Raw genomic sequence first — 57,671 nt, 5'->3', positions numbered from 1 at the left:
TTCATCGCGCTTGGTGGTGGCGAAATGAGCAATTGCATGAGGAAGTAAAGCAATTTGATGCTTCGCCCTACGGCTTTACAATGCGACGACACCGATTACCTGCGAATGGGGGTAGATTATACTGGCTGATTGGCGGTGGTATCCCGGAAACAGAGATTTCTTTTCGTTTACCCGGAGTCAGAATCGAAGAAACCACTATTGGCAATCATCGAGTCGTTAATTTGACGGCAGTTACACCGATTTCAGACACAGAAACGGAGGTAACTTTTGCTCTTTACTGGACACTTCCTTGGGTGGGATTTTTCAAGCCACTGTTACACGTGCTGGCGCGGACTTTCATTGGCCAAGACCGAACGGTTGTAGAAAAACAACAGATTGGTCTGAAATATAATCCTGTGCTGCGGCTAATTAAGGACTCAGATATGCAGGCGCAGTGGTATTACCAGTTAAAGCGGGAGTATGCTCGATCTGTCGCTGAAGGACGAGAATTTGTCAATCCTGTCAAGAGTCAAATACTCCGCTGGCGTGCTTAAATTACTCCAAAGAAACTTAAATTACTCCAAAGAAAATTCTGCAAATTCTCTTTGTCCGAATAGCATATTTCGGTCTACGGCTGACAATATTTTATTATTGGCACGTTGGCTATTTAAAGAGCGAACAACTAACTGTGCCACATCTGCACGATTAATGCTACCAATAATGTGCGGATCTTCGGTTAAAATGCCATTACCCGTTGCTGGTTCTGACTTTAGTCCACCAGGACGGATGATTGTATAGGTAAGTCCACTGGCAATTAAGTGTTGTTCGGCTTTGTCTTTCTCAGCTAAAACTTTTCCCAGTACCTCTAAAACTTGGGGTGAGGCAGCAACAACACTACTGCCAGCACCTATGGAAGATACAAGAATAAACTTTTTTACCCCAGCTTTAACTGCTGCATCGATTAGATTTTTGTTACCAGGGTAATCCGGTCTTTCTACATCTGATGGTACACCGCCAATTGTACTAATAACGGTGTGAATAGGTTCATCTGTTACCATTGCGCGTTCGACATCGCCAATATTCAAGGCATCTCCCAGAACTACTTCAATACCCATTGTTTCTAGTTCACTAGCAACTGCTGCTGTTCTCAGGAGTGCTTTTACCTTTAGCTGTTGCGTTGTGAGATATTGAGCAATTTCTCGACCAACACCGCGACTTGCTCCAGCTAGAAAAATATAAGATGCACTTGTCATAAGACTTGTCATAATAAATTTAATTATTTACGCTCAAAGGATTTTATCAGAGGATTGGCAGTATTCAATAATTGCTCAAGCGACTGAGATGCTTCTGGTTGGTGGCGAACATAAGTGTCAATAAACAAACTAATGATTTCACCCATCAGCAAACGCAATTGTTCTTGAGATTGAGTAGCTTCTAAGTCGAGAGAGGATCTAACTATAGTGGAGTCTGGCTCATCAACTATCGAAAAGTGATTTGCTCCTTCTAAAATTACCAGATAGGCGTCATTTCGCCCCCCAGTAATTGCTTCTTGGAATGTACGGATGACTGGGGTGGTAGCATCTTCAGTTCCTCCCATCAGTAGAAGTGGTAGGGAATCTGGTAAAGGTAAGATGGTTCCTGGTTCATACCCGATGATTGTAAATCCTGTGCTACTTGCGCCATAAGAAAAAGATGCAGCAACTCCAGGGAAAAATTGAGGGTCAGCATTTTCGATAGATACCATACCACCCGCAGAGTGTCCACCGAGAATGAGCCGTTGTAAATCCAGCATTCCTGCTAAAATTCCCTGATTTTGTAACTGTTCGAGTTTAGCTAGGAGTGCTGGCAAAGCCGAAGCTGTGGGAGCAGTACGATAAATTGTGGGTTTCATCTTTTCCAAATCAATTCCAGGTGTGAGGCTAATTACGCCTGGTAGACTTTCGGTAATCCAATCAAACAGAACCACTACCAATCCACGTTCAGCGAGTTTAACCGCCAGCCATTGGTATTGTTGAGCATCACAGTTAAAACCGTTGAATAAAATCACTACTGGAAAAGGTGCGTTTTCTGGATTAGCTGGCTCAATTCCGGTACTTTTTTCTCGCTGATCCGGTATCTGTGCTGGATAGAGAATTTTCAGGTGAATGGTATCGTAAGGTGACTGGACACCCTCAACTTTAGCAGCTTCAAAAAAAGCACGAACTGTCATTTGTACCTTCCTGACTATGACTTCAAGAAAATCTTCCTCTCAGTTTACAACTGTTTCTTGCAAGCAAAATCTAATGATCTAAAAATAACGAAGTAACTAAATAGAAAGCAAAAGGCAGCAGTAAAGATGCGATTAATCGCGTCTGTATAAGAGTCAGGAAAATCATTTCGCTTATGTTGAATTATATTTACCTACTGGTAATTAAAAAATATTAATACAAGAATTATACTTAACCCAATTGGAGGAAGTATTTTAGTAAACGATTGTGCCAATCTAGCAAATAACTTTTCTTTGGATAAACTTATGGCTAAAAAATCTCAACCCAATGTAGAACCATACCAAGATGTCAGATTATCTGCTACCACAAGAATTTGGGTAATTACAGTAGCTATTCTAGGAGTTTGTGTCCCATTGTCAGCCGTTACTAGAAGCGGTGCTATTCTTCCTTTAGTTGCTATTGGTGGCGCAGCTGTTGGTACAGTTGCGGTTTGGCGTTCTGATGAGCAAAAATCAAAAACTAACTATTTACAACAGCAGCAAATAGAACTGCTAGAGCAGAGATTAGCGAATTTAGAAACAATTGTTAGCAGTGATGACTTGAACTTGCAAATGAAAATTAAACAGATCGAAGCAAGGGATACTTTTGGTGACTCCTCTGATGTAAGTACTACACCCAGACAACCAAAACGCAAAGGTTAAAATAAGCCAATCTTCACCATTTATTTCGATTTCAGATAATATTTCCTAGAATTATCGTTACTAGGTTAATTTTATATAGCTATTTGCTGACTTAACGTTACTGTAATCCTTGAAATCTGTCTCGAATTAAACTTTTTTTTACAATTAGAAGTGTTTCTAGGGAAACAGTATCTCTTTATCCATCTCCGTTAGAATTGACTGATATCATCTAATTCTATATACTTCAACGCATCAGTTCATGAAATGTCTAAGTGCTATCCATCTATCTCTTTCACGGAAACACCTCTCAATGGCTGTGTTTTATTAGACTGTTAATATTACTGAATTTTTAATTAACTAAGGTTATAAACTTGAGTAATTGCATTTGTATAGCTTACCGTAGGTATGCAATAGTTTGCCGCAGGAATGCAGATGGATTGGATTAGCTTACTCAAAGCTCAACAAACTGACTTTCTTCAACGTGTGAAAAAACCTAAAACTTATGACTTATCTTTGCTGGAAAGTCAAGTTAAAGGTTGTCACACTGAAGTTATAGCCTTTTGGGGCGAGCCTTTGGCTAGACTCCAAGAACTTTCTCGCCAACAAGCAGAAGTTCTCGCCAAAAATCCGCCGCCGACGCCGCCGGAATATCCTGAGCCTCCTGACTGGACGATACCTTTTCCCAAATACTTCCAACAACAAGCCCAAGATTATCTTTTACGAGAGCATATTGTTGACAGGGTGATAACTGAACGCTTGGGCAAGTTAGTAAAAAAGGTGTCGCAAGATACTTTGCAAAACATGATTTTAGATGATGAGGGAAATTTGTGTGGCGAAAGTAAATTTCCTTATACACTCAAAGATCATCCTCAGCTAAGTGTTCAAGTTTACGTTGCTGATGGAGAAAGTTTTAATGGTATTAAGAAAGACAAAATTAGGTGGTCTGTTACTCAAGAAGATTTAAAAAATCACCAAGTATTAATTTTTCTGTGTTTATTTTATCCATCTACAGGTAATTTAGGTTACGAGAAGCAAAGCATAATAGCAGGCTTTTTACCTACAAATCAACTTGAATTTAGCGAACCAAAACTGTATGTCACTCCAAGTAATTTGTTATATGCAGGGGGGTTAAGTTGGTATTTAGAATCACTGATGGGTAAAAAAGACACGTCGCCAGTAATTAGTGAGAGAGCGATCGCACATACAATACAGACTCTACCATCAGAACATTGTCTCAAGGCTATAGTCGGTGACTGGGAATGCTGGCAGACTTTGCAAGGACACACCAGAGGCATTAATTGCCTAGCTTTCAGTTCTGGATGCAACAATGGCAAAGCCTTACCCATTTTGGCAAGTGGTAGTCGTGGAGAAACTAAACTCTGGGATTTAAGCAAGGGTGAATTAATAGAGACATTATCAGAGTATCCTTGGGTGATATCTGGGCTAGTGGATGAAGTTAATTCCCTAGCTTTTAGTTCAGATGGACAGACTTTAGTCAGTTGCGGTGCAGATTCGACAATTAAGCTTTGGCACGTAGGCGCTTTAGACTTGATAGATATTTTGCACAAACATAATGGGGTAGTGCGGTGTGCTGCTTTCACCCCAGATGGCAGAATGTTAGCGACGGGTGGAGATGACAGAAAAATTCTGTTTTGGGATTTGATGCAACGTCAGGTAGCGATCGCACTTTCCTTAGATGATACAGCTGCTCATTCCCTAGTTTTAAGTCGAGACGGCGAAACTCTAGTCACAGGTAGCTATCGCAAAATCAAAGTTTGGCGCACCTCACACCAAACAGGAATCAAAAGTTTAAAAGATGCACAACCAGTGCATACCCTCATGGGTCATTCTCACATCGTTTGTTCCTTGGCAATCAGTGCAGATGGTAAACTGCTGGTGAGTGGTAGCTGGGATCAAACGATTAAAGTTTGGCAATTAGAGACTGGGGAATTACTTCATACCCTTAAAGGACATAGAGATAGGGTATATGCGATCGCTTTAAGTCCTGATGGACAAATTATCGCCAGCGGTAGTGCTGATAAAACCATCAAGTTGTGGCATTTACAAACCGGGGAATTGCTGGGTACGTTTACAGGTCATGGGAATATAGTTACAGCATTAGCCTTCACGGCTTCTGGTGAAATGTTAGTCAGCGGCAGTTTGGATAAAACAATTAAAATTTGGCAACGCAGTTAATGGTAGTTGGTAATTCACGATCGCACTTTCTACGTACATGACTCTTAAACCAGAAGCGATCGCAGTAGCGTCAATATTTCTGTATGTAGTAGTGATGCTGCAATATGATGATGGGGAATGGCGGAAGTTTACCTAACTTTAACAATTGATTCAGCCCCAAACATTGTTAATTAACATAGTACTTATATTTACCTATTAAAGTACTAGTATTTTCACTGCTTAATATGATAAGATTATACAATATCTACGCGAACATACTTTCATAGCAGATAGAAAATAAATTTTTCCTTTCTGCCCTCTAACCTCTACTGATATTGGGTAAAGTTTCTATCCGTAATGCAAAGTTGCGGATACCGTTTCTTTGTGAAGTTGTATATTTTACCCCCAGTTACTCAGTTCCTCCAAGTCATTGGGGAGACTGCATGGGGGTCTTGTTATATGTATCTTCACATAGGATTGGTATGACTCAGGAACAATACAAAACCAAAGGAGTTAAGAGAATGCGTCTAAAAAAGCTAGTCAGCTATGGAATTTTTGTGCTGATGCTCATCATCGGGTTCAGTTTCACGGGAATTGCCCGTGCTTTTGACTATCCACCCCCAACTGGGAAGGTTGCGATCGCCCAAGAGACAAGCGATCTTATGTTCAACACGTTATTCGCAGCGCTGACGCAAGAGTTCAACGAAACCACGGCGGCAAATGTGGAGCAGGGTAAGCATTCCATCTCGCTGATATTTAACGATCAGAACAAGGATATGCGGTTAGTCGGCACTGTTGGCCCACTTCGGGAAAGCGATCGTCCCAGCGACAACTTTGAGCGTCAGGCAAATGCGCTGGCAATGGCGGGACAGGCTTACGCGTCCGTCCAGCGCGTGAACAATAAATGGTACTATCGACGCTCAATCCCCCTCAGCAACTTCAGGGCAGAGTGTGCGCTTTGCCACATCAATTTCAAGCCCGGCCCCACACCAGACCAAGTGGGCGCGCTCATGCTCAGAGTGCCAATCAAGTAGTAAATGACTTCCAAAAAATAAAATAATTATTGTAGAAAGTAGGAGTCAGCTCTGCGTCGGCAGCACTGACTCCTTATTTTTTAGTAAATTTAACTATGTATGGTTGGAGTTTTTAGTCAATTGAAATCTGCTGAGGACCAGTGGCTTTGCCGTTATGCGCGTCCGTTGTGTTGCTGGTGTAACTATTTGAGCGGATTTGTTTATCCAGCCAGCTTTTAACGGGATCGTCAGCAAGATTAAGCCGAAGCACACCAGAGAAAAACCCACCCACAAATGAGACTGGATGCTGAGTAAATTCCCTGAATATAGGTGACAATTCATCAATGAACATAAAAAGACTCCTGGCACTGCCGTAAAAAATTATTACTTCTTAATTGATCGTAACGTGTTACGGCATTGGGGATTGGGCATTGATTATTCTCGTCTGCTTTACAGTTCCTAGCCCTAATCCCCAATACCCAGTCATTCTGCCTTATGAGCTTGGTTGCTGATCGGGAAACATACACTTATCAGAATCACAACCACTAGGACCAGCCTCTGTCATTTCACCTAAATCGTAGCGGCTTAGTACTGCACAGAAATCATCTGTTTTGCGCCGCGCTTTCACTTCTTGAGTTAAGCGATCGTAGGTTGATTTATTTATTGGTTCAAATGGCAAACGTGGGAATGATTGCAAATCGTCAAAACGTGCTAAGAGAGCGGCTGAAATATATCCCTCATCATTCTGAATAGTTTCGTAAATGCGCTGTCCCAAAGGCTCGATTTCATCAGAGCGCAGTTCCAAAGTTGCTGATGTGTTGTGAGTCACGTACCAACGTTGAACCTGGAGGACAAAATCAAATTGGGCTAAGACTGAAAACTTAGAAACATCAATTTCATCAGCCCCTGGTAAATCAGCCCAAGTTACAGCAACAGGGATTTCCACTAGCCATTCACTCACCCGTGGATCGAAGGGATCGTTAAGCAAATTACCTTGTTCATCTTTGTCTGATTGGGAGGGAATGACGTTGTAACCATAGTCAATACAAGCTAATGCTACTGGATCATTTTTACCGAAGGTGATTCGACGAATAAATCTTTGAGCTTTGGGAGGATGCCACCCTGAACTAGCATTAGTTAATAAAGCCTTAGTACCACTGGGTTGCACTGTGGTGCAGCGATTTGGACGCTTGAGATTGTGGCGATCGCAATAATCCCAAACTACCCGATGTACAATATCTCTCCAAGAACTGAGGTATTTCTCTTCTTCACGCTTGAAAGCTAATCCTTGTGGAGTTGCTGGTCTTCCTTCTTCCCACCAGCGCAGCCAATCAACACCAAAAGCATGGACAAAGAAATCGAATAAACCTGTAAAAGAAACTCCCACAATTGGGTCTAATTCACGGCTGTATTGATAGCGTGGTTCCAGGAATGTGTGATTTAAAAGTGTTGCTACAGATAACGCCCCAGCTGTGAAAGCTTCCTCCTGTTCTTTGTAGTTATATGGGTCAATTTGATTGAGATGAACCTCTGACAAATTGCAGTGGAAGTTACTACCGATGATTTCCAGATTTGTTACCCTAGAGGCTTTTTATCCCCTAGTTCTACTGCTTAATTATTTGCAGTAGCTCCGCGTACCTTTTGCAGATGTGATATCAGATAATAAAAATGTTTTTCACATCCGCCCCCGCACTCTTGGAGAGATTATATTCTAGACACCAATTTCGGATGTAATCTAGTTTCACTCTCTACGCTGTACGGTGTCAAAGACTTTTTAATTCCTTTGATTACCACGGGATTAGCATCTCAGCTTTCCCCGTTTTTGCGAGGTTTTTAACGTGAGGCAAAATCAATTACCACACGGATTTAGCCCATAGCGAGCTAAACGATGTTCTAACTCATTAGCATCAAGACTTGAATAACGTTCTTCTAACCACTGTTTTGCTGTTCCTTGTTCATAAGCTTGTAAAAACTCAACTTTCAGAGCTTGTGTTGGTAGCAAATCTATGTTCGATCGCGCTACAGCTTCACCAGCCCATTGAATCGCTCCCTCGCCGCTGTAATATTGTTTGCGGACAGCACCAACACATTCTTCTAAGGTTGGCTTGCGGTGAAAAACTCTGGTATGATTTGCCATCCTGAGTGCATCACGCTCTGGATCGATTCGCCAGTTGCCATTTTCATCTTGCTGCCATAAGTTATCTTTGGCATTGGCAAACAAACTATCAACGCTTGAACCTTGCCTCATACCAGCCGATCGCCTAATATTACCGGCAACAATTGTTACAGCTGCTTGATCGATTAACAGACAGCATTCAACTGAATTTAATTGTCTTCCCACAGCTTTATTCAGGATGGAAGCACAACGCTGATAAAGTCCGGGCAATTTTACAGGATTAGCAACTCCTCCAAAGCCGTTGAGAGTTTCTCCTGCTTTTCGGACATCGCTAATATCAACTAATACTTCAACTTCTGCTGAAAATTGTTCATCAGTAGAGAGTTCTAATAAGGCTTGATATGATTCAACCCAACCTTCACGGCTATCTCCAACGTGAATAGTGACGTTATTGCCTTCTATATGAGTTTCAGTATATTCACGTCGCTGTTGGACAGGAGTGCTGCCAATTTCACCTTTTACAGTGACATTCAGTTGATTACGAATTGGAGGCAACTGGTTAATAAATTGTGGTTCTAGGACGGCTCCAGTACCACAGCCCATCATTGCCAAATCCATCATTAATCCGAAGGCACTCCAGTCTTCGAGATTAGTAGAAGTGCAATTATAAGCCCCGGAAAAGTTCTTTGGCTTGGTTATCCAATCTGTACCACCAACCCATAACCAGCGTCCACTAGGCATAGCTTTCAAGTTGCGCTGCATTTTATCCAGCGTGGCAGCTTCTTCTTGAGTTAGCTTTCCCAATTCGACTAAGCCGAGTATAGTGCGATCGCATACCTCATCCCATGTTTCCCTTAGTCCCGCCTTTGTCCGGCGGCTATAGGTTCTAAAAAATACGGGATTAGCAGCCGGTGCAGTTTCTGGAAACCTTGCACTCTGGCGTGTTCTTTCGAGATTCTGGACCATATATTAAGTATCTTGCGTTCTTGTTGCGTGCGGACAGATTATGACTATACGCCAAGTAGTTTGAGTATTAAAGATTGTCAAATTGTCCACTTTACGCTAGCTCTACCCTGCACTAATTACAACAGAAATTTATGATGTATAATATCGCCTACTCTTGGGTAAGAGATAGATACTAAGTTTTAATTAATACTATCTATTTTAAGTAAATTATCTCTATCACCCCATCTTCAGGCTGATTATCACTACTCAACGCTCCGTTATCGCTAACTGTACTCATGACTCTTCATTAGTTTCCCCTAACTAGCAGTGATAGTTAAATAAGTTGCGGCTGTAAGTCAAATCCAAACAATTAATTCCAATCTCTTGGGAACTATAAATTTAGTTACAGGAAATTGATTATGAATGATGAATGGGAACCTCTAAATCCTGATGATGATGTTGTGCATTTTTATCAAGAAGCATTTGAAAATTTACCCCGCACTCAAATAGTGTTTCATTTATTCAAGGAAATCAAAAAAATTTGGGCAGAACACTGTACATCGTCAGGATCGAGAGTATTTGGAGAAGGATTTGAATGTTGTGTTTTAATACCCGGTCAACAATGGCGAACAGGTAAAATTAGAGTACGCCTAGAATTCTGCCCTGATGAAACTGAAATCGAAGATAATCGATTAGACATCAAACACGAAAACTCTCCCCTTGACGACCTTCGACAGCAACTAAAGGAAGGTAAAAACTAATACCCAAGTTGATATACACAGATATAATAGAAAATTATCTGTGTCTGTGTGCGCTGAAAAAAATAAAATGGTATGGACTCCCCTACATGCAAAAATTCATCGCACCATCCGATCGCGCCACTTATTTGAGCGCAACCAAAGGTTATTAATCGCTGTTTCCGGGGGACAAGATTCTCTGTGTTTAATAAAATTACTTTTAGATTTACAATCCAAATGGGGATGGCATTTAAGTATCGCTCACTGCGATCATGGCTGGCGTTCTGACTCCGAAGCTAATGCTAACCACGTCGAAAATTTAGCTAAAACTTGGGGTATATCCTTTTATTTAGAAACAGCAAACAAACCGATAAATAGTGAAGCTGCTGCACGCGATTGGCGCTATCAAGTTTTAAGTGCGCTCGCTCAGGCCAATAATTATCAATATATAGTTACAGGACACACCGCCAGCGATCGCGCCGAAACTCTCCTCTACAATTTAATTCGCGGTACTGGTGCTGATGGTTTACAAGCCCTGACTTGGCAACGCCCCATAACTACAGGCATTGTCTTAGTACGTCCACTTTTAGAAATTACTCGAATACAAACCGAGCAATTTTGTCAAGAATTTAAATTACCAATTTGGGAAGATTCCACCAATCAAGATTTGCAATATGCCCGCAACCGCATCCGCCAAGAATTATTACCATATTTGCGAGATAATTTCAACCCAAAAGTAGAATCAGCCCTAGCCCAAACAGCAGAACTTCTCCAAGCCGAAGTGGAATATTTGGAAAAAGCTGCCCAGCAGTTGCGAGATGAGGCATTGGACGTGGGGCATAGAGCATGGGGCATGGGGCATGAAAAAGATTCTCTTACTTCTCTTGTTCCCTTGAGGTTAAATCGTCGGGTATTGCAGAAAGCACCACTGGCGTTGCAACGTCGGGTGATGCGTCAGGTATTGCAGCAAATACTGACTGATGCCCCCAGTTTTGAACATATCGAAAAATTAACGGCTTTAATTATAGCGCCCAACCGATCGCAAACCGATCCATTTCCTGGTGGTGCGATCGCTCAAGTAGAAGGCGACTGGATCTGCTTGAAATAGTTTTGAGTATAGCCTTTATATAAAAAGCAGGAAAAATTTGTTGTGTCAAAGTTTAAAGTGCTTTATTTACTACAAGCGTTTTGAATGGTAGTGCAGCTCACTCCTATTTCGTGCCTGGGAGCGCAATTGAATCAAAACCAATGATTTTCTTGAAAATTTTTGATATTTTTCCTTGAGTTTTGGGCTTATTAAATACATAAAGGGAAGTACCCCTGGTATGCCAATAAATTTGGCTTTACATAACACAGTTAACTACAAAGTCTACCTTTAAAGTATGCAGGGCCAAAACAAGATAAAGTCGATAAAGCTTTAGAAGAAATTTTAACACCAGCGCTTAAACTTTTTATTGAGCGCAAAATGAAGGAGCAATACGGCAACAATTGGTTGCAGAATGCAAGGTTGGGTTTACAGGAATACCACATTGAAGGAAATGATCTCAACTGGAACGATCCTCAAGTGGTACTCAAACTAATTTCGGACAATTGGAACCATGTTTTTCGTGTGCGTCAAAAGTTCGATCGTATTGAGAAGAGTCTAATGAGTGAATTGTGAGAAGTACGCAATAAAGCAGAAGTCTTGAATGTTAAGAATAATCCGATAAAAATAGCCCAAAACATGGGTATTTTGAGCGAAGGCTTAAAATATATTAGTTTGATTGTGATTGTAAATTCATTTCCCAAAATTGTCAAAGATATACTGAAAAAGCTGCCAAAAAATGATTATCCAGTATTGAACAGTCGTCTATTTTTTGAGTGCTGGCTATCCTATTCCCTGGATAACAGTTTAACAAGTATGCGAAATTTACTTCAAAGATTAAATAACACAGGATTTTTGTTGTAGATATTTCTACTTTTTCAAAAGCAAGTTCTCATCGCGTGCAAAAACCCTTTCAAGAAATATATCAGAAATTGAATGAGCTAGTACAGCATAAAACTCATAAAAAATTACATGATAAATATGCTATTTGTCCCATCGATTCAACAATTATTAGTCTGACAAGTAAATTGTTATGGGTACTAGGTCATCGTTCATGTTGTATCCTAATTCTACTACCAAGCTATAATACAAGGCGGTTTAGTGAGCGATATACTACCGCAGACCAAATGCTACTAGATCCAAATTTGAAGCACTTAATGAATATTTAGTGAATAAAAAACGGTAGAGAAATAAATACTCTACCGTTTTCTAATTTTCTATTTGAGACTTAAATCCCAAACTCTAAAGCTTACTCAACACCTTGGGGTAACAATTCCCGACGCTGTTGAGAACTAACTTGGACAACGCCATTTTCATCCACATCAACAAGGGCTGTATCGCCATCCTTGATGCGACCAGACAGAATTTCTTCTGCTAGACTATCTTCTAACAGGCGCATAATTGCCCGACGTAATGGCCTTGCGCCGTAGCTGGGACTGTAACCTTCTTGAATCAAACGATCCTTGAAGCGGTCTGTGACTTCTAAGGTGATACCCTTTTCTGTCAGGCGACCAAATACTTCCTTGAGCATAATTTCGGCGATTTGGGTCACTTCCGGCTTGCTCAACTGACGGAAGACGATAATTTCATCGAGTCGGTTGAGGAACTCTGGACGGAAGTACTGCTTGAGTTCTTCGTTCACCAAAGAGCGAATCCGGTTGTAAGTTGACTCGCTGGCATCTTCGGAGAATTCAAAGCCGATACCGCTACCGCCTTTTTCAATTACCTTAGAACCAATATTGGAAGTTAAAATCAGCAAGGTGTTCTTGAAGTCCACCGTGCGACCTTTGGCATCAGTTAACCGACCGTCTTCCAAAATTTGCAGCAGCATGTTGAATACATCGGGGTGGGCTTTTTCGATTTCATCGAACAACACCACGGTGTAAGGACGCCGCCGCACGGCTTCGGTCAGCTGACCACCTTCGTTATAGCCAACATAACCTGGAGGGGAACCAATCAGCTTGCTGACGGTGTGACGCTCCATGTATTCGGACATATCTAAGCGGATCATTGCTTCTTCGGAACCGAAGAAGTAAGCAGCTAAAGATTTCGCCAACTCGGTTTTACCTACACCAGTAGGCCCAGAGAAGACAAAGCTAGCTATGGGTCGATTGGGATTCTTCAAACCGACACGAGCGCGACGAATTGCCCGTGAAACAGCTCTTACAGCTTCATCCTGACCTATTAAACGCTGATGCAAGGTGTCTTCCATGTGCAGCAGCTTTTCAGATTCAGATTCGGTGAGTTTGTTCACCGGTACCCCAGTCCAAGAAGCGACAATGTGGGCAATGTCTTCTTCTGTAACTACAGGTTCTTCACCTTCTGTGCCAGTTGCATTGGTCTTGCTTTGAGCGATCGCCCGGATTTCGGCTTTGATTTCCATTTCCCGATCGCGCAGTTCTCCAGCTTTGTCAAAGTCTTGAGAGCGCACCGCGTCATCTTTTTCTTTTAGTATCTGACGCAGTTCTTTGTCTAACTCTTTGGCTGCGGGTGGCAGTTGGGAGTTAATTAAGCGCACCCTAGAACCAGCTTCATCAACTAAGTCGATGGCTTTATCTGGGAGGTAGCGATCGCTAATGTAACGGTCTGACAATTTCGCCGCCGCTACCAATGCTTCGTCGGAGATTTTCAGTTTGTGGTGTTGCTCGTAGCGTTCGCGCAAACCATATAAAATTTCGATTGTTTCATCAACTGTAGGTTCGCCAACCATTACTGGCTGGAAACGTCGCTCTAGCGCTGCATCTCGCTCGATGTGCTTCCGGTATTCATCTAGGGTTGTAGCACCGATGCACTGCAACTCACCCCTAGCCAAAGCTGGCTTGAGGATATTCGCTGCGTCAATAGCACCTTCTGCTGCACCCGCACCAATTAAGGTGTGTACCTCATCAATCACGAGAATGACATTACCCGCCGAGCGGATTTCATCCATGATTTTTTTCAAGCGTTCTTCAAATTCACCCCGGTACTTGGTTCCTGCTACGAGCAAACCAATATCCAAGGTGACGACGCGTTTATCTTCGAGGATGTCAGGGACATCTTTGGTGGCAATGCGTGAAGCTAAACCTTCAGCGATCGCAGTTTTACCAACCCCTGGTTCCCCAATTAGCACTGGGTTATTTTTTGTTCGGCGACCCAATATCTGAATCACCCGCTCAATTTCTTTAGCTCGTCCCACCACTGGATCGAGCTTATTATCTATTGCCATCTGGGTCAGGTTTGAGCCAAATTCATCCAGAGTCGGGGTTTTTGTACGCCCGGATGAACCGCCTGGTGAAACTTCGGCAGTTTCTCCCAACATGCGGATGACTTGGGTTCTTACCTTAGATAGATCCACACCGAGGTTTTCTAGCACCCTGGCTGCGACGCCTTCCCCTTCGCGGATTAGGCCCAACAGCAGATGCTCGGTGCCAATGTAGTTATGCCCCAGTTGGCGTGCTTCCTCCAAGGAGAGTTCTAAAACTCGCTTTGCCCGTGGCGTAAACGGAATTTCCACAGCAACAAAGCCCGATCCCCGTCCTATAATTTTTTCAACTTCAATTCGGGCATCTTTGAGATTGACGCCCATTGATTTCAGCACCTTGGCAGCCACTCCAGTGCCTTCGCCAATCAGACCCAGGAGGATCTGCTCGGTTCCGACAAAGTTGTGACCTAAACGGCGGGCCTCTTCTTGGGCCAGCATGATTACCTTAATGGCTTTTTCTGTGAAGCGCTCAAACATGGCTTTATCCCATCATCTGCGGTCGTGCCGGTATGCTGATTTTAGCACAGGCAAAGCTTTTGGATGCCTGTATAACAGATTATAGACATCTTAAAGCTATGACTTTAGTTGATGGGCTAATTGTTAACTATTGACTACTCTTATCTGGCTAGTGTACTGAGGAGCTTTAGTTCACCAGCCTTTTTGGGATTTATTACAAACGGTTTACTGCTTAGATTAAGGGTTTCTTGACTTAATCCCAAATATTTATATTTAACATATTTTTTTTTTAATATCAAGCAAATATAATTAATATAAATTTTGTTTATAGTATTTGCTTTTTAGATAAAATATTTAAATAAAGATAGGCGCGGCAAAGTTACATTTTTTTGCTGAAGCTATCGCAAGCCCAATAATTCAAAATTACTCATACCCAACTAAATAGGTAGGTGCAAATAAAGCCAACTACATAACAAAATGTAAGACATTTAAAACCCGTGTGATTGCTTCACTTTGCTTTGCTGTTTTTGCAATGACATAGTTATAAATTTTCTCGCCTACCTACTTACTTGAAAAGCAAGTGCCAAGAGGATTTTTCGAGGCGATCGCTGACAATGGAATACCATTGGTCTAAAGTTGCTTGAAATTTGCGGTGTTGTAAATCTGGGAGCCAAAGGATTAAAGCATCCTCATCGTTATCTTGGTAGTAGCGCCGCCGCCGCCCAGCTGTTTTGAAGCCAAATTTTTGATATAAAGATATTGCCGCCAAGTTGGAAGCTCGGACTTCGAGGGTAGCTCGCTCCATTTTGCGATCGCAAGCTGTCTTAATGAGTGAATATAATAAAGCCGCACCCATTCCTTGACGGTGATATTGAGGATGAACCGCCAAAATTGTAATGTGCGCCTCATCTAAAATTGACCAAAAGCACCCCATTCCTAGCAAACTTGTGCTGGAGGAGGGAGAAAATAAACCGAGTATATCGCTGTTGGGACTATCCAATTCTCGCTTGTAGCCCTCCAGAGTCCAAAGTCCGCCAAAACAAGCTCGATCGAGTTCCAGAATAGCACTGAGATTTTCTAGTGTCAGTAATTTAATTTCTAAGTCTAATGAGATCACATTTATTGAATAACGTTACAAACCCTTTGTACACTGGGAATCGGGAGACAAACTCAAAGCCCGCAATTTGAATAAGGAAAACTTTTATAGTTATGGTATCGACTCACCCTACTGGGGTTCAACATTCTGGAAGTCAATATTTACCTCAAAGGCGTGACACCAAGGCAAATCCATCGCCTAATCAAGAACTTTTACCCTTGACTGCCAGAGTTCATAATCACGATCTCCTGGAAATTGGTGGGTGTGATGTCACAATCCTAGTTGAGCAGTTTGGTTCACCTTTATATATTTTAGATGAAGAAACCTTGCGTTCGGCTTGTCAACAATACCGAGATGCTTTCCAGCAATACTACAAGGGTGAATCTCAAGTATTGTACGCCTCAAAAGCTTGGAATTGTTTAGCTGTTTGTGCGATCGCCGCATCAGAAGGACTGGGTATCGATGTTGTTTCTGGCGGCGAACTTTACACCGCCTTGCAAGCGGGTGTTAGTCCCGATAAAATTTATCTTCACGGAAATAATAAATCTCGTGAAGAATTAATTTTAGCGATCGAGTCTGGTGTTACCGTTGTGGCGGATAACTGGTATGAGTTGCGTACCCTTGTGGAAATAGCCCAACCCTCTCTTCCAATCCGCATCATGCTACGGTTAACTCCCGGTATCGAGTGTCACACCCACGAATATATTCGCACGGGACACTTAGATAGCAAATTTGGCTTTGATCCCAACGATTTAGATGAGGTGTTTGCTTTTGTCAGTCAACAACCTATCCTTAATTGTGTAGGGGTACACGCTCATATTGGTTCCCAAATTTTTGAGCGCCAACCGCATCAAGATTTGGCTGCTGTCATGGTGCAGTGGCTACGGGATGCCAGGAAGTATGGTTTAAATATTACAGAGTTAAATGTTGGTGGCGGTTTAGGGATTAAGTATATAGAATCAGACGATCCCCCTAGTATTGAAGAGTGGGTGAAGGCGATTTGTGAAGTAATCCAAGAAGCATGTGCAGCCGAAAATCTGCCTTTGCCGAAATTACTGAGTGAACCAGGGCGATCGCTAATTGCTACAGCTTGCGTTACTGCTTATACTGTTGGTTCATCCAAAGTTATCCCAGAAATTCGTACCTACGTAGCAATTGATGGCGGAATGTCTGACAATCCTCGCCCGATTACTTACCAATCAGTTTATCGGGCAGTCGTTGCCAATAAAATGTCTTTTCCCCTAACCCAAACAGTCACAATTGCTGGTAAACATTGTGAATCAGGAGATATTCTGATTAAAAATGCTCTACTCCCAAAGACTGAACCAGGGGATATTCTCGTAGTTATGGGAACTGGTGCGTACAATTACAGTATGGCATCTAACTACAACCGCTTGCCTCGACCGGCAGCAGTCGTAGTGGCGAATGGCGAAGCAAATTTAATTTTGCAACGTGAAACTTATGAAGATTTAATTCGACAAGATCGCCTACCAGAAAGACTAAAGAAATAGTCATTTGTCCTTGGTCATTAGTCATTGGTCATTTGCAAATGACAAAGGACAAATGACAAATGACCAACTGTAAATTAGAGGCAAAAGTTTAATCCAGATGTCATGAGAGATTGGTGGAAGCAATGGCTGACAAACCTGGGGTGGTCACAGTCCTTGCTACTTGGGACTCTGGATATTGTCTTAGTGCTGGCGCTGACGTACATGATACTAGTTATTATTAGTGAGCGCCGGACACTATGGATGGTGCGGGGATTCATTATCTTAATGCTAGCCTCAGCACTAAGTGGCAGATTCGGACTACCTCTGCTAAGTTTTGTACTAGAAAAGTTGGTGATTGGTTGTGCTGTGGCGATGGCAGTTGCTCTACAGTCGGAGTTTCGGCGGTTTTTGGAGCAATTGGGGCGTGGCGAATTCCGCCAGCTGTTTCAACCCGACCGTCTGGCAATCCCCAAATCTGATAGTGTAATTGATGAAATTGTTGAGGCTGTTAAAGAATTGTCAAAAAACCGCATTGGAGCTTTACTAATTGTGGAAACCACAGGGCCAATTGATGAGCGAGATTTTTCTGTGCCAGGAGTAAAGCTAAATGCGGAAGTTTCCAAAGAACTAATCCAGACAATTTTTCAGCCGAAAACTTTGTTACACGATGGAGCGACATTGATTCGTGGCTCACGGATCGTGTCATCAGGTATAATTTTACCACTTTCGGGACGCACAGCCTCGCGCCAGCTGGGAACACGCCATCGGGCAGCAATGGGAATTACTGAGCGGGTCGAAAATTGCATTTGTGTCGTTGTCTCTGAAGAAACGGGTTCTATTTCCTTAGCGGAACGGGGAACCCTAAATAGACCGCTGACGATTCGGAAACTGAAAGAGTCATTAGAAGCTCTTTTGTCTCCAACCGTAGATAGGGAAGCTGTTGCTCCTGGTCTGTTGAGTTTTGTTCGTCGGATAGGTGGGAAGACACTAGCACTGGTTTCACGTTTACTCAGATTACCATCGACCGCTTCTCGAGATAAAAAATGACACTACAACAAACTAAACTACAAGATTTACCTAACGATTTAAAACGAGAATTATTGCCGCAGCACGTTGCGGTGATTATGGATGGTAATGGTCGATGGGCTAAACGTCAGGGTCTACCTCGAATTATGGGTCATAAACGAGGAGTAGATGCTCTTAAGGATTTACTTCGCTGTTGTCAGGATTGGGGAATTCAGGCGCTCACAGCTTATGCTTTTTCAACGGAGAACTGGAAAAGACCACAGGAAGAAGTAGATTTTTTGATGACTCTGTTTCAAAGAGTTTTGCGCCAAGAACTGCGGGAAATGGTTGAGGAAAATGTTCAAATTAAGTTTGTAGGGAATTTACAAGACTTGCCGCGATCGCTCCAACAAGAAATATCCCGTTCAATGGAAGAAACTAAGAATAATCGTGGTATCCGATTTTCGGTGGCAACTAATTATGGCGGACGGCAGGAAATTTTACAAGCTTGTCAAGCGATCGCAAAGCAAGTCCAGCAAGGTATCCTACAACCCAATGAAATTAATGAACAGGTGTTTGAGAGCCACTTGTACACAGCCGGAATTACTGACCCAGATTTATTAATTCGCACTAGTGGAGAAATGCGCCTCTCAAATTTTCTTCTCTGGCAAATGGCTTATGGAGAAATTTATATTACCGATGCTCTCTGGCCCGATTTTGACCGTGCCGAATTTCATCGTGCCTTGTGTGCCTACCAGCAAAGGGAGCGGCGATTTGGGAAAGTCTAAATTTGTTTACGCAATTATAACTATAAAAGCAATACCTAATTAGTATAAAAAAGTAATTAAATAAAATAAAATCAACTATTTTTCGGTCGTCGCAGTTTCTTGGAATTCATTGGGCCGAGAATTTGATTCAGGCTACGCAACTGCTCTGCTGTACCCATACCAATTAATCGGTCTCCTGGCATTAAAATCGTATCGCCAGTGGGACCGCCGATTAAAGTCCCATCAACGCGGCGAATTGCCAGAACCAATGCTCCAGATTGCGATCGCAATCTCGCCTTTTGCAAACTTTGACCGACAAAAGGGCAGAAAGCCGGGTCTAGTAAAAATTCTTCCATATACAACTGACGGTCTGCACCTGTCAAAATCCCGTCTACAAAATCCAAAACCTGGGGTCTGAGTGCCGCAGCAGCCATCCGCTTCCCACCAGTAATATAGGGGGATATAACTTCATCTGCACCGCCCCGTCGTAACTTCTGCAAGGCTTCCTCTGTGCTTGCCCGTGCGATCACCCGAATCCCCGAATTCAGTGTTTTAGCTGATAATACAATGTATAAATTTTCAGCATCGGAAGGAAGGGCTGCAACGATACAAACCGCCCGTTCAATACCAACTTTCAAAAGTGTGTCATCTAATGTAGCGTCGCCTTGGTATGCTGTGTAACCTTCAGTCTGCGCCCTTTGTACTGATTCAATCTCCGAATCAATCACCACAAAAGGTGCCTCTTCTGCCCGAAATTCCTTGGCAATTTGGCGACCAGTCCGACTAAATCCACAGATGATGTAATGTTCTGTTAGGGATTCCATTAACCGCCTCTGCTGCTGTAACCGAATTCCTTGTTGAAAGTAACCTTGAATGATCGCTTCTGTAAACCTGTTGACAATGTAACCGATATTGACTACACCCAACAAAATCAGGGCAATTGTAAACAATCGTCCTCGGCTACCTAGTGGGTGCGTCTCTCCGTATCCTACAGTCGCTAAAGTAATGACTGTCATGTAAGCCGCATCTTCCCATGACCAGCCCTCCACTAACGAATACCACAAAGTGCCAATGAAGAAAACACCGCCAAGTGCGATCGCCCCAGCCATCAACTCTTTTTGGATACGTTGATATTTTTGCTCAAGTGTTGAGAATGAGGTAAAAATAGTACTTTTAACCTAATTTTTCGAGTTTTCTACTAACTTTTTAATATTCGTCCTTTTTAGTATATTTAATCTAAGTAGTGGGCAAGAATAAATCAAACTAAGTTACGCCATGTAAAATTAATTAATTTATCTGTTACTACAGCTTTGCATTAATTCGTAGCGGTTTTAAACGCAAAGGAACGCTGAGGGAAACGAAAGGTACACAGAGGGATTCGCTATGAAGTTACGAAATAATGTACTTAGCAAGAACTGAAGCCGCTTACTACAAACCTTTAATTATTCATGCTCACTTACTTAGAAGTTATCTAAAGAACTCATAACTACTTAGCGTTTTGGACATCAGTGAGAAAACCCCTACACTCTACCCAAGATTTGGACGGGCTGCGCCTATGGAAATTGCCTGTCGCTCATACTCTTGCTCAAGCGTTGAGTACAAAATTTTTTCATCACCGCCATGCCTTTAAAGTCATATAAGCGTTAGTTTAAGAAGAAGTACGAGTTGTGCTAAATAAAAAGTATTTTTTAGGGATTTCTAGGAAACTAGTAAATAACTATATAATGAAAAACTTTCAGGAGGAGCGGTAGTGAGCCTACAAACTCTCGTTGACCAAGCCACCATCCCCCCAGATTCAGGGTCAGTAGCATCTAGCCCCTTTAATACAGATAGCTTTAATGAAGCTGTCATGTCTACCTACGCCCGGTTTCCCTTAGCCCTAGAACGGGGTGCTGGATGCCGGGTTTGGGATACCCAGGGACGGGAATATCTGGACTTTGTAGCGGGAATTGCTACTTGTACTTTAGGACATGCCCACCCAGCGATGGTAGAAGCAGTAACACGCCAAATCCAAAAGCTGCACCATGTCTCTAATTTGTATTACATTCCTGAGCAAGGTGAATTGGCAAAATGGCTTGTCGATCGTTCCTGTGCCGATCGCGTATTTTTCTGCAACTCTGGTGCTGAAGCTAACGAAGCTGCAATTAAACTGGCGCGGAAATACGCTCACACAGTATTAGACATTGAAAAACCGATTATTTTAACCGCCAATGCCAGTTTCCACGGACGGACTTTGGCAACCATTACCGCTACAGCACAACCCAAGTATCAAAAGTATTTTGATCCCCTAGTTCCTGGGTTCCACTACGTAAATTACAACGATATTAACGCTGTGGAAGTAGCGATTAGCGAGTTGGATGAAGGCGATTATCGGGTAGCAGCGATTCTGATCGAGCCATTGCAGGGAGAAGGCGGTGTACGTCCAGGAGATGTTGCCTATTTCAAAAAGCTCCGGCAGATTTGCGATGAAACTGGCGTTTTGTTGATTTTCGACGAAGTGCAAGTTGGTATGGGGCGTAGCGGCAAATTATGGGCTTACGAACATCTCGGCGTTGAACCGGATATTTTCACCAGTGCTAAAGGCTTAGGTGGCGGTGTCCCCATCGGTGCAATGATGAGCAAGAAATTCTGCGATGTTTTTCAACCAGGGGAACACGCTAGCACCTTTGGCGGAAATCCTTTTGTGTGTGGTGTAGCACTCAGTGTTTGCCAGACATTGGAACGGGAAAATATTTTGCAGAATGTGCAAGACAGGGGCGAACAGTTGCGAACTGGATTAAAAGCGATCGCCGCAAAATATCCTCAGCACATTGGCGAAGTTCGGGGTTGGGGTTTAATCAACGGTTTGGAGTTACGAGCCGATATTCAACTAACCGCAGCCGATGTCGTCAATGCTGCCATCAACGAGGGCGTATTGCTAGTACCAGCGGGGCCAAAAGTAGTCCGGTTTGTGCCACCGTTAATTGTTACAGAGGCGGAAGTCAACACTGCCTTGCAAGCTGTGGACAAGGCGATGTCTAACGACAAGCCGTAGAACGTCTACGCAATTCTCACCGAATAAAATATTGTTTGTTTTGTGTAGAGACGTTGCAATGCAACGTCTCTTTTTCATTCTGAGGAAATTTCTCGATAAGCTTGCCGACACTGCTCATAATTGTCTGGCAAAATCTCAGCATTACCAAAACATAATTGCTCGTGAGTAGTAATTAAAGTTTCATAAGGCTGTATAGGAGTCACAGACGATCGCAGCAATTGCAAATATTCTCCATCAGTACGGCTGAGTTTATGGGGTGCGATCGCATTTTTATCCAACTGCTGCAACATCGCTAAATAAAAACAACGGCAAGCCTCACGGTAGTTACCTTGACGATAAAATTCTTGCGATCGCTCCAATAAAAGGGCTATGGATGACTCATTAGAGCGATTTTTGACGCGAAAATCGGTGAGATTGCCACTTCTATTTAGCCAAGAATATATGTAGGGACTGACTTCTCGCCATAATCGCCAACCCACCCACGCTATAAATAATCCCAGTACCAGCCAAAACAGGAATTTCAGCAATTCACTAAGCCAAGGGCTAATTGACCATCCAGTAGGCAATTCTGGTAAAGCCCGTTCAAAGCGATAAAACTGGTATTCCCACCATTCACCCGCTTGTTGTTGGAATTGAGACAAATGCCAACTCCAGCTAGTTTTTTCAAAAGTATCTGTCATAGGAGGGAGTGGGGGAGTGGGGGAGTGGGGGAGCAGGGGAGCAGGGGAGCAGAGGAGAAGTTGCAGTAAGTTTTTCCCGTCTGCCCCCGCTCCCTGTCTCTCTGTCTCTAATGACCAATGACCAATGACCAATGACCAATGACTAATGACTAATGACTAATGACTAATGACTCTTGACTCTTTTTTTATCATTAGCCAGCCGATGAGAACAAGTAGCGCACCGAATGCCAGAAATCCTAGATCCCAAGCTAACTCATTTGGGCCTGGTTTTACATGATGGACACCGAGAATTTGATGGTCAATTAAACCTTCAACCAAGTCAAACAATCCACCACCAATCAGTATCGATCCAATAAAGGTCTGTGATGACCAAGGGACATCATCACGTCTTCCAGCACGCCATAGTAACACAAGTCCAGTCGCGGTGAATACCCAATCCAAGGTATGAAAGAACCCATCCCACACCATGTTTAAATCTATATTCGCCCTGTTTGTTAGAGGTCTAATGTTACTCAGCATGTGATGCCACTGGAGGATTTGATGCAGTAAAATTCCATCAATAAACCCTCCAAGACCCACACCAATAAAAATTCCAGCAGTGATTAGTGGTGCGCGTCGGTTGAAGGTTTCACTTTTCGCCTCCATTGTCAACCTCATAGATAGGCTTTTCTACCAAAATACAACTCTTTTGAGAGAAATATCTTCTATCTTGAGGCCAGTGCGATCGCTCAACTTAAATTAATCAATCTTCAAATTTAATCTGCATACCCGCTTTCACTGGGTCGAAATCTTGGGGAAAATGGGTGTTGCGTTGGCGTAGCCTACCGTAGGTAATCGTAGTCTGCTTTTTCCAGGTTCGCTCCTTTAAGAGCGGCTTGGCGGAGATTCGCTGACATCAATAATGCTCCCCTAAGATCGGCATCCTTCAGATTAGCTTGACTAAGAAAGGCATTGCTCAAATCAGTTCCCCTCAAATTAACGCTACTCAGGTTAGCTTCACTCAGGTCAGCATAACTCAGGTCAGATCCTTTCAAGTTAATGCCTTGCAAATCAGCATTACCCAGTTCTGCTTTACTAAAGTCCCGTTTTCCTGCTGCATAACTCTCCACGAGAGTAGAGGCACTATTTATAGGCTGTTGAAAATTGACTTCAGGCATATACAGCGCTTCCGGCTATTATGCAATACAGTTTTTCTCCTTGCCCTCTCCTATCAAAGCTTTCAGATTTGGGGATGTACCTCATAGCTGCCGTAAGTGCTGTAACAGCGTTACAGGTTGTCTCGTTATTACTTTCACGTATCCTTTTGAATTACGAATTACGAATTAGTAATTATACTTCCTAAATGTAATACATTAGTTCCTTCTGTTGTCGGATCGATCTTCGTTCACAAAGGTCTTGGAGTGTATATTTTTCCAAAACAGAGTTAGCAGCCTGACGTGCTTCTTGCCAAACTTCCTGAATTAGCTCACCTTCTACCGTATTAGGAGTTGGCTCAGAAGGAGAGACAACAATATCCGATCCTTCCATGCAGCTAAAAGCATCCAACACTGTAATCTTTCCGGGATCTCGTGCCAGAACATAGCCACCTTTGGCTCCACGTATACTCTTAATTAAACCTCCACGTCTTAATGTTGCTAGAAGTTGTTCCAAATAGCGGTTCGGGATATCTTGCAATGCCGCTATCTCTCGAATTTGTAGGGCTTCACCGTTAGGGTAGCAGGTTGCCAACTCTAACAGAGCTAGAAGTGCGTATTCTGATTTGTTAGAGATTACCACAGGCGTAATATTTTAAGCTCATATTTAAAGATACAAAGTCTTTGAGTTTGTTTCCCTAAGCTACTGCGAAGAAAAACTTTACAATCAACCTATTGTTGACCGGCTTACTCTACTTTAAAGACCTTCTAGCATACAAGCAATTACTTTTTTTTTTAAATTCGATAAATAAAAGTGATTGATTAGCTACACATGGAAATTTCTTGAAAATGGCAGAATGACAGTAAAGGTAGTTCCCGTAACGATCGCACTTTCGACTGTAATCTCACCGCCATGTAAATCTACAGCCTGCTTGACAATGGACATACCCAATCCCATTCCTGGGATATTGGCTGTATTACTAGCGCGATGGAAGGGTTCAAAGATGTGTTCAATGTCAGCAGCGGGAATGCCAATACCAGAGTCTTGAATCTGAAATATAGCTTGCTCGTTGGCAGTGGTTACAGAAAACCTAACCGTACTACCAATGGGAGAGTATTTTAAACAATTCGAGAATAAATTACTCAAGATTTGTCGGAGTAGTTTGGCGTCTAAATTAGCTGGTGTACATTGGCACTCACTGCTAAAAGCGATCGCATGTTGTGAGCGATCGCTCTGCTGTAATTCTTCTAATAAATCGCGGCAAAATTCCACCAAATTTATGGGTGTTGGATTAAACTCTAACTTGCCTGTTTCATCCTGACTCACCACCAAGACATCATTCAACAACTGGGTTATATGCATAACTGATGTTTGAATACGACGCAGGTGGGTTTGTTGTCGCTCTTCGCTCCAGAGGTGGCGATAATATTCTAGTAGTTCCGCAGAAGAGTGGATGGTAGCCAAAGGGGTGCGAAACTCATGGGAAGTGATGGTGAGCAAGCGGGATTTAAGTTCGCTAAACTCCCTTTCTTTGGCAAGCGCTTGTCGCATCGCCTCTTCTGCCCATTGCAGCTTGGCTTGGGTTCGCTTGCTTTCGCTAATATCCCGCAATAACCAGCGCAGACTAATTAACTCACTAGATTGATTACGGATAGCAGCAACCTTAACCGCAGTCATAATAGGTGTTTTGTCACGCGGCCGCAGGGTTACTTCCCACTCTTGCATTTTCCAGTCTGGGAATTGGGCGCGATCGCGCAGATGAGTTAGTTTCAAATGAAAAGCAATTATTTCTTTCTCAAGTACAAAAATTCCTATGGATTGGCCCAACAGCAAACTTTTGGAAATGTTAAGCAGAGTGGTGGCGGCTGAGTTAGCTTCCTGAATTATCCCTTTTGTATTAGTCACAAAATAAGCGTCTGGTACTTCCTCAAATAATTCTTGGTAGCGTTGACTTTCTGCTACCAAAGCCTGTTGAGTTTTGGATAATTCTTCATTCTGCTGCTTTAAATCTTCATTTACTAGTTGCAGTTCTTCCAAAGCCAGGTAAACTTCTTTGAATATTGCGGTAACGAGTTCAATATCTGCTTGTGCTTTTTGCTGTTCGCTCTGGCGTTGCAAGAGGGCGACGCGCTTACGCATGTTCTCTATCTGCAAAGCTAAATCGTCCAAATTCACGCTCTTGCTCCTAATTTCTAAAGTGGGGTTTTGTTTTAGATTCCCTACTTAGACGATCTTAGCTTTTGGAGTTTAGCAGTTATCAGTAATTTCAGCGTCGTTTTAGGTAGTTTTAGTTCTTTGGGCTGATTAGGACTGAATACAGCAGAATTCAGAAGTAAAACATACTTTATACCTGGCTTTAAGATGAATCGTTGTATACTTCACCTTCCTTGAAATCTGCTGTAAGTAATCAGGCAGTTCTCGTTTGTTCACTGTTTTCGTCTGGAAATGTTACTCAATTGCTCTCGAAGGTCAGCCCATTTAAGACCTTCTAGGCTGGGTAAAACAATATGAGCGGCTCCAACTCGCTCAACAGGGCCAAGTCCTACTGCCCACATCCCAGCAGCTAGAGCGGCTTCAACACCAGCTGCGGCATCTTCTACAACCACAGATTGCGCTGGTTCGATTCCTAGCTGCTTGGCTGCGTACAGAAATAAGTCGGGTGCTGGCTTGGGTTCTTGTACGCTGTAACCATCAGCGATCGCATCTACTTTATTCATAATGCCCAATCGCTCGATCACTGGGCGGGCATTTTTGCTAGCTGAACCAATACCGATCTTAATACCAGCTTGCCGCAGTTCATCCAACAGAGCGATCGCACCTGATAACAAGTCGTGGGATGTCATGTTTTGGATCAATTCCACATAGTAGCGATTTTTGCGCTCCATCATCTCTTCAATTTGTGCTTCCGAATACGCTCTATTCCCAAGAATCAGCATCAGAGAAGCACGACGGGATACACCCCGCAGGGCTTCGTTAGCTTCTCGATTAAATGGTATACCCTCTTCATCAGCTAGCTTTTGCCAAGCGAGATAGTGAAGTTCTGCTGTATCTGTTAGCACACCATCTAAATCGAAGATGAATCCTTGGATGTTGGGGTTGTGGGGAAGGTGGGGCCCCCTCTGGGGATAAGGGGTAATGGGAAGTGGGGACGATGAGGGAGCAGGGGAGGCAGGGGGAGAAGTTTGGTGTTCAGAAGCTTGTGAGTGGGAATTTGGGGGATCGGGGGAGAGAGAAAGTTGGAGAAATTCTAGCTGACGAGTTATGTCTTGGGCGACTTTTCCCTGATGTAGATCGAAGTCGTGCCATTTCCCGCGCCAGTGCAGTCTAAACTTTAGACGCGTCCAGCCAGGGGGTAGGTGGGGGTTGGCTACAGGGCCATTTTCAGTTAATTGGATGCCGCCAAATCCAAAAATTACGGCTTGCCAAATCCCACCAGCACTAGCGCCGTGAATACCGTCGTTGGTATTACCTCGGTTATCTTCAAGATCCACCATTAACGCCCGCATAAATTGTTCGTAAGCTACGGTTGATTTGCCCAAATCGGAAGCTAAAATGGCTTGAACTGCTGGGCCAAGGGACGAACCATAAGTAATATCAGTGCGGGGTGCGTAGTAGTCCCAGTTTGTCTGCAATGCTTTTTCGTTATAGGGAAAATCTGCTGATTCCCGCATTAAATATAGGAGCATTAATACGTCTGGCTGTTTGAGTACTTGAGATTTGTTGGTTTTATCAATACCTAAGATCGGTTGCATGGAGCGATCGCGTGGTTCATAATCTGCTAAGTTGATATCTTCCAATTGGAAAAATCCCTCGAACTGCTCGATTAGTCCGGTTGATGGGTCATAGAAAAACAATATTTTGGCGACGATATCTTGCCAGTGCGATCGCTCTTCTGGGGTCAGCTTTAGTTTCTGTTCTAGTTCGGTGGCTTGTTCGGGGAATTTGTCAACTAGCCAATCATAGACGGCGATCGCTTTCTCTAGATGCCATTGCGCCATCCGATTTGTAAAGGCGTTGTTGTGGACTAATTCATGGTATTCATCCGCTCCGATCACTCCCGGAATTTCATACCGATCGCGCTCAGAATTGAATTCGACTCGACTACCCCAAAAGAGGGCGGCATCTAAGATAATCTCTGCGCCGCACTTTTGCATCCAGTCATCATCACCAGTGGCTTGCCAGTAGTTCCAGACTGCGTAAGGGATATCTGCATTGATATGAATTTCGCGATCGCGGCACCAAATCCGCACGTCTTCACCATAAAAATCACTGCCGATAGCCCAACGTGGTGTCACTTCATCTCCAGTATCAGCACTTTCCCAGGCAAACATTGCCCCTCTATAGCCGTAATGGGCTGCCTTGCGTCTAGCTCCTGGTAAGGTGTGCCAACGGTAACTGAGTAAATTGCGGGCGATCGCTGGTTGAGTAAACAGAAATAGGGGTTGCATAAAAATTTCTGTATCCCAAAAAATATGACCGCGATAGCCAAACCCCGAAAGGGTTTTAGCAGGAATGCTCACCCTATCATCATCCTGTGGGGCAGCAATCAGCAGTTGAAACAGATTGTAGCGAACAGCAAAAGTAGCTGTGCTATCCCCCTCAATCAGGATGTCACTTTGCTGCCAAACCTCATTCCATGCCTGCTCATTGGCTTTTAGTAATGTTGCGTAGTCTGGCAGGTGTGCGAGTTTTTCTTGAGCTGCTGGAACTGGTGCTTCAATCTCTCGCGAGGTAAAAACTGTCACAAGTTTTTCCACCGTCACAGTCTGCTGCGCTTTAGCGAAAAAGGTTGTACTCAAGGTAGGATAACCAGGTGCGGTATTGATTTGCAAAGATGCTTCAGTGCCTAATATTGTCACCTTAACTGCCATACCAAGTTCAATTCGAGAGTTGCGCGTGCGGCGTTGCAACCAGATTCCTTGATTAGTCTTGCCCTGATCTAATTCTTCCCAGTGATTCAAACCCTGATTTTCGGGATAGCCATTGATGCTAGCTTGAACTTCGATTAATCCCTCAAAATCTATCGGTGTTAAATGGCAGCGTAACGCCAACACGTGCGGATCTGCAAGACTAGCAAAGCGTTCAAAGCTGATGTCTATGGTGTTTCCACTGGGAGAGCGCCAACGCACAGACCGAATCAGTAGTCCTTGGCGTAAATCAAGCTGGCGATCGTAGCTCAATATCTCACCTCGATCGAGACGGAAGCGATCGCCATTTACAATCACTATCAAGGGTAGCCAGTCAGGGCAATTTACTAGTTCAGTGTAAACCACAGGCACATCATCGTAGACACCGTGGATAAAAGTAGCTGGCAATGCATGAGGATAACCTTCCTCAAAACTGCCTCTGCTGCCCAGGTATCCATTGCCGATTGTAAAGACAGTTTCTTTGGAGTGCAATTGTTCAGGGTCAAACTGGTTTTCGATTAATATCCAGTCTGTGTAAATAAAATGGCGAGAACGACCTTTTGTTTGCATAAATTGGAGATTGGGGATTTTGAGTCTTTAAGCTAGATGAACGGAGTTCCAAGGTGGATGAACGGAGTTCCGAGGTGGATGAACGGAGTTCCAAGGTGGATGAACGGAGTTCTAACTCTCCCCTGCTCCCCACTCCCTCATCCCCCCTTATGCTTTTCCAAAATCTTTTCGACTCTGGGCTTATAAATGAGATGAAATAAGGTTTCCATGTAGCGATCTCTAGCTTCGTTATTTTCGGGAGCAACAAAGTTCCAAAAACTAAACATTTTCGCAAGCAGTAGTAATTGATTGCTATGTAAATGCCAATTATATTTGTGATGAATTCGCTGACTCATCCATTCGGAAACTTCTTGCCAGTATTCAGCATGAGAATCGCATTGCTCAAGGAAATCTAAAATTTTCGTTGCTGTTCCTTCTAAGTCTGTAGGATTAACATTAAATTGGTTTTCTTTGTTCTCGATAATTTCTAAAGAACCGCCAAATTGAGTAGCAAAAGTTGGCAAGCCAGAAATCATCGCTTCTAAAATACTCCGGCCAAAGGATTCAAAAAGGGCAAAATGAACATAAATTCCCTGAGAATCGGCAACTACTCGGTAGGCTTCGCCGATCTCCTTGCTAGGGACACGCATTCCCAACCAGCGAATCTTCCCATTGAGATGATATTGGTCGATAATGTCGTGGAGTTTTTGAATTTCTTCTGCTTCTTCTGGGTTGCTAGCTTCATGTAGATGCAGTTTAGTAGTTAATAGAATCAGGTTACAACGATCTTGTAAAGCCTGACTTTTACCAAAACATTCAGCTAAACCAGTGAAATTTTTGATTGAATTAATGGTATCAAGAGCAAAGATTGGTCGATTATTGGGGCGTTCTAAATGGCCAAGAATTTGTGGATCTTCGCGGGTAAAGAGTAAGTCGTGGACTTGTGTGCAAAGTTTAGAATCTCGGTTTTCTTTTTGGCTGTAGGGAAAGAAAAGATTTTCATTTACTCCCGGCGGCACTAAGTTAAATTTAGGACTGAACAAATCAATGCCATCAACTACATGATACAACTGCGGCATCGTAAACCATTTATACGACTCGTATTGACCTATGGTATCAGGCGTGCCAACAATTTCTTGATAGGACGATGTGATGATAAAGTCAGCTGCATTCATGCTAATCAAATCGGCGGTAAATTGTGCCGAAAAATGATACTTATCTTCTAAATCTTGCCAATATAAATTGCTAAATAGATATTTAGGTTTTTCCAAAGAATGGGCAATGTTACACTGGGTAACTTTCATGCGGCGAGATAGCAGAAAGGCTACTAAATTACCATCGCTGTAATTGCCAACAACTAGATTAGGCTTGCCTTGGAAATGAGCTAATAATTCTCTTTCTGCATCTACAGCAAATTGCTCTAAATAGGGCCAAATCTCAAATTTAGAAATCCAATTATTCGTAATTTCTGGATTGAATTCACCAAAAGGAACGCGCAATATCCAAGCATTTTCGGTATCTTGGACTTTTTCTAAGGGCAGGTTACAAAATGTGCCTTCACAGTTAGGAATTAATCGAGTGAGAATAATTACATGGGGTTTAATGCCTAGCTGGTCGAGTCCAGCGAGTTTGATTTGTTCGCGCAGTTCGTTTTCTAAGCTGCGAGCTTGTTCGAGGACGTAGATAACTTGACCGAGTGTTTCATCTCTTCCCAAAACATCCTCCTGTCCCACCCAGCCGTGGACAGAAACGAGGACGACGCGAAAGATGGCGGGGACGCGGGCCACAAAAGCTTCTAAAATTGCAGGTTCTGGAGAGTAAATTAGTCGGTCGAGGAGTTCTATGGTTTCAGAGACTCGCGCCGCAGTGTTACCCCAACCCGGCTCAAAGCCGAGTTCTTGGAGATCAAAGCTAAATTTTTCATAAGGTTCATCAGGCGATCGCTCACTCAGGAATTTGAGCGCTAGCTTAATTTGTTTGGCTAACTGAATACCAGAAGGAATGCGATCGCTCAACAATAGGCGAATACCATTGCATTGCAGCCTATGTAACGCTTTAAATAACATTTCTACCCAATATTCAGAGTCAGTCAACAATTGATTGCACAGGTAACGGTTGAGGAAGGCTAAACCTTGACCAATATTTCTCGCGTCGTCAATTCTTGGAGAACTCTCATAGAAGGGGTGGAGGTCGATTTCCAGAATATGGGGTTGGTAACGGTTGACTAGACGATCTCTCACATCTAACAGCGCTTGAGGCGTCATCTGCTCGAACCTGCTAAAGTCGGCTGTCAGTTGCCAAACTTCTTGATTAGCAATCCTGGGTCGAATCACGAACCAAGTTCTTTCCTCTTCGAGGATTATTTCGTGGGTATATTGTATTAGTTTGCCAACAGAAGAAGAGTGGTAAAAATAGGCTGGTTTTTGGGATTGATGACAGTAATCAGCAAAAGCTTGCAAAATCTCATTTCTTAGGAAGTAATGCTTACCTGAAACACTCAACGCATAAATCAACTGATGTAGAGCAGTTTTTTCATCACCGTTGGAGAGAGCTTGAACTAGTTCATACATGATGACGAATTCCAGAAATTTAGCTAGGTAATAACCTCATTTTTCTTTCCAGTTTTCGGTTTGCTGAGGTATATTCCCCAAACCATCGTAAATTACTATAAAAATCTTCGCGTCTAGCTCTGGGATGAAAGCTGTGATAACTTCAAATCTATGGGATGAGGGAGTAGAGGAAGGTAGCAAGGGAAAATTATTGAACGAGTTTCTTTCTCAATCAGGTATAAAACACTATTTTCAATTAAGTACTAAAGCAAAATTGGAGCGATCGCTAGTAAGCTTGTAATATAATTCTTTTGACTTTTGGCTTTTGACTTCCGCCTTGCGGTACTAGTCTGATATCAAACCTATATTAATAACTTTTTGTAGTGCTTTTTCAAAGCCTATACCCTGTTTAAGAGCGATATACAAAAAGACTATTGCAGCTGAACGAATTGAATTATCACAATGTATCAGAGTCGGTTTGGGTAGTTCAGTGATGGTCTGATATATCTGAAGCATACCTTGATGATTAATATCTTCAGATTTAGTTTGGAGATTAACATAATACAATCCCAAAAGCTCAGTCTTTTCCTGTTCATTAGCCAGCAAGCCTGTTTCGTCAGGCAAACGTAGGTTCAGTACAGACTTATAACCCTCATCAGCTATTTGTTGTAGCTGATCTAGTGTAATTTGCCCAGCGATCGCTAACTCATCATTAATCTTCCTAACAATATTCATCAGTTGGATTAACCCCATTGTGCCAATATTATCCACAGTCTAAATTTAGGAAAACAATTTGAGGATCTTGTGAGGGATTAGGTATTGGACACAAGAGGCAGAGCGGCAAAGGAGAAAAGTAAACTTAACTGCAACTTCTGCTCTGCTCCCCTGTCCCCTTATCTTTACTATCCTCTAAATAGGTGGTGTAAACTGTTCAATAATTCTCTGGCCGTATAGGGTTTAGATAAAACTACTTGCACATTAACATCAGCAGCTTGAGCAAACACTTCCATTGAGTTCAGTCCGCTACAGGCAATAATTTGAAGCTGGTTGTTCATTTTTCGCAAGGTGCGAATAGCGGTGATTCCATCCATTTCTGGCATCATTAGATCCATCAACACAGCATTGATTTGATGCTTGTGTTGGGCGTAAAGTGCGATCGCCTCAATGCCATTACTGGCAGTGAGTATCTTATAGTTGTGGTTTTCTAGGATGATTGTGGCAATCTCCCGGATTTGGGCTTCATCATCTACAACTAAAATAAATTCTCCTTTTCCTGGGAGCAAATCCAGGTCTTCTATCTTGAATACTGGGGTTGCTTCCACAGCTGGTAAAAACAGGTCAAATTTGCTGCCTTTACCAACATTGCTAGACACTTTAATAAAACCGTCGTGGCTTCTAATGATGCCCAACACTGTTGAAAGTCCGAGTCCTGTACCTGTGTTGACCTCTTTTGTGGTGAAAAATGGCTCAAAAATTCTATCTAATATTTCTGGCGGTATCCCAATTCCGTTATCGGCAACGGTAATCACAATATAATGCCCAACCTTGGCATCAAGATTCATTCTGGTATAAGCTTCATCAATAAACTTATTTTGCACAGAAATATTAATATTGCCACCATCTGGTAAAGCATCGCGGGCATTTACTAACAGATTCATTAACACTTGATGTAGTTGTGTAGTATCCCCAGCGATCGCGCAAATGTCTTCTGGGATAATGGTGGAAAATTCAATAGATTTGGGAAATGTCTGTTTAGCAATTTGGATAATTTCTGAAATTAGATACTGGACTTGGATAATTGTCCGCTCTCCTTTATATCCTCGCGCAAAGGATAAGACTTGCTTCACTAAAGCTGCTCCACGTTTGGCGTTGCTTTCTACGAGTGCTAGCAATTGCCCAGAACGCTCCTCGTCTTGGAACAATTTTCCCTGTAGTAATTGAGCTGCTGCCAAAATTGGCGTCAATATATTGTTCAAGTCGTGGGCAATACCACCTGCAAGGGTACCAAGGCTTTCCAATCGCTGGGTGCGAAAAAACTGCTCTTCGAGTTGTTTCTTTTGGGTAATGTCAGTGTCAACAGTCAAGATGGATTTGGGATCTCCTGCAGAATCGCGCATCAATGTCCAACGGCTTTCCACAATAATTTTCTGACCGGATTTTGTAACTTTATGTAACTCACCTTGCCACGAGCCACTCTCAATTACGCTTTTGAGTGGTTCTTTCAATTGCTGCTGAATTCCGGCTGGGTATAAAATATCGTGGAGGTCTTTGCCAATAACCTCTGTAGAAAGCCAACCATACATCCGCTCTGCACCTTTATTCCAGAATAAGATTTGAGACTGGAAATCTCGAACTAATATGGCATCGGTAGCGATATCAAGTAGAGCAGCTTGTTCGGAAATTTTTTGTTCCGCCAGCTTGCGCTCGGTGATATCTTCAGCAATGCCACCGTAGTAGTTAACTTGTCCTTGGTCATTATAGACAGCAAAACCCCGATTCCAAATCCAGCGGATCGATCCATCAGGTCGCAAAATCCGATATTCTGCTGAAATGGATTGACTACCACTAAGCAGTTGCTCGATTGATTGGGTGGCACGATCGCGATCGTCTGGATGAACTGTGTCTACCCAAAATGTTGGCTGCTCAAATAGACCTTGGGAAGATCGACCCCAAATCTTCTCATAAGCAGGACTAATGTACAAAGGGTAGAATGAATCTGCGCTAGCAATCCAGATCGTGGCGTGGGTGTTTTCGGAAAAAGTGCGGAATTTCTCCTCACTTTGATGTAGTGCTGCTTCGGCAAGTTGGCGGTCGTGTAGCGCGGCTCGCTGTTCGGTAATATCTCTGCCTACCAGTTGTATTTCAACAACCTCTCCTTTGTCATTATGAATTGCGATCGCATTCCATTGAAAGTAGCGGATACCGTTGACTGTAAATACACATCGCTCACAATTAGTCAAGGGATAAGATGAAGATCCTAAAGCTGTGATACTTTCCATCACTTGAGGCAAGTCATCTGGATGAAGAAACTGGAAAAATGACTGACCACAAAACTCATCTTGTTTCCAGCCAAAGGTTTGACAAGCTGCCACATTGGCAAAGGTAATCTGCCCCTGCAAATCAATGCGAATAATTACATCAATTTGGCTTTCCACAAGTTGGCGATAGAGGTTTTCGCTCTGTCTTAATGCAGCTTCTGCGCTTTCGCGTTCAATAATTTCTTGTTGTAACAGGACGTTAGACATCACAAGTTCTGCTGTCCGTTCTGTTACTCGTTGTTCTAACTCCTCGTAAGCTTGGTGCAGTTTTTCTTTCACAACCTGGAGTTCTTCGAGGGCCTGCTGAAGTTCCTGATTAACTTGCATCATTTGAGCCGATTGTGCCTCAACCCATAATTTTAAGTTATTTTGACTTTGGCTGCGGACTTGCTCTATCTCAATTGGCTGAATATTTTCTGACCAATCGAGACAATAGCTTCGACTAAAAAACTATCAGGGCTAATCGATTGTAGAGAATAATTAATAACATGATTTAAGCTAGCTAATTTAAGCAGTTGCTCGTTGAATCTTATGGTTAATTTGTCAATTATAGTGATCTTCCTGGAATTTATCTGAATATAATTTGAGGATTTTGTGAAAAAATCGCTAAATTAGCCTGAAAGTATTACTTAAGAGATATGTATAAGTTTTGCTAATTTATTAAGTATTTTAACTATCCTCACAAGTTCCTTATATTTAAAGACTATAGTCAAAATATAGACAGTTTGTTTTAAATATTTACGGGCTTCTCAAGTAGCTGCCCTGAATTGCAATAACACTTTTATGAACAGGATTTGAGAAAAATATGAATTACTGTCCTTGCTGCTCAAGCTTACTTTTAGAACATATACGTGGTGCAGAGACTTACTGGTTTTGTCGCCACTGCTGGCAGGAAATGCCTATTTATGATTGGAACGAATCCAGTTCATTCGCTGATGTTGTCATGGGTAAACTACCTAGAAAGCCTCAACAAGAAAAACGTAGGAGTACTATTGTTTACGCAAACCAATGGCAATCGATTACCGAATGGATTGGGCTAGAAGAGTTATCTACGTAATCCAATTTACTGAAATCATTTAGTATAATTATTTTTCTTTATTTCAGTAATCAATTGCTCAAGAATGTGAGACTTTAGCCAAAGTATCAGGTATTAACTGATACAGCTAGAAAAAGAAGACAGAAAACTTTCTCAAACCCACAGCCAAAGAGGTGAAGTTGCTTCTGAGGTTAGGCTATATCTGACTTGAGATAGCAACCTTTACTTAACCATTCCCATGCAGTGCAGAGTAGGCAAACGAGAGGACAATGGTAAGTTTGTAGGACAACTCTCAAAAACTTGTGTGTACACCGTAGCTCGGTGTCAATAATTATTATTGGGATAAAGAAAGGAGAAAAAGGGTTTGAGCCCTGTTTACTTTTCTTCACACAGCTGGTTTTTATTGTGCCAACTTACTTAACAGAGAATTATTACGCTAGCGATGGTTCTTTTATCTTTTCAAACCGAAGCCATCCATCAAGATTTATTGCTTACTTTAATAATCTCTTGCTTATAGCCCCCGATTAATTCGAGAGTTTTTAATATTGAAAAATGAATTTGTAATTTTGATTTTATTGGGATGCAGCTAATAGTGTTTAGCCTTATGCAGCCTCAATCATCTTCCCAATATTCATGATTCAGTAAATCGATAATTCTATCTCTAAGTAGAAATTCATTTTTTTCTAACTCAAGTTCAAAATTAACCCAGTCACGATGAGGAATATATTTACAGAGGGTATAAATTGGCTGCTGACGGTTAACAAGTCTCTTTTTCACAAGTTGAAGTGCTTCTTGCTTGATAACCTTGATGTCATATTTAACCGTAGTATTCATAAGTTGTTCCTTTATTTTCAATCAAGGAATTAAGACTCAAAACAATAGTTGCTTTGACTCTCCCTTAAACTTATCAAATAAAATTGGCGAGAATTGTGAAGAATCAAGACATTAATAGTTACTGGAAGTTAAATACAGGAGATTTCAACTTCTCTACGAACGCGAACAGTGTGTTGGAGGCAGAGGCTACGCCAATATGAGATACAAAAATACCCAACCACTTTCCCGTTTATAAGAGTTGCCACTACGTTGCTCGCCTCGACTGGCTTTTTCGCTCTTAACCTTCCCGCCATGAAAGCAAGTGGAATCAGGGTTGGAGAGGGATGTAACTTGTATAGTTACAAATAGTAAAATACTCTTTATGGGTTTAAGGGCTTCCAAAGAATAAATTCTTCCAAAAAAACAAGAGATAGAATTTTTTTCAAGAATGATAATCATTTTATAAGGGAGAAAAGGGGTTGCCGACGGCAACCCCTTTTCTCCCTCTCATCTACGCATGAAAAATCTATACACTTGTTATCTGGCTTTGAGTGAAACAGTGTCTACACCAATATTTATACTTTAATCAGCAACATCAAATTTTTAGTAAGGACTTTTTTCAGGATATAAGAGCTTGAGGCGTTTATGACGTAAAGATAACTCTTCTTTCTGTAGCTGCTCTAATTGTTCTACTATGTCTTCTGTCACTCCTAAAATAGCAGCCATTTTCCGAATTTTTGCTTTTTCCTCTTGATGATACTCTCTATCGGCAGCAGAAACCCAAATTGCAGATAAAAGTATATCTCTTTGTGCTATCGATACTTGAGGAGAACGAGCAATTACTTCTTCTATAGGTTCATCTGCTTTATATGTTTCTAGTTATTCGATTACCGAATCTGGGACTCCCCAAGATGCACAGAATCTAATTGCCCAATTCTTCTCTTCTGGTGAAAGAACTCTATCTCCTTTAGCGCAACATAAAACAGCTTTCATATCAGTGAGACTGTCTTCGTTTGTAGGAGTTTGATTAAAACCAAAAAACCAATTCATTATCCAAGATGTACCATTTTTTTAATGTCAGACATGAGTTTACTTTTATTTACTAATTTTCTGAAGGTCTCTTTATATGAGAACTTTATCTTGAATATTATCAATATTAGAACCAAAACAAAAGAACAGTTAAGACAGTTAAGAAATAATTTATAGACAGTTAAGACAGTTACCAAAAAATGTTTTAATTTAAAAATATTTTCTAGCAAAATGCTTGATATTAAACATTTATATACTGTCAAATATAAGAGAATGTTTTAAAAGTCAGAGCGAGCTAAAAATTATGCAAGCCGTCAAACCATGAGACGAATCAGGGCAATATTCAGTAGACCGAAAAGTTTTGCGATGCCTTCTCTACGAGACGCTCCGCGACGGCGGGCGTAGCTATCGCTAAAAAATAGTAGTGTACGATACCGTTTTTGAAGGAAAGAACCTTTGTAGACACATAGCATTGCTACATCTTTCTCCATTCTTTTTCACCAGATTTCTAGAGTAAGAAGGCTGGCATAACAAGCTACAAACATCAAAAGAGAATGTAGATGTTCTCTGGGCGACTTGTCAGAAGCTAGGCTAGGGTAAAGAACATTCTCTAGAAAACTTATATTATGCTCCTGAATCTTGATAAAGTTCGTCAATATTTTCCGGCTCTAGCTGGTGAGTGGACTTTTTTTGATAATGCCGGTGGGTCACAAACCTTGAAAAAAGTAGTAGATAAAATTAGCGAATTTCTCCTAAGCTCAGATGTCCAGTTAGGAGCTTCTTATGGGATCTCTCAACTTGCTGGAGAACGATTGGCTTTAGCAACTAGGGGAATGGCTACTTTCATTAATGCCAATTCTTATAAAGAAGTGGTTATGGGCCCATCTACTACAATGATGTTGAAAGTTCTCTCAATGTGTCTGGGTCAAACCTTTACACCTGGTGATGAGGTTATTGTTACTAATTGTGACCATGAGGCCAATATTGGTGCTTGGGTCGCTCTTGAAAAACAAGGAATGAAGGTTAAAGTGTGGAAAGTTCGCCCAGATACTTTGGAACTTCATTTAGCAGATTTAGAACCATTGATGAGTCATAGCACCAAACTGGTAGCCTTGACTCATGCTTCTAATGTTCTGGGAACTATCAATCCAATCAAAGAAATTGCTGCATTTGTACACGATCGCAACGCCATGATTTGTGTAGATGGTGTAGCTTATGCACCTCACAGATTGGTTGATGTCCAAGATTTAGATGTTGATTTTTATACTTTGAGTTTTTATAAAGTTTATGGGCCTCACCATGCCTTACTTTATGGCAAAGAAGAACATTTATTAAGATTGCCTGGTTTGAACCATTATTTTATTGACCAGACAGACATACCTTATAAATTTCAGTTAGGGAATGTCAATTTTGAATTAAGTTATGGAATGTTAGGTTTATGTGATTATTTAAGTGAATTAGCACAATTACACTATGGAAATGAAACTGCACCTGATTTGAGAAATCAAATGGTGCAAGCATTTGATTTAATTAGCATACATGAAGAAAAGATTAGCGATCGCCTCCTAAATTACCTCAACAGTAAGCCGAATGTGCGAGTGATTGGTCAATCAAAGGCTGACCGTCAATTCCGTGTACCAACTATATCTTTTGTCGTTGATGGAATAAATAGCTCAACTATACCCGCAAAAGTTGACCAACATTATATTGGGATTCGTTATGGGGACTTTTATGCCAAACGGCTGATTGAATACCTGGGGTTAGCGCCCCAAGGTGGAATAGTCCGGGTGAGTATGGTGCATTACAACACCCTTGAGGAAGTTAACAGCTTGATTGAGGCTTTTGAGCAGATATTTTAAGATTAGGGATTGGGCATTGGGTTATTCTCCCCTTGTCCCCACTCCCCATTACCTATTACTAAGCTGCAAAACTTGCACTTCTTCTTGTGGCAAAATTACTGTTTGACCCACAGGTAGAACAGCTAAGGCATTGGTTTGAGCTAAATTAATTAAATTGCCAGAACTGTGACTACCAGCAGCTTTGTGAAATTCGTAAACTCCATCAATTAAATGCAATTTACCCCAAAGGTAAGTTTCACGTTTGCCGTTCGATCGCAATTCATCATGCGATCGCACTTTCAAAAATACTGGTTCCCAACCTTCAGTAATTCCCGAAAGTTTCTTGATTGCTGGTAGCACAAACCGCCAAAATGTTACCAACACAGCAGCAGGGTTTCCTGGTAAACCAAAATAAAGTGGGCTTGCCGTGAGCGTAGCCGAATGGGAGTTTGTAGAGACGCGATTAATCGCGTCTCTACTGGGGAAAGTGGCGACAGTCAGGGGTTTTCCTGGACTAATTTCCACAGCCCGAATGTGGATTTTTGCTTTTAGTGACTCTAGAATTTTGTCAATATAGTCATAATCTCCCACTGAGACGCCACCAGAAGAAAGAACTATATCAGCGATCGCAATGGCGTGGGTAATCACTTTCTCCAGAGCAACTGGATCGTCTTTCACAATGCCTAAAATTAACGGTTCTGCGCCACTTTGTCTTACTAATGCTGCCAGCGCATACTGATTAGAATCCACAATTTGCCCCGATTGCAACGGTCTATCGATTGTCATCAACTCATCACCAGTGGAAAAAATTGCCACACGCGGACGGCGGTAAACACTGAATTGCGGACACTGTGCTGCTGCCAATACGGCAATTTCTGAGGCATTTAACTTAATTCCTGCTGGTAGTAGTTGTGTTCCAGCTTGATAAAAAGATGCTTTGTGTCTAACAAATTCTTGCGGTTTTAGTGCAGCTAGAATAAATACGCGGTTTTCCTCGCGGCGTGTCTTCTCTTGCATGACTACAGTATCCGCACCGGCTGGGATTACCGCACCTGTAAAAATTCGTGCGGCTTGCCCTGGTTGAATCGTAGACTTGGGCTGATACCCAGCCGGAATCTCTTCAACAATTTCTAAAATAGCTGGTTGTTCGGCGTTAGAGTCCTGTACATCTTCGTAGCGGACTGCGTAGCCGTCCATTGCCGAATTATCCCAATGGGGAAAATCTAGCGAACTGGTGACAGGTGTTGCCAAAATGCGACTATCGGCTGTTAATAAATCTACAACTTCTGTATCCCGTAGACGATCCAACGGTTGTACTAAATTTAAAATAATTGCTTGTGCATCGCTGACTGATAACATAGCGATCGCCTCCAACTGTTTTCTTTATCCCTGTAAACTAACACTGACCAATTTTATATTTTGGATTTTGGATTGATTTCTGCTTGAGGGTAAATCCTAAACTACACACTGCTAGTAAACCGATAATTATGCTTCCTTCAGGGACTTTGGATACTTGAACCGAATTGTTGCCTAAATCTAGTATTTGCTCTGTGCCTGCTGCATTTCTATCGATCAAATGAAATTCTTTAGCTAGAACCTGATTGCTAAAACCTTCATCTATAAGTGCAAGATTATTATTAAGCCATTTGTCGCCAGGAAACTCATCATCCTTGCCTACATCAAAGGGGCCAAAAATTTGCTCTTTAGTGCTATCAAAGTTGAATCTTAAAAAGCCGTAGTTAGATATCCCACTAAGCACTGGAGTGAAACTATTTATCAGATTACTCAAGGGATCGAAGAAGGAAATTGAGAGAGATTGTAAGTTCTTCGTAGCTCCCAAACCAGCTTCAGAAATGACGCTGGGAGCAGTTGTTGTATCGTAGTTAAATGAACCTTTAGCTGAATAACCTGTGTCTCCTTTCCAGTTAAAGTTAAACTCGGCAGCATGAGCCTGGTTGTTGGTAGTTATGGCGATCGCTAACGCTAAAGTAGTAGTCGTCACCAGACTAATAGCTGTTTTGGTAAACAGATGTGTCATAGATACAACTTCCAAATTAATTAAAATGAAGTTTCTACAACAATACAATATAGATGTACAACCCTACTGTATGTTGCATCCATGACGTGTAGCGGCTGTTCTATGAGATGCCCATTAAGTACTAACAGAGTATCAAAAGTACCTAGTTGCTTAATCCTATTTTTGAGTTGTGCAGTTGGCAGGGGTACAAATTTTTGTTGGCTGGTTTTTGTTCCTTTACAGCGCAGCAACTAGCAAAGTCATCATCTTAATATAAAAAACAGGAGCGATCGTTATTTCCCAACCCCTAAATAAAAACACCTATTTTGTATGACTATCGAACGACTTCCCCAAAAACACTATCCCAAAGCTGAGATTGGGCGGCGAGGTATGGCATTAGGACTTGATTTCCTTGGTGTCTGGTTAGTCAGTTCCCTACTGGGAGGCAGCGATATCGGTATTCAATTTGTTGAAATCTTAGTTTTTATAATACTTTGGCTGGTTTTGCGGGTAGTGGTGGTATACAACAATCAAGGGCAAAGTTTAGGGCGTTGGGCGTTCGATTTAAAGGTGCTGGAAGTCGAAGATGGGGAAGTAGTGGGCAGAATTCCAGATTTGCTCTCACTAGTGAAGCGAGAGGCGATTATTGGCTTGGGTGCTTTATTAGTGTCAATTGCCCTGAGCAATATTAGAGCCAATCCCACTGCTATACTGCTAGTAATTCCCCTAGCAATTGATTGCGGAACTGCCTTCTCTGATACCCAGATGCGGCAAGCTTTACACGATCGCTATTGTGGAACTTTCATTGTTTCGTCGCGTCGCGGCTACTCGCTCGATATAAAAATTAAAAGATTAGTTGAAAATATGCGGCGGAATGTGAGAAGATAGTCATTTGTGTTTATTCTCTTCAGGCTTCACTGTTTGTAAGATTATGGCTAAGAGTAAAGGTGCCCGCATTATTATCACACTAGAGTGTACTGAGTGCCGGACAAATCCAGATAAGCGTTCTGCTGGTGTTACCCGTTATACCAGTACTAAGAATCGCCGCAACACCACCAACAGGCTAGAACTGAAAAAGTTCTGCACCCACTGCAACAAACATACCGTTCACAAGGAAATTAAGTAAAAAAGATGAGTTATTTCCGTCGTCGCCTGTCTCCGATCAAGCCAGGAGAACCAATTGATTATAAAGATGTTGATTTATTGCGTAAGTTTGTCACCGAGCGGGGAAAGATACTGCCACGTCGGATTACCGGGCTTACATCTCAGCAACAGCGAGAGTTGACATTAGCAATTAAACGTTCGCGGATTGTGGCTTTGTTGCCATTTATCAATGCGGAAGGCTAAAAAGAGTGATGAGTTATGAGTGATGAGTGATGAGTTAAGAATCAAAACTCCTAACTCCTAACTCCTAACTTAAAACTATTTAAACTGTTCACCAAATTAGAGTGCGAGAGTTGTGGAGAAGGGGACGCTAGTTGAATTTAGGGTTCAAGGCGATCGCCGTCTGGGCATCGTAGAACGTCCAGACGGTAAAACCCGCTGGTTTGTGGTAGACGAACGTGGTCAATCCCACAGCCTCGCGCCTAGACAAATAACCTATACAGTTACCGGACAGACTTACAAGGCTTCTGAGATTGCCAGCTTTTTGGAGCAGATCGAGCCTTATTTAGACCCATCTAGTTTAGAAGTGGCTTGGGAATTGCTGGTTGAAGATGGGGAAACAGTTACCCCAGACCAAATGGCAAATCTGCTATTTTCAGAATCAGCCGCTGCTCCTCGTTACGCCGCCCATTGCTTGTTATCAGACGACAAACTTTATTTCAAGCAAAAAGGAGACGCTTACGAGCCGAGAACTGCTGCTCAAGTGGCAGAACGCAAGCACCAACTGGAAGTAGAGGCACTAAAAGCTAAAGGACAGCAGGAATTTTTAACTCGTGTAGAGCAGGCGCTTAAAGGTGAAGCAGTAGAGTGGCAGCGCCACGATCGCCAGCGCTTAGAAGGACTAGAAAAATACGCAGCGCTAATAGCTGACACGGTGCGGACGGGAGTTAATTATGACTCCTTGGCTCGTGCTTATCCGCCCAGCGCTCCAGTATTAGAAACTATGACCATGCTGGGACGGCCCACAACACCCCAAGGGGCTTTTCAACTATTAGTAGATTTGGGTTGCTGGAGTCCTTATGAAAACTTGTTCCTGCGTCGTTCTTCAATTCCGATTCAATTTCCTCATAAGGTATTAGAAGTGGCGCAACAGCGTTTGGATTTCCCGCCGATTGACTCAGATACAAACCGCCTTGATCTGACTCACCTGAAGGTTTACACCATTGATGATGAAACTACCACAGAGATCGACGATGGTCTAAGTTGGGAAATTCTACCCGATGGAAGGGAGCGCCTGTGGGTGCATATCGCCGATCCCACTAGATGGTTAGTACCGGAAGATGAATTAGATTTGGAAGCCAGAAAGCGCGGTAGTACAGTCTATTTACCTACGGGAATGATTCCCATGTTCCCGGAAGTGTTGGCAACTGGGCCAATGAGTCTGATCCAGGGAAAGGTTTGTTGCGCCCTCAGTTTCGGGATTATTTTAGGGACAAGTGGGGGAGTAGAAGATTACAGCATTCATACCAGCTTGATTAAGCCGACTTATCGCCTCACCTACGAAGATGTAGATGAAATGCTGCAATTACGGGTACAAGCAGAACCGGAAATTGCTGCGATCGCTATTTGGGCACAGCGGCGCAGAGCTTGGCGTTACGCCCAAGGAGCAATTAGCATCACCATGCCCGAAGCGACGATCAAAGTCAAAGGTGAGGAGATCCACATTGATATTTTGGACGATTCCCCATCGCGGCAACTGGTAGCAGAAATGATGATTGTTGCCGGTGAAGTTGCGGCTCGTTATGGTAAAACTCATAACATCCCTTTGCCTTTTCGCGGTCAACCGCAACCAGAATTACCTCCAGATGAGGAATTGCTTCTACTTCCAGCCGGATTCGTTCGCGCTTGCGCCATGCGTCGTTGTATGCCCAAGAGTGAAATGAGTATTACGCCTTTGCGCCATGCTGGTTTGGGCTTGGATACTTACACTCAAGCAACCTCTCCCATCCGCCGCTACAGTGACTTACTCACCCATTTTCAAATTAAAGCTCATTTGCGGGGTGAAGTTCTGCCATTTTCCGCAGATCAACTTAAAGAAGTGATGATGACTGTCACCAGTATCACCCAAGAGGTGACGATGGTGGAACGACAAACTAATAGATATTATGCTCTAGAGTATTTACGCCGTCATCCAGAGGAAACTTGGGATGTGACAGTCTTGATGTGGTTGCGAGAAGACAGCAACTTAGCACTAATTTTGTTAGAAGATTTGGGCTTGCAGTTACCAATGGCTTTCAAACGTTCTGTGAACTTGGGCGAACAGATAGTGGTGAAAGTTAGCCACGCCGATCCACAAAAAGATATGATCCAGTTCCAAGAAATAATTTATCAAGAAGCCCAAACAGCGGCGAATTAAGTAATTCGTAATTCGTAGTTCGTAATTCGTAATTCGTAATTGATATTACGAATTATTTTGAACTTACTCCAAAAACTTTCTGACTTTTTACAATATCTGGAAAAAGTAAGTTGTACGCATTGTAAGTGTTTATCGGGATTTAGAGTAGAGATAGTTTTCTTAAGTGAGAATATTCCTTAAGATTGTATTTGATGTAAGCGATCGCTATCTCTAGCCAATATGTCAAAAAATAATCAAAAAGTAATTATTTTTGATACCACTATGCGTGATGGAGAATTGACGCCTGGTGTAAAGATGAATTTGCAACAAAAAATTGCTATTTCCCAATTGCTTGAAGACATGGGAGTAGATATTATTGAAGTTGGTTATCCAGGAAGTTCTCAAAAAGATTTTGATGAAGTCTTTAATATTTCTAAAATAATTAAAAATTCTACTATTTGTGGGCTAGCTAGTTCCAATTCAGATGAAATAATCACTCTTGCTGAAGCAATTAAACCAGCAATCAGAGCTAGAATTCATACTTATACTCCGGTAAATCTGAAAAATCAGTCTAAATTAACCAAAGAAGAAGTATTAGCAACAATCAAAGAGAGTGTTTCTCTCGCACGCAATTACTGTGATGATGTAGAATGGAGCGCTTTTGATGCTCCCAGAAGTGAGCCAGATTTTTTGTGTAAATCTATTGAAACTGCTATCAAGAGCGGTGCTACTACTGTTAGTATTCCTGATAGCTTAGGTTTAGCATCGCCAGAAGAGTTTTCGCAACTTTTGCAAATGATTTTTAATCGAGTACCCAATATTAACGAAGTTGTAGTTTCAGTACACTGTCATGATGATTTGGGTATGGCAGTAGATAATTCACTCATTGCTTTAAGTTGTGGCGTGAGGCAAATTGAATGTGCAATTAATGGTTTGGGTGCAAGGAAAGGTAACGCAGATTTAAGTCAAGTTGTGATAGAGGTTTTAAAACAGGGGAATTATCAACTTGAGATTAATACTTTGTTAATGAGTAAAGCGGCAGAGTTAATTTTTCAAATCACTGGGATTGGAAAGGCAAAATAGCTAATACAAGTAAATACAAGTAGACATAAATCAACATAAGTATAATTTTCAACAAAATCAAACAAAAGAGGATAGCATATTAGTTTTCAGAAACAGTATGCAAAAGCAAGACTTTTATCGCGCCGATCCTGTAGCCCGGTGGTTAATTGACAAATGCAAATTGACACCTGTCAGTTTAGGAATGCTCTCAATCGTCATTACATCTGGTTTTTATTTAATTGCTGCTACGGTAAGTAAGACGTTGATATTACATGAAAAACACTTAGGATTGCTACAGGATTGGTTCGCTTGGGTGTGGATCTGTCTGCTCAATCCAGTTATCTTTGGCTATTACCTGTGGTCATTTAAGGCAATCTATCAGCTAATTGAATACCTTGAACAATCGGATATTGTTGACACTACCGAAGCAGAAATTAATTTGGTATTATTGCCTTACCAAAAGTCGTGGCGTCAATTTTTTGGATTAGTAACAGCGATCGCATTTGGAATCTGGTATTTCTCACTACAGCAAGATGTTTCTAACTGGACAGGATCTGATGGAGGAATTCCTGCCCTGACGGGTGCAATTAACGCTGTTGCAATATTTTACGCAGGAAGTGTATTAGTGTTGAACCTAACAACTAATGTTTGGTTACTGCATGAACTTTTGGGTAAGAATAATAAGCAACTTAAAATTAATCCACTCCACCCCGATCGCTGTGGCGGTTTAAGTCCGTTAAGCCAATATTCACTAAATACAGCTTACCTAGCGGCTATATTTGGTACGATGATTACATTGAGTAAGTATCAATTTATTAGTCAAGGAATCGCACAGGAATATTGGTATTTTAATTTCACCATCCTACTCTATATTCCCATATCCTTAGTGTGCTTTTTTGGCCCTCTTCTTGCCGCCCGCAGAGGTATGAGAAAAGCTAAAGAAGAATTATTAGGCGAGATTGCCAGGCAGTTTCAAATAGATTATAAACGCATTCACACAAGCTTGAGTAGCGATGGAGAGGCTTTGAAGAAAGAAGCTGTGAAACTTCAAGAATTGCGTTCTATCTACACATTGACTAATGATTTTCCTGTGTGGCCTTTTGATGTTACAACCTTCCGTCAATACTTGCTTTCTGTAGTGACACCGCTTCTCCCTCTGGTAATCAAGTTAGGAGAGTACTATTTTAAGCGCATGGTTGTAAAATAATTTGAACTCAAATATTGCATTTGCATAATTTTAATTGAGAACGGGTAATAAGTAATTTATTTACTATTACCCATTACCAACCTTAACTAACTACTGCTTCAGCTTTTTCCTCAGCTTTTTGCTTAACTAGCACATAGGGCGTTTCTGTACCTTGTGCTAAATACTCAGCTAGCTGACTTTCAATCTGATCGCGCACAATTTGGCGATACTCTAGAAAATGCTCGTTGTGGGCGCAAGCAGCGATGTAATGTTCAATAACTCCAGGGTTACGCTTGAGAATGCTGAACAAATGATGCCAGAATTTCCAGCGGGTTTCCCGTTTGATTCCTTGTCGCCAAATCACAATCAGCAACGCTTTTATAACTACCCACTCTGGCATTTTCGCTGGGGCTTTCCAACTCGGCAAACCCATCATCAAGAAGCAGCGATAGGTGCGATCCAAGTACTGTATTGGATCGTATAAAGTACAGAATGCTTCAATATATTCTCGCGCAAGTTCTTCTAGAGGACGGGTGGGTAGGAAGTTCATCAATGTTGTTTGGTTGATGTTCCCGTCTTGATTTTCCCGTAATCGTCCTTCCTTTTTCAGGCGATGCCAAAGTGCGGTGTTAGGTAATGCTTGTAACATGGCAAAGGTGGTTGAGGGAATTGCTGCTTGTTCAGCAAAGCGGACAATGCGATCGCCTGCACCGGCTTTTTCGCCATCAAACCCAATAATAAACCCAGCCATTGGGCGCAATCCCGCTTTGGTGATGGTTTGCACTGCCTCAGTTAGGGAACTGCGAGTATTTTGAAACTTCTTAGTCATTTGCAAACTATCCTCATCCGGCGTTTCGATTCCCAAAAACACCGCCGAGAAACCACACTCAACCATCAACTCCAACATTTCTGCGTCTTGTGCCAAGTCAATTGAAGCTTCAGTGTCAAATCGGAAAGGATACTTATGTTCTGCCATCCAGACTTTTAACTCTTTCAGCAACAATTTGACATTTCGCTTGTTGCCAATAAAGTTGTCATCCACCATGAACACACCCCGCCGCCAACCCAATTCATAGAGGTAATCTAACTCTGCTAAAAGTTGGGCTGGGGTTTTGGTGCGCGGTTTGCGTCCGTAGAGAACAATAATGTCGCAAAATTCGCACTGGAAGGGACAGCCACGCGAAAACTGCACCGACATCATGTCATAAGCATTCAATTCCAATAAATCAAAACGCGGTATTGGTGTGCTGGTGACATCAGGCTTTTCTGTGGCGCGGAAAGTGCCAGATGTTTCACCCCGTTTAATTGCCTCAATAAACATGGGCAGCGTGATTTCCCCTTCATCCAGAATGAGAAAATCTGCGCCAACATTTTCAACTTCATGAGGTACAGAGGTGGGGTAGGGGCCGCCAACTGCAACTAGCTTGCCACGTTTTTTTGCTTCCTGAATTTGCTCAAGTAAATCTTGTTTCTGGACAATCATCGCAGAGAGAATTACTACATCTGCCCACGCCCATTCTGCTTCTGTTGCTGCACGGATGTTGCGATCGACCAGCTTGAATTCCCATTCTTGGGGCAAAATCGCGGCTACTGTTACTAAACCCAGAGGTGGTAATAAAACCTTGCGATCGACTAACTCCAAGATTTTTTCATAAGACCAAAAGGTTTTGGGAAATATTGGATACACTAACAAGATTCGCATGTAGTATCAATCCTCACACTTTGATTGTTATCCCACTCTAACGAAAATAAAGAGTTATTGACTTTTTATTAAAGTTGTTTTATTTTACCATTCATATTTTTAACTCAAATGGTTGACTAGTACAGGACGGCGTAAATCCAGCTACCATCTCAATTAACCAGACAAGTTGCCCTGAGCAACTGGTTAAAGGTAGGTAAACTTTCGCCACAGTTTACTAGGATTTCCTTAAAAAGACTCCCACATATATAAGAATTATTGTCATTTAGCTGTATCGTGAAAAGAGAAGCAAATTAGAAAACAAGTGTAGCGCTTCCGAATAAATCAATCAGATGGTCGCACAATGGCTCTCAAAAGCTTTTGCACAAAGTTTTAGGATTCTCCTTACTGTTACATTTGTCAGTACTACATTTCCTGTGGTTGCATCCGAAGATAAGTCTAGTTCTAGTAATCAACGTAACCTCCTTCAAACTGAAATTACACAGCAGGATCTCAAAATCATTGATCAATTAGTAGCTATTGCTGAACGCAACTCAGCCCAAGTGCTGGAAACAAAAGCTGCAATGGGATTGAATGCTTTTAGAGATGTCTTAGCTATCGAATTATCTCCGGCTCTAAGTACGATCTCAACATCACCGGATTCCCCATCTGAGCGCTCAAACAGCTTTTCCTTAACCGTCACAGTTGACCCGATTAAATTCATTAGTACTTTTCAGCACCTTCCTGTTTTGCAAGCTCGTTGGAAGGAAGCTAGACAGCAAAAAAGATTGGCTATCGTGCAATATTATATTGCCTATCTCCAAGCCCGTCAGGCAGCTTTAATTGCCACTTATCAAATACAAAAAATTACTGGAAGTTCCGACATTGCCAGCCTTTATTCCCAAGCAACTTTTCCTAAGAATGTCAATCATCTTGCTAATCCTGACTACATTGCAGCTGCAACGTCTATGTTAGAAGCAAATACACGCGAACGATTGACATTGGAAGAACTGGCAGCTTGTGTCGGCTTATCTTCGCAAGAAATGACCGCTATTATTAGCAAATAATAGATATTTTTTCATACACGTTTAACACTGCTAATTTTCAAAACATCACTCATGGTGGCACAATAATTTGGCAAGCCGAAACTATCGGGATTGATGAATTTTTCATAAGTAAAATGCCGATAGTTCATACAAAACCGATCCCAAGCGGCCATGCGAATGCGGAACAGAACAATAATCAAATTAGCCAATGCTATAGATATGGGAATGCGAAAGTAAATCTTTTTGCCAAAATAAGCACAGACCTGTTTCACTGCTTGATTAGCAGTTAACGGTGCTTGACCTAAAACAAGCCGACGTGGCTGATTATCTTTAGCAGGACGATCGATTAAATATCGCACGACAGTGGCAATATCTCGTCCGTGGATAAAGTGAAAACTGCCATCTGCTTCTAGAAAGCGAATCACATTAATATATTTCGTAACTTCTGTAATACCAGATGTGACAGGAGAATAAGGTTTATTGGCATCACCACCCAATACTAAAGTGGGAAATACTGTGGTAATTTTGGGTGCGATCGCTAATTTTTCTTTTTTCTCTAAGCACTCATATTTAGAACGGATATAATCTGTCCCAATTTCCCCGGCTTCTTTTAATGGTTGATTGTAGCGATCCAAAACGCTAGCTGTCGAAAAATAAATCACCTGTTGGCAACGTTCTGGATCTAGCAGTTCGAGTAACTCTATTGTCTTAACTACATTAATATCAAATGTCCGATCGCCACCCCAAGCTGTAGCTGTGAGTACCGCTGTATCAATTGTGGATAGCAAATCGGCAAATTGGCGAATATTTTGCATATCGCCTTGCAAAACGTTGATGCCTGAACGTGCCTTGGTATCAACTTGTAGCTTGTTTGGGTTCCTAACTAATAGATACAGTTCGTGATCTGTTTCTTTAATTAAGGCTTCTGTTAAATAATGACCTACACAACCACTTGCACCAGTCACTAAAATCCGCTTCTGGCTCATAAAGAGTTTTTTAAAATTTAGGAGTTAAAACTAAAGAGTTAAGAATCAAGTTAAAAGTTCCGAATCAGGAGTTAAAATCAAGTTAGGAGTGAGAAGTGAGGAGTTAAAAATAACTTTGCACTTCGCAACTGATAACTCCTAACTGATAACTCCTAACTCATAACTCATAACTCATAATTCCTAACTCTTAACTCCTGCAAGATTCAATTCCTTTGCCGTTTCAAAGAAGAAAGCGACATTTTCTTCTGGAGTTTCTGGTAAGACACCATGACCGAGATTGAGAATATGACCCCAATTGCCAGCTTTGCGAACGGTATCGAGGATGCGATCGCGGATAAACTGTTTAGAGCCGAATAGCACGCCTGGATCAAGATTTCCTTGAACTTTCATTTGTTTACCCAATCTGGCTCTTGCGTCTGCCATATCTACTGCCCAGTCTACAGTGACAATATCAGCACCAGATTGTCCCATTCTTTCCAACACACCTGCACTACCGCTAACTAGCAAAATCAAAGGTGTATCAGGATGGGTTTGCTTGACTTGCTGGAAAACTCGCTGCTGATAGGGGAGAGCAAAGGTATCATAATCTTGAGGACTCAATTGACCCGCCCAAGAATCGAACATTTGCACAACTTGAGCGCCACAGTCAATTTGGTAGCGGGCATAGATAGCGATCGCATCTGCTAATTTAGCTAACAGTTGATGCAATATCGCCGGATCTGAGAATGCCATGTTTTTGATGATGGAGTAGGTTTTAGAACCTTTTCCTTCAACTGCATAAGCTGCTAACGTCCACGGCGCACCCACAAAGCCCAACACCGTTGATTTATCGCCTACTTCCGAACGTAGCGCTTGCAATATTGTCTTGATAAATGGTAGAGCTGCTTCTGGTTCTAAAGGATGCAGAGCATCGATTTGTTCTTGAGTGCGGAGGGGCGAGTGAATGATTGGGCCTTTACCTTCGGCAATATCCATGTCAATCCCCAAACCAGGTAATGGGGTGACAATATCAGAAAATAAAATTACTCCGTCTGGTTGGAAAGCTCTCCAGGGTTGCAAAGAAACTTCAATTGCTACTTCTGGAATTTCGGAGCGATCGCGAAACGAAGGATACTTATCTCTTAAGTCTCGATATGCTTTCATATATCGTCCCGCTTGTCGCATCATCCATACAGGGGGACGATCTACTACTTCACCACGAGCAGCCCGTAAGAGATGAGGAGTCGTTGAATAAACACCCATTTATCACTTCATCCTAAGTCACAACTTTTATGCCACTGTTTAGCTTATCATTCTGGGATTACGCTTTATTAGCAAGTTGTCAGTAAAAGCCCTAGTCCCTTTACACCAAAAGGAAATCGGGTCGGAAATGGGATAAAACAAGAATTAACAAAGAAAGTGGAATATAAAAGAATTTCGTCACTCTTTTGTGTTGTCTCCACTATCTACTCCCTTAACTCTCTATGCAAACTGACTCTAACAGTCCCGACCATGTTGCATCTGCTAATAACGAGCCTAATCCAGGAAAGTATTTGATTCCGCGATCGCAGCGACAGAGGTTCTTTATTCAGTTTACCTTAATGACCCTCATTGGATGGGTTGTGGGTGGCGTTGCCAGTATCGCTTTAGAGAAAATTATTCTCCAAAGTCTCTCATCTAACGTTGCTAATCAACCACAAACATGGAGTATTTTGGTTAGAAGTCTCAGTAACGTTGTATTTGCCGTGATTTTCGCTGCTGACCAAGCGCTTGTGCTTTACCGATATTTACCGGGTTGGCAGTGGCTATTTGCTACTAGTGTCGGTTGGCTGATTGCCAACGGTGTTTCTACAGCCTGGATTAACTACATTTCAACCATTGCCTCATCATCTTCTGAAGATACTTTGATTTTTGGATTTTTGTCTGCGATCGCATATATAATTTCTGGGATTTGGCTAGGGATTTGCCAATGGCTGGTGTTGAGGCGATATACAGTAGGGATTTGGTGGTGGAATTTTGTACCCTCAATCTCTTTCTTCTGGATCGCTATTTTGGTTTGGTTGCTTTTTATTGTGCAAAATTTAATTCCAGAAACCTACCGTACTCCCATATTATATTGGAGTGGACAAGGACTGACAGCAGCTATTTTAGGAGCCATACCAGCAATTGGTTTGTGTACATTAAAAAGAAGTTTACATTCCAAAACTAGAGTTTCTTCCTAACTTTTATCGATATATTCCATAATTTTAATATTTATGACTCGCCCGCGCATTCTCCAACTCGGTCAAAGTTATAAATTTAGTAAGTATTTTGAATTACCCTATGCCCCAGCAGATATCTTGGCAGAACTGGGATGTAGTTACGAGCGCACATCGCTACAACTACCACAATATTCAGATGTAATTGACTATCTAGAATTTTTACAGCGTTACTTACGGCGCAATATCATGCGTGTAAATCCTATTAGTGAAGCTGCAAAACGTGAAGTTTTAATTGCTCCTATTTTGTTAGAAATTTGCGATCAAACACAAAGTCAACTAAATATTGAGTACCCCATTAATGTTAGCGAACAACTCAAAGGAAGTTTTGATTACTATATTTCATCTTCCAATTCCCTGTTAGTAGTCGAAGCCAAGCAATCTGATTTAAGCCGGGGATTTACTCAACTTGCAATTGAATTGATAGCACTCGACCAATGGACAGATTCGCAAACATCAACTTTATATGGTGCTGTAACAAATGGAGAAGATTGGCGATTTGGAATATTTTATCGGCAAGATAAACGGGTCATGCAAGATATCAAACTTTATCGAGTTCCAGAAGGTTTGGAAGAATTAGTGCGAGTGCTTGTAGGAATTCTTACCAATGCTAATAGTTAATTATATACCCAAGCCACTGCATCTCAAAAGATACCACTAGTTACCCAGTCCCATTTAATTGTTATTCCAAATAGTTTCTAAGCGCTCTTGTGCTATTTTGAGAGCTTTGTCGGGAGATTCACCCAGCAATGTAGCCTCGATAGCTCGACCAAGACTGTCAGAAAGACGGCTATATCCGGCAATAATCGGTCGAGCGCCAGCTAGAGGAATTTGTTCCATAAACACTTTTAACCAAGATTTTTGGTTGAGGAATTGCTGATAAGCTTCACTTTGTGCAGCTTTAAAATTAACTGGTAAAAAACCAGTACCGATACTCCATTCTTTTTGGAATTCATCACTCAAAACATATTCTAAAAACTTGAGTGCAGCTTGCTCTCTGGCTGGTGTAGTCTTCATCACATACAGATTTCCACCACCTGTCACCGTAGCTTGACCAACATTTGTAGGTATGGGAAATGCGTCGTAATCAACGTTAGATTTTGTGATATAAGTCCAAGGGCCTGTAATTTGCATAGCAACGCGACCCGCTATAAAGGCATCTTCTTCATAACCCCGTTCTGGAGAAGAAAGCATTGCTGAACCATCTTTCAACAGCTGCTGCCAGAATTGTAAAGCTTTCAGCGCTCCAGCGTTCGTTAAATTCGGTCGGTTATTTGTCAGCACTTCTCCGCCAGCGCTCAATAAAAAAGGAAACCAGCTAAAAACAGTCCATTCTCCCTTTCCTAAAGGCAGTAGAATTCCGTACTGTTCTGGTCGGTTGTCGCCATTGCGGTCTATGGTTAATTTTTTGGCAACTTCCCTCAATTCTTCCCAAGTCTTGGGCGTTTGTGTAATTCCCGCAGCTTCAAAAAGCTTAGGTCTGTAAAAAATACCGATGTTACTTGTATATAATGGCGCTGACCAAAGATGACCATCTAATTGCAATTCTTCAAGTAAGTTAGGGGTGATTTCTGACTTTAGGGGCAATTTTTTCAACCAATTTTCTAAAGGTATAATTGCCCTTAAATCTGCTAACTGACCTGTAATTTGCGGATAGAATGCCAAGATATCTGGAGGCACATTACCCACAACAGCTGTTAATATTTTCGGCAAGTGGGGTTGAGCTAAAAAGACAGATTCTACCTGCACATCAGTATGAGTCTGATTAAATTTGTCTACCAGTTTTTCAAACACATCCCGATTAGCAGGGGGATTGATTGCTTGCCATAGGGTTAAATGAATTACTCCATCATCCTTCTGTACTAGTCCCTGACAACCAGATAAAAATATTAGGAACGAACTTAGAACAATCCCTAGAAGTAACATCTGCCAAACAGAAGCGATGACTCGGCGAGAATAATGGCTTATTTGGGATAGAAAAAGGATAATCTTCATACCAAGTAGTTAATCAGATTAAGAAATATTCTCCAAAACACTTTTGGTAATACTAGTTTCTGCTCTTGTGTAAATATAAGTTTGGGGTTCGGTTACTTTTTCAGTTCTGAATATTTTTGCCGCCCGATACCAAAAGTCTGTATCCTCTCCATAAGCAATATTATTAAATCCTTTCACCTCAAAAAATACCTGTCTCTTTCCAAAAAATGTTGGGCCTAAAACACATTCTCGGAGATTAATTTTTTGACCTGGTTGAAAATAATCTGCGACCCAAACCTCTTCTTCTGTGGCGAATCCACCTTCAATCAAATCAATTTCTGGATTAGCTCTCATATATTCGATTCGCGCATCCAGATGATTTACTTTGTACGCATCATCGCTATCTAAGAATGTTATATATTTGCCAAAAGATGCCTGTATTCCAACATTTTTAGCATACCATAGTTTCCTGTTTTTATGTTTCAAATACCGGATATTTTGAAATTTTTGAATATAAGGATTGACAATTTCAAAGGTATTATCTTGGCTGCCATCATCAACTATAATCAGTTCCCAATCTTTAAAACTTTGAGCAATAACACTATCAATGCAATTGTTTAGATATTTTGCCCGATTGTAAGTACATGTGACAATTGATATTTGAGGAATCAAGTCAAAAATTACACTGGACATAATTAATTATTAATATTTTTACGTAAAAGATTATACTATAACTTTTACTTGGCAACGACGATCAACTACCCATAATTTGTGGAGCTTGTACACTGTATGACTCATTTCGGTACTATCTGCCCTAGCGCAACTGGACACCTGAACACAATGACCGCTTTAGGACGTGAACTATTAAAGCGTGGTCATCGCGTCACAGTTTTGGGGATGCCCGATGCCGAACCTAATGCCAAGGCTGCTGGTTTAGAATTTCGCTCCATATCAGCTTCTGAATATCCTGCGGGATCAATGGCAAAATTACATGAGCGACTAGGAGAACTTAATGGGTTGACAGCATTGCATTACACTATCAATTTATCTCTAAAAACAACAGCTTTATTTCTACAGGATGCGCCACTAGTTATTAAAGAAGCTGGTATTGAAGCGTTAATATTTGATGAATGTATATTTGGAGGCAGCACTTTAGCAGACTTTCTTAATATCCCATTTGTTACAGTCTGTTCTGCATTAGTAAACGGTTTTGAAGATTCGATTCCTCCATTTTTCACAACCTGGAAGTATAATCCAGGCTTGTTGTCGCGGCTACGTAACCGTGCTGGTTATACTGTCCTAATGGCGTTCTCGAAATCTATCCGAGATATAATTTCCCAATATCGCCGTCAGTGGAATTTGCCTCCTTGCTCTAGTATCAATGACTATTACTCTCTTTCCAAGTTAGCGATTATTAGTCAACAACCCGCAGAGTTTGAATATCCAAGACGTGAACTGGCTGATTTACTTCACTTTACAGGGCCTCACTCAGACTCAGCAGGCAGGAAACCAGTGGATTTTCCGTTTGACAAGTTGAATAGCCAACCCCTAATTTATGCTTCAATGGGGACATTACAAAATCGGCTACAGCATATTTTTTACCACATTGCTGAGGCTTGTGTTGGTTTAGATGCCCAGTTGGTCATTTCTCTTGGTGGTGGACTTGAACCTGATGCATTGCCAAACCTGCTTGGAAACCCTTTGGTTGTCAAATATGCACCACAACTAGAATTACTGCAAAAAGCCAGCCTGACTATTAGCCATGCTGGAGTAAATACTGTATTAGAATCACTATCCAATGGTGTACCTTCAGTTGCTATTCCCATAGCTAATGACCATCCAGGAACAGCAGCACGTATTGCTTGGACTGGTGTAGGTGAATTTATCTCCTTGTCACGCTTGAGTACAACTAAGTTACGTGAGGTGATTCAAAAAGTACTAACGCAAGAATCTTATAAAGAAAATGCTCTGAGGTTACAAACTGCAATTCGCCAAGCAGGAGGAATTCCTCGTACCGTTGATATTATTGAGCAGGCAATATCGACAAATAAATCGGTGATTAATGAGATTGCATCAGTTCATCAAACTAAGATTTTCGACAAATAATATATTGTGATATTAATCATATTCATCATGATTTTGTGCGTTATCGCGCGGAAGAGTTAGGGGTAAATAACAAAATTACTTTTTGTTATGAGATTCCTCCAGACGAAACTTTTGACACAATCATTTCCTTTGACGTTTTAGAACATTTGGTAGACCCCTGTAAGCAGATGCTCCAGTTTCATCAAGTTCTAATACCAATTTAATATGAAGCTGCATAGAATAAAGCTTCCAGGATAAAGTTGTAAGAAGAGACAGAAATTACCTGCTCAAATGTAAGTTGGT

At 41.8% G+C, this 57,671-nt stretch carries 48 protein-coding genes and 4 pseudogenes (1 of these 52 running past the window's edge); 25 read left to right on the top strand and 27 right to left on the bottom strand.

What is annotated here, in order from left to right; genetic code table 11:
• A protein-coding gene (locus V7K53_RS23355) for an aromatic ring-hydroxylating dioxygenase subunit alpha (RefSeq protein WP_335199926.1) crosses the window boundary here: on the top strand, window positions 1-533 show its 3' portion. It extends 520 nt beyond the left edge of the window; the window shows 533 of its 1,053 coding nt (coding positions 521-1,053); the start codon falls outside the window, past its left edge; its stop codon occupies window positions 531-533.
• Between the two features lie 21 nt (window positions 534-554).
• Here the strand turns inward: V7K53_RS23355 and V7K53_RS23350 are convergent, their stop codons facing one another.
• Window positions 555-1,232 carry an SDR family oxidoreductase gene (locus V7K53_RS23350; protein ID WP_335199960.1) on the bottom strand — a complete coding sequence of 226 codons (678 nt, stop codon included), beginning with the start codon at window positions 1,230-1,232 and terminating at the stop codon, window positions 555-557.
• 23 nt (window positions 1,233-1,255) lie between these two features.
• Window positions 1,256-2,188: an alpha/beta hydrolase family protein gene (locus V7K53_RS23345; protein ID WP_335199925.1), complete on the bottom strand. Its 933-nt coding sequence runs from the start codon at window positions 2,186-2,188 to the stop codon at window positions 1,256-1,258.
• 303 nt (window positions 2,189-2,491) lie between these two features.
• Between V7K53_RS23345 and V7K53_RS23340 the strand changes: the two genes are divergently transcribed.
• The 3 genes from V7K53_RS23340 to V7K53_RS23330 all read left to right on the top strand — a co-directional run bounded on the left by V7K53_RS23340 (window position 2,492) and on the right by V7K53_RS23330 (window position 6,075).
• Window positions 2,492-2,887: a hypothetical protein gene (locus V7K53_RS23340; RefSeq protein WP_335181559.1), complete on the top strand. Its 396-nt coding sequence runs from the start codon at window positions 2,492-2,494 to the stop codon at window positions 2,885-2,887.
• Between the two features lie 405 nt (window positions 2,888-3,292).
• Window positions 3,293-5,062, top strand: coding sequence for a WD40 repeat domain-containing protein (locus V7K53_RS23335; RefSeq protein WP_335199924.1), 1,770 nt, complete (start codon window positions 3,293-3,295; stop codon window positions 5,060-5,062).
• Between the two features lie 461 nt (window positions 5,063-5,523).
• A complete protein-coding gene (locus V7K53_RS23330) occupies window positions 5,524-6,075 on the top strand; it encodes a hypothetical protein (protein ID WP_335199923.1) in 552 nt (183 codons plus the stop codon).
• A 112-nt stretch (window positions 6,076-6,187) separates the two neighbouring features.
• Here V7K53_RS23330 and V7K53_RS23325 read toward each other — a convergent pair whose 3' ends face one another.
• From V7K53_RS23325 to nrdJ (V7K53_RS23315), 3 genes and pseudogenes are all read right to left on the bottom strand, one after another.
• Window positions 6,188-6,406: a hypothetical protein gene (locus V7K53_RS23325; protein WP_335199921.1), complete on the bottom strand. Its 219-nt coding sequence runs from the start codon at window positions 6,404-6,406 to the stop codon at window positions 6,188-6,190.
• A 141-nt stretch (window positions 6,407-6,547) separates the two neighbouring features.
• Window positions 6,548-7,621 (bottom strand): annotated as a pseudogene (gene nrdJ, locus V7K53_RS23320) (ribonucleoside-triphosphate reductase, adenosylcobalamin-dependent); the annotation flags it as partial.
• A gap of 288 nt (window positions 7,622-7,909) precedes the next feature.
• Window positions 7,910-9,136 (bottom strand): annotated as a pseudogene (gene nrdJ / locus V7K53_RS23315) (ribonucleoside-triphosphate reductase, adenosylcobalamin-dependent); the annotation flags it as partial.
• Window positions 9,137-9,534: 398 nt separating this feature from the next.
• Between nrdJ (V7K53_RS23315) and V7K53_RS23310 the strand changes: the two are divergent.
• The 4 genes and pseudogenes from V7K53_RS23310 to V7K53_RS23295 all read left to right on the top strand — a co-directional run.
• Window positions 9,535-9,876 (top strand): KGK domain-containing protein, encoded by a 342-nt coding sequence (locus tag V7K53_RS23310; protein WP_335199920.1) that lies wholly within the window; start codon window positions 9,535-9,537, stop codon window positions 9,874-9,876.
• Window positions 9,877-9,943: 67 nt separating this feature from the next.
• The gene (gene tilS / locus V7K53_RS23305; RefSeq protein ID WP_335199919.1) at window positions 9,944-10,960 is read left to right on the top strand and encodes a tRNA lysidine(34) synthetase TilS; all 1,017 of its coding nucleotides are present in this window, start codon (window positions 9,944-9,946) and stop codon (window positions 10,958-10,960) included.
• Window positions 10,961-11,278: 318 nt separating this feature from the next.
• Window positions 11,279-11,512, top strand: a complete 234-nt coding sequence (locus V7K53_RS23300) for a Swt1 family HEPN domain-containing protein (protein WP_335199959.1) — start codon at window positions 11,279-11,281, stop codon at window positions 11,510-11,512.
• Between the two features lie 105 nt (window positions 11,513-11,617).
• Window positions 11,618-11,985, top strand: a pseudogene (locus tag V7K53_RS23295) (IS4 family transposase); the annotation flags it as partial.
• Between the two features lie 200 nt (window positions 11,986-12,185).
• Here V7K53_RS23295 and V7K53_RS23290 read toward each other — a convergent pair.
• Window positions 12,186-14,654 carry an ATP-dependent Clp protease ATP-binding subunit gene (locus V7K53_RS23290; RefSeq protein WP_012412218.1) on the bottom strand — a complete coding sequence of 823 codons (2,469 nt, stop codon included), beginning with the start codon at window positions 14,652-14,654 and terminating at the stop codon, window positions 12,186-12,188.
• A 544-nt stretch (window positions 14,655-15,198) separates the two neighbouring features.
• Window positions 15,199-15,750, bottom strand: coding sequence for a ribosomal protein S18-alanine N-acetyltransferase (rimI, locus tag V7K53_RS23285; protein ID WP_335199918.1), 552 nt, complete (start codon window positions 15,748-15,750; stop codon window positions 15,199-15,201).
• Between the two features lie 92 nt (window positions 15,751-15,842).
• Here rimI and lysA point away from each other — a divergent pair, with 92 nt between their 5' ends.
• From lysA to V7K53_RS23270, 3 genes are all read left to right on the top strand, one after another.
• Complete coding sequence (gene lysA, locus V7K53_RS23280) at window positions 15,843-17,240, top strand: diaminopimelate decarboxylase (RefSeq protein ID WP_335199917.1); 1,398 nt, start codon at window positions 15,843-15,845, stop codon at window positions 17,238-17,240.
• A gap of 102 nt (window positions 17,241-17,342) precedes the next feature.
• Complete coding sequence (gene cdaA, locus V7K53_RS23275) at window positions 17,343-18,266, top strand: diadenylate cyclase CdaA (RefSeq protein WP_292782377.1); 924 nt, start codon at window positions 17,343-17,345, stop codon at window positions 18,264-18,266.
• Window positions 18,263-19,012 (top strand): isoprenyl transferase, encoded by a 750-nt coding sequence (locus V7K53_RS23270; protein WP_335199915.1) that lies wholly within the window; start codon window positions 18,263-18,265, stop codon window positions 19,010-19,012. The genes cdaA and V7K53_RS23270 overlap by 4 nt, the downstream gene beginning before the upstream one ends.
• 71 nt (window positions 19,013-19,083) lie before the next feature.
• Here V7K53_RS23270 and V7K53_RS23265 read toward each other — a convergent pair whose 3' ends face one another.
• Window positions 19,084-20,100: a potassium channel family protein gene (locus V7K53_RS23265; protein WP_335199914.1), complete on the bottom strand. Its 1,017-nt coding sequence runs from the start codon at window positions 20,098-20,100 to the stop codon at window positions 19,084-19,086.
• 641 nt (window positions 20,101-20,741) lie between these two features.
• Here V7K53_RS23265 and V7K53_RS23260 point away from each other — a divergent pair.
• Window positions 20,742-22,025, top strand: a complete 1,284-nt coding sequence (locus tag V7K53_RS23260; RefSeq protein WP_335199913.1) for an aspartate aminotransferase family protein — start codon at window positions 20,742-20,744, stop codon at window positions 22,023-22,025.
• Between the two features lie 74 nt (window positions 22,026-22,099).
• Here V7K53_RS23260 and V7K53_RS23255 read toward each other — a convergent pair whose 3' ends face one another.
• The 9 genes and pseudogenes from V7K53_RS23255 to V7K53_RS23215 form a co-directional block, all read right to left on the bottom strand.
• Entirely contained in the window at window positions 22,100-22,705 is a 606-nt protein-coding gene (locus tag V7K53_RS23255; RefSeq protein ID WP_335199912.1) for a DUF4129 domain-containing protein, read from the bottom strand.
• 156 nt (window positions 22,706-22,861) lie between these two features.
• Window positions 22,862-23,350, bottom strand: a complete 489-nt coding sequence (locus tag V7K53_RS23250; protein ID WP_335199958.1) for a DUF2243 domain-containing protein — start codon at window positions 23,348-23,350, stop codon at window positions 22,862-22,864.
• Between the two features lie 97 nt (window positions 23,351-23,447).
• Window positions 23,448-23,862 (bottom strand): annotated as a pseudogene (locus V7K53_RS23245) (pentapeptide repeat-containing protein).
• A 181-nt stretch (window positions 23,863-24,043) separates the two neighbouring features.
• Complete coding sequence (locus V7K53_RS23240; protein ID WP_335199911.1) at window positions 24,044-24,481, bottom strand: RrF2 family transcriptional regulator; 438 nt, start codon at window positions 24,479-24,481, stop codon at window positions 24,044-24,046.
• Between the two features lie 183 nt (window positions 24,482-24,664).
• Entirely contained in the window at window positions 24,665-26,014 is a 1,350-nt protein-coding gene (locus V7K53_RS23235) for a PAS domain-containing sensor histidine kinase (protein ID WP_335199910.1), read from the bottom strand.
• Window positions 26,015-26,265: 251 nt separating this feature from the next.
• Window positions 26,266-29,316, bottom strand: coding sequence for a beta-phosphoglucomutase (gene pgmB / locus V7K53_RS23230; protein ID WP_335199909.1), 3,051 nt, complete (start codon window positions 29,314-29,316; stop codon window positions 26,266-26,268).
• Between the two features lie 137 nt (window positions 29,317-29,453).
• The gene (locus V7K53_RS23225; protein ID WP_335199908.1) at window positions 29,454-31,865 is read right to left on the bottom strand and encodes a sucrose synthase; all 2,412 of its coding nucleotides are present in this window, start codon (window positions 31,863-31,865) and stop codon (window positions 29,454-29,456) included.
• Between the two features lie 324 nt (window positions 31,866-32,189).
• On the bottom strand, window positions 32,190-32,579 hold the full coding sequence (locus V7K53_RS23220) for a beta-lactamase hydrolase domain-containing protein (RefSeq protein ID WP_335199957.1): 390 nt from the start codon (window positions 32,577-32,579) through the stop codon (window positions 32,190-32,192).
• Window positions 32,580-32,746: 167 nt separating this feature from the next.
• Window positions 32,747-35,212 carry a PAS domain S-box protein gene (locus V7K53_RS23215; protein ID WP_335199907.1) on the bottom strand — a complete coding sequence of 822 codons (2,466 nt, stop codon included), beginning with the start codon at window positions 35,210-35,212 and terminating at the stop codon, window positions 32,747-32,749.
• 475 nt (window positions 35,213-35,687) lie between these two features.
• On the opposite strand from V7K53_RS23215, the gene V7K53_RS23210 reads away from it, so the two are divergent.
• A complete protein-coding gene (locus V7K53_RS23210; protein ID WP_335199906.1) occupies window positions 35,688-35,939 on the top strand; it encodes a hypothetical protein in 252 nt (83 codons plus the stop codon).
• 591 nt (window positions 35,940-36,530) lie between these two features.
• Here V7K53_RS23210 and V7K53_RS23205 read toward each other — a convergent pair.
• The 3 genes from V7K53_RS23205 to V7K53_RS23195 all read right to left on the bottom strand — a co-directional run bounded on the left by V7K53_RS23205 (window position 36,531) and on the right by V7K53_RS23195 (window position 38,251).
• A complete protein-coding gene (locus V7K53_RS23205) occupies window positions 36,531-36,752 on the bottom strand; it encodes a DUF4327 family protein (RefSeq protein ID WP_335199905.1) in 222 nt (73 codons plus the stop codon).
• Between the two features lie 582 nt (window positions 36,753-37,334).
• Entirely contained in the window at window positions 37,335-37,457 is a 123-nt protein-coding gene (locus V7K53_RS23200; protein WP_335199904.1) for a hypothetical protein, read from the bottom strand.
• A 617-nt stretch (window positions 37,458-38,074) separates the two neighbouring features.
• The gene (locus V7K53_RS23195; protein WP_335199903.1) at window positions 38,075-38,251 is read right to left on the bottom strand and encodes a hypothetical protein; all 177 of its coding nucleotides are present in this window, start codon (window positions 38,249-38,251) and stop codon (window positions 38,075-38,077) included.
• A gap of 135 nt (window positions 38,252-38,386) precedes the next feature.
• Here V7K53_RS23195 and V7K53_RS23190 point away from each other — a divergent pair, with 135 nt between their 5' ends.
• Complete coding sequence (locus V7K53_RS23190) at window positions 38,387-39,619, top strand: cysteine desulfurase-like protein (protein ID WP_335199902.1); 1,233 nt, start codon at window positions 38,387-38,389, stop codon at window positions 39,617-39,619.
• Window positions 39,620-39,667: 48 nt separating this feature from the next.
• Here the strand turns inward: V7K53_RS23190 and V7K53_RS23185 are convergent, their stop codons facing one another.
• Both V7K53_RS23185 and V7K53_RS23180 read right to left on the bottom strand, forming a co-directional pair.
• Window positions 39,668-40,957, bottom strand: coding sequence for a molybdopterin molybdotransferase MoeA (locus V7K53_RS23185; RefSeq protein WP_335199901.1), 1,290 nt, complete (start codon window positions 40,955-40,957; stop codon window positions 39,668-39,670).
• 37 nt (window positions 40,958-40,994) lie between these two features.
• On the bottom strand, window positions 40,995-41,636 hold the full coding sequence (locus tag V7K53_RS23180; protein ID WP_335199900.1) for a PEP-CTERM sorting domain-containing protein: 642 nt from the start codon (window positions 41,634-41,636) through the stop codon (window positions 40,995-40,997).
• Window positions 41,637-41,945: 309 nt separating this feature from the next.
• Here V7K53_RS23180 and V7K53_RS23175 point away from each other — a divergent pair, with 309 nt between their 5' ends.
• The 6 genes from V7K53_RS23175 to V7K53_RS23150 all read left to right on the top strand — a co-directional run bounded on the left by V7K53_RS23175 (window position 41,946) and on the right by V7K53_RS23150 (window position 47,383).
• The gene (locus tag V7K53_RS23175) at window positions 41,946-42,503 is read left to right on the top strand and encodes an RDD family protein (protein ID WP_099100650.1); all 558 of its coding nucleotides are present in this window, start codon (window positions 41,946-41,948) and stop codon (window positions 42,501-42,503) included.
• A gap of 43 nt (window positions 42,504-42,546) precedes the next feature.
• Entirely contained in the window at window positions 42,547-42,741 is a 195-nt protein-coding gene (gene rpmG / locus V7K53_RS23170; protein WP_099100649.1) for a 50S ribosomal protein L33, read from the top strand.
• 5 nt (window positions 42,742-42,746) lie between these two features.
• Entirely contained in the window at window positions 42,747-42,962 is a 216-nt protein-coding gene (gene rpsR / locus V7K53_RS23165; protein ID WP_012411240.1) for a 30S ribosomal protein S18, read from the top strand.
• A 112-nt stretch (window positions 42,963-43,074) separates the two neighbouring features.
• On the top strand, window positions 43,075-45,135 hold the full coding sequence (locus tag V7K53_RS23160) for a ribonuclease catalytic domain-containing protein (RefSeq protein WP_335199899.1): 2,061 nt from the start codon (window positions 43,075-43,077) through the stop codon (window positions 45,133-45,135).
• Window positions 45,136-45,354: 219 nt separating this feature from the next.
• The gene (locus V7K53_RS23155; RefSeq protein ID WP_335199898.1) at window positions 45,355-46,197 is read left to right on the top strand and encodes a 2-isopropylmalate synthase; all 843 of its coding nucleotides are present in this window, start codon (window positions 45,355-45,357) and stop codon (window positions 46,195-46,197) included.
• A 97-nt stretch (window positions 46,198-46,294) separates the two neighbouring features.
• Entirely contained in the window at window positions 46,295-47,383 is a 1,089-nt protein-coding gene (locus tag V7K53_RS23150; RefSeq protein WP_335199897.1) for a hypothetical protein, read from the top strand.
• Window positions 47,384-47,465: 82 nt separating this feature from the next.
• Here V7K53_RS23150 and V7K53_RS23145 read toward each other — a convergent pair whose 3' ends face one another.
• On the bottom strand, window positions 47,466-49,064 hold the full coding sequence (locus tag V7K53_RS23145; protein ID WP_335199896.1) for a B12-binding domain-containing radical SAM protein: 1,599 nt from the start codon (window positions 49,062-49,064) through the stop codon (window positions 47,466-47,468).
• Between the two features lie 329 nt (window positions 49,065-49,393).
• Here V7K53_RS23145 and V7K53_RS23140 point away from each other — a divergent pair, with 329 nt between their 5' ends.
• Window positions 49,394-50,107: a hypothetical protein gene (locus V7K53_RS23140; protein WP_335199895.1), complete on the top strand. Its 714-nt coding sequence runs from the start codon at window positions 49,394-49,396 to the stop codon at window positions 50,105-50,107.
• A gap of 11 nt (window positions 50,108-50,118) precedes the next feature.
• Here the strand turns inward: V7K53_RS23140 and V7K53_RS23135 are convergent, their stop codons facing one another.
• The gene (locus V7K53_RS23135; RefSeq protein WP_335199894.1) at window positions 50,119-51,072 is read right to left on the bottom strand and encodes an NAD-dependent epimerase/dehydratase family protein; all 954 of its coding nucleotides are present in this window, start codon (window positions 51,070-51,072) and stop codon (window positions 50,119-50,121) included.
• A 180-nt stretch (window positions 51,073-51,252) separates the two neighbouring features.
• Window positions 51,253-52,314 carry a uroporphyrinogen decarboxylase gene (hemE, locus tag V7K53_RS23130; RefSeq protein ID WP_335199893.1) on the bottom strand — a complete coding sequence of 354 codons (1,062 nt, stop codon included), beginning with the start codon at window positions 52,312-52,314 and terminating at the stop codon, window positions 51,253-51,255.
• 221 nt (window positions 52,315-52,535) lie between these two features.
• Here hemE and V7K53_RS23125 point away from each other — a divergent pair, with 221 nt between their 5' ends.
• Window positions 52,536-53,273: a hypothetical protein gene (locus tag V7K53_RS23125; protein ID WP_335199892.1), complete on the top strand. Its 738-nt coding sequence runs from the start codon at window positions 52,536-52,538 to the stop codon at window positions 53,271-53,273.
• 33 nt (window positions 53,274-53,306) lie between these two features.
• Complete coding sequence (locus V7K53_RS23120) at window positions 53,307-53,930, top strand: hypothetical protein (RefSeq protein WP_335199891.1); 624 nt, start codon at window positions 53,307-53,309, stop codon at window positions 53,928-53,930.
• A gap of 54 nt (window positions 53,931-53,984) precedes the next feature.
• Here V7K53_RS23120 and V7K53_RS23115 read toward each other — a convergent pair whose 3' ends face one another.
• Both V7K53_RS23115 and V7K53_RS23110 read right to left on the bottom strand, forming a co-directional pair.
• Window positions 53,985-55,304: an ABC transporter substrate-binding protein gene (locus V7K53_RS23115; protein ID WP_335199890.1), complete on the bottom strand. Its 1,320-nt coding sequence runs from the start codon at window positions 55,302-55,304 to the stop codon at window positions 53,985-53,987.
• Window positions 55,305-55,322: 18 nt separating this feature from the next.
• The gene (locus tag V7K53_RS23110) at window positions 55,323-55,976 is read right to left on the bottom strand and encodes a glycosyltransferase family 2 protein (protein WP_335199889.1); all 654 of its coding nucleotides are present in this window, start codon (window positions 55,974-55,976) and stop codon (window positions 55,323-55,325) included.
• A gap of 96 nt (window positions 55,977-56,072) precedes the next feature.
• Between V7K53_RS23110 and V7K53_RS23105 the strand changes: the two genes are divergently transcribed.
• Together V7K53_RS23105 and V7K53_RS23100 are read left to right on the top strand one after the other, a co-directional pair.
• Complete coding sequence (locus V7K53_RS23105) at window positions 56,073-57,389, top strand: glycosyltransferase (RefSeq protein WP_335199888.1); 1,317 nt, start codon at window positions 56,073-56,075, stop codon at window positions 57,387-57,389.
• Between the two features lie 35 nt (window positions 57,390-57,424).
• Complete coding sequence (locus V7K53_RS23100; protein WP_335199887.1) at window positions 57,425-57,592, top strand: methyltransferase domain-containing protein; 168 nt, start codon at window positions 57,425-57,427, stop codon at window positions 57,590-57,592.
• Window positions 57,593-57,671: the final 79 nt, after the last annotated feature.

This window comes from Nostoc sp. (assembly GCF_036917355.1).
Lineage (GTDB): Bacteria > Cyanobacteriota > Cyanobacteriia > Cyanobacteriales > Nostocaceae > Nostoc.
Note: the sequence above shows the minus strand (reverse complement) of the source record. Positions and strands in the feature narration are given on the sequence as shown.

Coding starts and splice junctions, on each gene's coding strand:
- V7K53_RS23350 (WP_335199960.1), bottom strand. CDS start 1,232: ATGACAAGTGCATCTTATATTTTTCTAGCTGGAGCAAGTCGCGGTGTT.
- V7K53_RS23345 (WP_335199925.1), bottom strand. CDS start 2,188: ATGACAGTTCGTGCTTTTTTTGAAGCTGCTAAAGTTGAGGGTGTCCAG.
- V7K53_RS23340 (WP_335181559.1), top strand. CDS start 2,492: ATGGCTAAAAAATCTCAACCCAATGTAGAACCATACCAAGATGTCAGA.
- V7K53_RS23335 (WP_335199924.1), top strand. CDS start 3,293: ATGCAGATGGATTGGATTAGCTTACTCAAAGCTCAACAAACTGACTTT.
- V7K53_RS23330 (WP_335199923.1), top strand. CDS start 5,524: ATGACTCAGGAACAATACAAAACCAAAGGAGTTAAGAGAATGCGTCTA.
- V7K53_RS23325 (WP_335199921.1), bottom strand. CDS start 6,406: ATGTTCATTGATGAATTGTCACCTATATTCAGGGAATTTACTCAGCAT.
- V7K53_RS23310 (WP_335199920.1), top strand. CDS start 9,535: ATGAATGATGAATGGGAACCTCTAAATCCTGATGATGATGTTGTGCAT.
- tilS (WP_335199919.1), top strand. CDS start 9,944: ATGGTATGGACTCCCCTACATGCAAAAATTCATCGCACCATCCGATCG.
- V7K53_RS23290 (WP_012412218.1), bottom strand. CDS start 14,654: ATGTTTGAGCGCTTCACAGAAAAAGCCATTAAGGTAATCATGCTGGCC.
- lysA (WP_335199917.1), top strand. CDS start 15,843: ATGGTATCGACTCACCCTACTGGGGTTCAACATTCTGGAAGTCAATAT.
- cdaA (WP_292782377.1), top strand. CDS start 17,343: ATGAGAGATTGGTGGAAGCAATGGCTGACAAACCTGGGGTGGTCACAG.
- V7K53_RS23270 (WP_335199915.1), top strand. CDS start 18,263: ATGACACTACAACAAACTAAACTACAAGATTTACCTAACGATTTAAAA.
- V7K53_RS23265 (WP_335199914.1), bottom strand. CDS start 20,100: ATGGCTGGGGCGATCGCACTTGGCGGTGTTTTCTTCATTGGCACTTTG.
- V7K53_RS23255 (WP_335199912.1), bottom strand. CDS start 22,705: ATGACAGATACTTTTGAAAAAACTAGCTGGAGTTGGCATTTGTCTCAA.
- V7K53_RS23250 (WP_335199958.1), bottom strand. CDS start 23,350: ATGGAGGCGAAAAGTGAAACCTTCAACCGACGCGCACCACTAATCACT.
- pgmB (WP_335199909.1), bottom strand. CDS start 29,316: ATGCAAACAAAAGGTCGTTCTCGCCATTTTATTTACACAGACTGGATA.
- V7K53_RS23225 (WP_335199908.1), bottom strand. CDS start 31,865: ATGTATGAACTAGTTCAAGCTCTCTCCAACGGTGATGAAAAAACTGCT.
- V7K53_RS23220 (WP_335199957.1), bottom strand. CDS start 32,579: ATGAATATTGTTAGGAAGATTAATGATGAGTTAGCGATCGCTGGGCAA.
- V7K53_RS23215 (WP_335199907.1), bottom strand. CDS start 35,212: ATGATGCAAGTTAATCAGGAACTTCAGCAGGCCCTCGAAGAACTCCAG.
- V7K53_RS23210 (WP_335199906.1), top strand. CDS start 35,688: ATGAATTACTGTCCTTGCTGCTCAAGCTTACTTTTAGAACATATACGT.
- V7K53_RS23205 (WP_335199905.1), bottom strand. CDS start 36,752: ATGAATACTACGGTTAAATATGACATCAAGGTTATCAAGCAAGAAGCA.
- V7K53_RS23200 (WP_335199904.1), bottom strand. CDS start 37,457: ATGGCTGCTATTTTAGGAGTGACAGAAGACATAGTAGAACAATTAGAG.
- V7K53_RS23195 (WP_335199903.1), bottom strand. CDS start 38,251: ATGGAGAAAGATGTAGCAATGCTATGTGTCTACAAAGGTTCTTTCCTT.
- V7K53_RS23190 (WP_335199902.1), top strand. CDS start 38,387: ATGCTCCTGAATCTTGATAAAGTTCGTCAATATTTTCCGGCTCTAGCT.
- V7K53_RS23185 (WP_335199901.1), bottom strand. CDS start 40,957: ATGTTATCAGTCAGCGATGCACAAGCAATTATTTTAAATTTAGTACAA.
- V7K53_RS23180 (WP_335199900.1), bottom strand. CDS start 41,636: ATGACACATCTGTTTACCAAAACAGCTATTAGTCTGGTGACGACTACT.
- V7K53_RS23175 (WP_099100650.1), top strand. CDS start 41,946: ATGACTATCGAACGACTTCCCCAAAAACACTATCCCAAAGCTGAGATT.
- rpmG (WP_099100649.1), top strand. CDS start 42,547: ATGGCTAAGAGTAAAGGTGCCCGCATTATTATCACACTAGAGTGTACT.
- rpsR (WP_012411240.1), top strand. CDS start 42,747: ATGAGTTATTTCCGTCGTCGCCTGTCTCCGATCAAGCCAGGAGAACCA.
- V7K53_RS23155 (WP_335199898.1), top strand. CDS start 45,355: ATGTCAAAAAATAATCAAAAAGTAATTATTTTTGATACCACTATGCGT.
- V7K53_RS23150 (WP_335199897.1), top strand. CDS start 46,295: ATGCAAAAGCAAGACTTTTATCGCGCCGATCCTGTAGCCCGGTGGTTA.
- V7K53_RS23145 (WP_335199896.1), bottom strand. CDS start 49,064: ATGCGAATCTTGTTAGTGTATCCAATATTTCCCAAAACCTTTTGGTCT.
- V7K53_RS23140 (WP_335199895.1), top strand. CDS start 49,394: ATGGTCGCACAATGGCTCTCAAAAGCTTTTGCACAAAGTTTTAGGATT.
- V7K53_RS23135 (WP_335199894.1), bottom strand. CDS start 51,072: ATGAGCCAGAAGCGGATTTTAGTGACTGGTGCAAGTGGTTGTGTAGGT.
- hemE (WP_335199893.1), bottom strand. CDS start 52,314: ATGGGTGTTTATTCAACGACTCCTCATCTCTTACGGGCTGCTCGTGGT.
- V7K53_RS23125 (WP_335199892.1), top strand. CDS start 52,536: ATGCAAACTGACTCTAACAGTCCCGACCATGTTGCATCTGCTAATAAC.
- V7K53_RS23120 (WP_335199891.1), top strand. CDS start 53,307: ATGACTCGCCCGCGCATTCTCCAACTCGGTCAAAGTTATAAATTTAGT.
- V7K53_RS23115 (WP_335199890.1), bottom strand. CDS start 55,304: ATGAAGATTATCCTTTTTCTATCCCAAATAAGCCATTATTCTCGCCGA.
- V7K53_RS23110 (WP_335199889.1), bottom strand. CDS start 55,976: ATGTCCAGTGTAATTTTTGACTTGATTCCTCAAATATCAATTGTCACA.
- V7K53_RS23105 (WP_335199888.1), top strand. CDS start 56,073: ATGACTCATTTCGGTACTATCTGCCCTAGCGCAACTGGACACCTGAAC.